Consider the following 45,742-nt stretch of genomic DNA (forward strand, 5'->3'; position numbering starts at 1 on the left):
GGGCCGCCGACGGGGCAATGGTCGAACATTCCAGCACCAGGCAGTCGGCGGGCAGCGCGGCCAGCAGGCCTTCTTCGCCCAGGTACAGCTCCTCCACCTGGCGCCCGGCTGGCAGCATGCTGATCACCGCATCCACACTGCTGGCGGCATCGCGGGCCGAGGTAGCTGCCCGCGCGCCTTCGCTGGCCAGTTGAGCCACCGTTGCCTGTACCAGGTCGAATCCGCTCAGGGTGTGACCGACCTTGAGCAGGTTGCGGGCCATGGGCAGGCCCATGTTGCCGAGTCCGATAAAGGCGATACGGGCCATGGCGGCTCCTCCGTACGGGGGCTGTTGAGGTTTCGGCACCTATAGATCGGCCAACGGATGCGCGCCCTCCCATGTCGGCTGGAAATGCGCCGCGACCACGCTGGCTGGCACCTGGTCCACCTCCGGCCAGTGCCACTGCGGATGGTTGTCGCGGTCGATCAGGCGGGCGCGCACCCCTTCGGCAAATTCGGGGTGGCGGCAGCAGTTCAGGCTCAGCGTGTATTCCAGGCGGAACACCTCGGCCAGCGACAGGTGGCGGGCACGGTGCAGCTGCTCCCAGATCAGGTGTGCGGTCAGCGGGCAGCCGCCGCTGAGGGTCTGGCCGGCGCGGCTGAGCAACGGATCGGCATCGTCGCGCAGGCTGCTCAGCGCCTGCCAGGCGGCGGGCAGGTCGGCGACGTCGAGCAGTGCATCGAGGCGCGCGCGCAACGGTAGCCATTGGGGTTCGGGCAGCCGGGGAATAGCCTCCAGCTCCAGTGCCTTGAGCAGGCTGAGTAACTGGCGCTCCGGCTGGCGTTGCCAGTTCAGCTGCATCAGGCCGGCCAGCAGGGCATCCTGCTGACTGTCCAGGAGCACACGGTCGGCCAGGCCCAGTTGCAGCGCGTCATGGGCGTTGAGCTGGGCGCCGCTGAGCGCCAGGAACAGTCCGAAGCGCCCCGGCAGCCGGGGCAGGAACCAGCCGGCGCCGACGTCCGGGTACAGGCCGATGGAAATTTCCGGCATCGACAGCCGCGAGCCGGGTGTGACGACGCGCACCGCCGCGCCTTGCAGCAGGCCCATGCCGCCACCCATCACGTAGCCGTGGCCCCAGCACAGCAACGGCTTGGGGTAGGTGTGCAGCCGATAGTCGAGGCGGTATTCGTCGGCGAAGAAGCGCGCCGCCAACGGCGGTACCTCTCCCGGATGCTGGCGACAGGCCTCCACCAGCTGGCGCACGTCGCCGCCAGCGCAGAAGGCCTTTTCGCCCGCGCCGCGCAGCACCACGCAGGCGATCTCCGGGTCGTCGGCCCAGGCGCCCAGGCGCGCGTGCAGGGCTTCGATCATCGGCAGGCTGAGCGCGTTGAGGCTCTGCTCCGCGGCGAGGGTCGCCACGCCGATACGCTGGCCGTGCAGGCCGGAGTGCTCGGCGAATTGCACGTTCATGTGTTGCGCCAGCGCGGGTCGCGCTTTTCCAGGAAGGCGTTGACGCCTTCGCGGGTGTCGTCGGCGTCGAACAGGTCGACGAAGCGTTCGCGTTCGGCACTCAGCCAGCTGTTCGGCGCTCGCTCGCGGGCGCCCTGGATCAGCGGCTTGATGGTGCGCACCGCCACCGGGCTCTGGCGCGCCACCCGTGCGGCCAGCATCAGCGCGGTGCCGCGTGCCTCGCCACTGTCCACCAGTTCCTCGATCAGGCCGATGCGCAGCGCGGTCTGCGCGTCGATGCGTTCGCCGCACAGGATCATGCGCTTGGCCCAGCCTTCGCCGACCAGCCAGGGCAGCGCCTGGGTGCCCCCGGCGCAGGGCAGCAGGCCCACCGTGGCTTCCGGCAGGGCCAGCTGCGCCTGGCGCTCGGCGATGCGGATGTCGCAGGCCAGCGCGCACTCCAGGCCGCCGCCCATGGCGTAGCCGTTGATGGCGGCGATGGACACGCCGCGGAAATCGCGCAGCGCCTCGAAGGCCTCGCCGAACAGCCGGGCCATGTCCCGCGCGCGGGCCTTGTCGCCGTCGGCGAACAGCTTGAGGTCGGCGCCGGCGCTGAAGAAGCGCTCGCCCTGGCCGGTGATCACCAGCGCATAGATGTCATCGTCGCGGTTCAGGTGCTCGATCAGCAGCTTGAGGCCGATCAGCGAGTCGCGGTCCCAAGTGTTGGCGGGCGGGTGGCTGATGGTGATCAGCGCGGTGTGGCCGATCTTTTCCACGGTGAGCTTGTGGGTCAGCTCCAGGGGGATGGACTGGTAGGGTTCGACGGCGTGGGTCATGCAGGTCCTCCGTTCGGGCCGGTCTACGGCGGGTTCGAATGGCCCCTCGCAGGGCCGCCTGTGCGCCCGGCGCCCGGGGGCGTAGTCGTTGAGATAACCATAGTCGCCGTGCGGCCCGGAGAGTCGATCGGCAGCAGTTGCCTGCCAGCCGGCGGGAGCATCCCGGCGAGCTACAGGAGCTTGTCCGGCTGGCCGGCCGCGCGGCGCTCGGCCTGCCACTCGCTCAGGCTGGGCGCGCCCTGTTCGCCGTCCAGGTGGTGGACGATCTCGAAGAAGTCCTGGTGCAGCGGATCCTTGAGCACCTCGGCGCGTGGTTTGACCTTGACCACATAGGTGCGTTGCACGTTCTGGTGGTCGAAGGCCCGCCATTCCTGCTCACCCTTGAGCAGCCGGTAGCGGTGCCCCTCCAGGGCCTTGATCACCGCCTCGCTCTTCAGGCTGCGGGCGCGCTCCACGGCGTCGCTCCACTGGTGGACGATGCCGTAGGCGTGGGCGGCGGAGCTGGTCGGGTAGACCTGGTAGCGCTCGACATAGGCCTTCACGAAGGCGCGGCCACGCTCGCTGTCCTCCATGTCCGGTACCCGCCAGGTCCAGGGGGTGGTGCCGAGCACGCCTTCCATGATGGAGGGGCCGGCCTGTTCGACCATATGCCCGGTGATGTTCGGCACCACCACCTGCATGCGCGAGGTCAGGCCTGTCTCGTGAGCGATGCGCATGGCGCGCACCAGGTCCTCGCCGAAAAGCACCAGGGCCAGTACCTGGGCATCGCTCTTGCCGGCCAGGGTCAGGGCATCGCGGTATTGGCTCAGGCGTGCGCCGGGAAAGGGTAGGCGCACGCTGGGATGGCGGGCCTGGTCTTCGCTGCCGGTCGCCGTGCGCAGCGACGCCTCGCTGGTCAGTCCCCAGGTGTAATCGGAAGTCACGTAGAAGTAGCGCTTGTTCGGCAGATGCTGGGCCAGGTACTGGCCCAGGGCACGGGCGCTCATGGTGGCGTTGTTGCTCTCCCGGAACAGGTAGCGATGGCCGTCCTTGCCGGTGGTGTCGTTGGAGTAGCCGAGGGTGCCGAAGTAGATCAGGCCGTGCTCGCGGGCGCGCTTGCCGGCGGCGATCGCCACGGCACTGGACGCCCCGCCGAACAGCATGGCGGCGCCTTCCGCGGCCAACTGGTCGACGTTACCCACGGCCTTGTCGACCTGCGAGGCGCTGTCCAGGGTGGACAGCCGCAACGGCCGGCCCAGCACGCCGCCGCGGGCATTGATCTCATCCAGGGCCAGCAGGGCGCCGCGCATCTGCGACAGGCCTTCTTCCTTGTAACTGCCGCTGCGCGGGTAGTTGAGGCCAAGGGTGATGGGATCGGCGGCCTGCACGCCGGTGGCGAGACCAACCCAGAGCGCCAGCGTGGCAGTCAGGCGTTTCATGCGTAACCTCTCGATCTGTATGGAAATTGGAACGTTTGTACGCAAACCTGCCGATGGACGGCATCGGCTTTTGGTCTATAAGGGTGCGCGTTTTGTGTGACAGCTCTCACGTGTCGCGAGCAAGGTCGCGGGCTGGCGTGGCCAGAGTGGGGCCGATTGCCGCGGGTGCGCCTTGACTTGCCGGGAGGGCTTCTCTAGCGTGCCGGCCGGACGAACGAGGGGGTATTCATGAGCGACAACCAGCGCATCAGGCTGGAGCCCGGCTGGAAGGCGGCGCTGAACGAGGAGTTCGCGCAGCCCTACATGCGCGAGCTGGGCGAGTTTCTGCGTAGCGAGAAGGCCAACGGCAAGGAGATCTACCCGCCCGGGCCGCTGATCTTCAATGCCCTGGATTCCACGCCGCTGGACCAGGTGAAGGTGGTGATCATTGGCCAGGACCCCTATCACGGCCCCGGACAGGCCCACGGGCTGTGCTTCTCGGTGCAGCCCGGGGTGCCGGCGCCGCCGTCGCTGCAGAACATCTTCAAGGAACTCAAGCGCGACCTGAACCTGCCGATTCCCGGCCACGGCTGCCTGCAGCACTGGGCCGAGCAGGGCGTGTTGCTGCTCAACACCTCGCTGACCGTCGAGCGCGGCCAGGCGGGTTCCCATGCCAACGCCGGCTGGCAGCGCTTCACCGATCGCATCATCCAGGTGGTCAGCGAGCGCCGCCCGCACCTGGTGTTCCTGCTCTGGGGCGCCCACGCGCAGAGCAAGGAACGGCTGATCGATCCGACCAAGCACCTGATCCTGCGCTCGCCGCACCCGTCGCCGCTGTCGGCCCATCGCGGCTTCATCGGCAACGGGCACTTCAGCCGCGCCAACCGCTACCTGGAACAGCATGGCATGGCGCCGATCGACTGGCGGCTGCCGGAATTGGCCGAGGGGTAGGGCAGCGGGAAGCGTAGGGTGGTCAATGCCTGGCATTGGCCACCGTCCCGCCGGCACGGCGGGCAGCGACGGTCGGATACTCACGCGAGCACCGAACGCATCGCCAGGCGCGCCGTACCGGCGCGCTGGTGGCCAAGAAAACACCTTGACCACCCCACGTCTACGTCGCGATTCGGCGGCGATCAGCCGCGCGCGGCGCGGATCAGCTGCTTCATCTCCTTCACCGCGTCCTTGAAGCCGACGAACAGCGCGTGGGCGACGATGGCGTGGCCGATGTTCAGTTCGTGGATGCCGTCGATGGCGGCCACCGCCTCGACGTTGTGGTAGTGCAGGCCGTGCCCGGCGTTGACGATCAGCCCCTCGGCGCGGCCCAGGCGCACGCCTTCCCGGATGCGTTCCAGCTCCCGGGCCTGAGTCGCGGCATCGGGGGCATCGGCGTAACGACCGGTGTGCAGTTCGACGGTCGGGGCACCGACGCGGCGTGCGGCGCGGATCTGACTTTCCTCGGCGTCGATGAACAGCGACACCTCGCAGCCCAGCGCGCTCAGGCGCTGTACGGCGGCGCGGATGCGTTCTTCCTGGCCGGCCACGTCCAGGCCGCCCTCGGTGGTCAGCTCCTGGCGGGTCTCCGGCACCAGGCAGACATGCTCCGGGCGCACCCGCTCGGCGAAGGCCAGCATCGCCTCGGTGACGCCCATCTCGAAGTTCATGCGCGTCTGCAGGCACTCCTTGAGCAGCAGCACGTCGCGCTCCTGGATATGCCGGCGGTCTTCGCGCAGGTGCACGGTGATGCCGTCGGCGCCTGCTTCCTCGGCATCCAGTGCGGCCTTCACCGGGTCGGGATAGCGGGTGCCGCGCGCCTGGCGCAGGGTGGCGACGTGGTCGATGTTGACGCCCAGCAGAATGGGATCAGGCACGGGGTGGCTCCTTGAGATTCATGAACAGCTCGCGGCTGACCAGGGGTCGGCCGCCCAGATGGGGGGCCAGCGCCTGACGCATCAGGCGCTTGGCGGTGGCAAGGGTAGTGGGCTGTTCCCAGTCGGCGTCGGCCAGGGCGCGCAGATCGCGGCCCAGGAACAGCCCGGGTTGCAGGTGATCGACGGCTTCCAGGCCGGACTCGGGCAACAGGCGGTACCAGACTTCCGCCACCAGCGGCTGGCCCTGGACATCATGGTCAAGGGCGAAGCCGTAGCCCAGCTCGTCGAGCAGTCGCCATTCAAAGGTGCGCAGCAAGGGCTGCAGCGGGCGCCCGGCGGCCAGCGCCTGCAGGGTCAGCGCGTAGTGCTCGAACAGCGCCGGATGCGGGTCGTGGGCCGGCAGCAGGCGGATCAGCAGTTCGTTGAGGTACAGGCCGCTGAACAGCACGTCGCCATGCAGCAGATTCGGGATGCCGTTGGGCTCCAGGCGGGCGACGGTCTTCAGCTCGCCCTTGCCGCGCAGCTCTATCTCCAGCGGCAGGAACGGCCGGGCCTGGCTGCCGGACTTGCCGCGCGCGCTGCGCAGCACCGCGCGCAGGCGCCCCTCGGGGGTGAACAGGTCCACCAGCGCGCTGGTTTCCTTGTAGGGGCGGCTGTGCAGCACGAACGCCGACTGCGGCGCGCCGGCCTGGCTCATGGGGATCTACAGGTCGAGGTAGCCGAGCGAGCGCAGGGCGCGTTCGTCGTCGGACCAGCCGCCCTTCACCTTGACCCACAGGTTGAGCATCACCTTGGAGTCGAACAGGGTTTCCATGTCGCGGCGGGCGTCCTGGCCGATGCGCTTGATGCGCTCGCCCTTGTCGCCGATGAGGATCTTCTTCTGGCCTTCGCGCTCCACCAGGATCAGTGTGTGGATATGCAGGATGCGACCCTCCTGCTTGAACTCCTCGACCTCCACGGTGATCTGGTAGGGCAGTTCGGCACCCAGCTGGCGCATGATCTTCTCGCGCACCAGTTCGGCGGCCAGGAAGCGACTGGAGCGGTCGGTGATCTGGTCTTCCGGGAAGAAGTGCTCGTTCTCCGGCAGGCGCTCGTTGACCAGGTTTTCCAGGGTGTCGAGGTTCTGGGCATGCAGCGCGGAGATCGGCACGATCTCGGCGTTGGGCAACTGCTCGGCCAGCCACTGCAGGTGCGGCAGCAGCTCGGCCTTGTCTTCCAGCTGGTCGGCCTTGTTGACCGCGACGATCAGCGGGCACTTCACGCCGCGGATCTTCTCCAGTACCAGCTCGTCCTCGTCGGTCCAGCGGGTCCGGTCGACCACGAACACCACCACATCGACATCGCGCAGGGCGCTGCTGGCGCTGCGGTTCATGTAGCGGTTGAGGGCCTTCTCGTTGTTCTTGTGCAGGCCGGGGGTGTCCACGTAGATGGCCTGCACCGCGCCTTCGGTCTTGATGCCCAGCATGTTGTGCCGGGTGGTCTGCGGCTTGCGCGAGGTGATGGCCAGCTTCTGGCCGAGGATATGGTTGAGCAGCGTGGACTTGCCCACGTTCGGGCGGCCGACGATGGCCACGTAGCCGCAGCGGCTGATGTCATTCATGTGTGTTCTCCACGCCCAGGGCCACCAGGGCGGCCGCGGCGGATACCTGTTCGGCGATGCGGCGGCTGGCGCCCTGGCCGCAGGTCTTTTCATTGAGCAGGCTGACCCGGCATTCCACGTAGAAGGTGCGGCAATGCGGATCGCCCTGGATGTCCACCACCTCGTACTGCGGCAGCTCGCAGCCACGCGATTGCAGGAATTCCTGCAGGCGGGTCTTGGGGTCCTTGTTGGTGTCCACCAGGGTCAGGCTTTCCAGTTCGTTGGCCAGCCACGCCAGCACACGCTCGCGGGCCTGCTCCATGCCGCTGTCCAGGTAGATGGCGCCGATCAGGGCTTCCAGCGCGTCGGCAAGGATCGACTCGCGGCGGTAGCCGCCGCTCTTCAGTTCCCCCGAACCCAGGCGCAGGTAATCGCCCAGGCTGAAGCCGCGGGCCAGCACGGCCAGCGTCTCGCCCTTGACCAGGCGGGCGCGCAAACGCGACAGCTGGCCTTCGCGGGCCTGCGGGAAGCGCTCGAACAGCGCTTCGCCGGCCACGAAGTTGAGGATGGCATCGCCGAGGAATTCCAGGCGTTCGTTGTTGCGCCCGGCAAAGCTGCGATGGGTGAGGGCCAGGAGCATCAGCTCCTGGTTCTGGAAGGTGTATCCGAGCTGGCGCTCAAGGCGGTTGAGTGGGGGGTTCACTGGACTCTTACGCGGAATTCTTTATCGAAACGAACCACCAGATCGAGATTCTTGATCAGGGGTTCACGCTTTTCGTACTGCAGTCGTGCGTGGAAATACTGGTTTTCCACTTTCACCGTCAAGGCCTTGCGCAGGTCCAGGTCACGAATGCTGTTGACCTGCATGCCCTTGCCGACATGGGTGTAGAAATCGCCAACGCTGCGGATATCGGCCGCCTTGTCGGTTTCGACCGAGGCGATGATCTTCTCCAGCGACAGGTAGTCGAGGTAGTGGGGGATGACCCTGAAGGCGGTGCTGGCGAAGAAGGCCACCACCGCCAATGCCATCAGCCAGCCCAGCAACGACAGGCCTTTCTGGGTGTGCGGGAACGTCATGATCAACCTCGGATGCGGATTCAGAGGCTGCCAAGCCTATAAAAGCCGCCGCCGGCATATTGCCTGACGCCGCACAAATCAGTGGATCAGACCTACCCGGGTAAAGTTCGGCAGGTTGCTGCCCTTGGGTTCCGGCCAGCTCATCCACACCGCGAACGCCTTGCCGACGATATTGCGGTCGGCCACCATGCCGCGCAGCTCGGGATCGATCGCCGGATCGTCCCAGTAACGGCTGTCGTTCGAGTTGTCGCGGTTGTCGCCAACCATGAAGTAGTAGCCTTCCGGTACCACCCACTCGCGGCTGGGCTCGATGCGGTAGCGGCGCATCTCCTTGCGGATCAGGTGTTCCACCGCGCCGAGCTTTTCCTCATACAGTGCAGCGCTGCCCAGCGAGCCGGGCTCCTGCTGCAGGAAGGATTCCGCCACAGGCTGACCATTGATCACCAGGCGCTTGTCGCTGGTGTAGCGCACAGTGTCGCCGGGCAGGCCGACCACGCGCTTGATGTAGTTGATGTTCGGATCGCTGGGGTAGCGGAACACCATGACATCGCCGCGCTGCGGATCACCCACCTCGACGATCTTGGTATCGAGTACCGGCAGGCGAATGCCGTAGGCGAACTTGTTGACCAGGATGAAATCGCCCACTTCCAGGGTCGGCTTCATCGACCCGGAGGGGATCTGGAAGGGTTCGACCAGGAAGGAGCGCAGCACCAGCACGATGGCCAACACCGGGAAGAAGGACTTGCCGTACTCGACGAGCAGGGGTTCCTTGTTCAGCTTCTCCAGCACCTTGTCATCGGCTGCGCCGTTAACCTGGCCCTGGTAGGCGGCAATCGCCGCCCGCCGCCGCGGGGCCAGGACCAGCAGGTCGAACAGGGCCAATGCGCCGCAGATCAGGACGGCGAGAACCAGCAACAGCGGGAAATTGATCGACATAGAACTCAGCTATCCACCTTGAGCACAGCAAGGAAGGCTTCCTGCGGGATTTCCACGCTGCCGACCTGCTTCATCCGTTTTTTACCGGCCTTCTGCTTCTCCAGCAGTTTGCGCTTGCGGCTCACGTCGCCGCCGTAGCACTTGGCAAGTACGTTCTTGCGCAGCGCCTTGACCGTGGTACGCGCCACGATCTGCCCGCCGATGGCTGCCTGAATCGCCACGTCGAACATCTGGCGCGGGATCAGTTCCTTCATCTTTTCGGTCAGCGAGCGGCCCTTCTGATGGGAGCGGTCGCGGTGAACGATCAGCGCCAGGGCATCGACCTTCTCGCCGTTGATCAGCACGTCGAGGCGCACCAGGTTGGCGGCCTGGAAGCGGTCGAAACTATAGTCCAGCGAGGCGTAGCCGCGGCTCACCGATTTCAGGCGGTCGAAGAAATCCAGCACCACTTCGTTCATCGGCAGGTCATAAACCACCTGCACCTGGCTGCTGAGGAACTGCATGTCGCGCTGCACGCCGCGCTTCTCGATGCACAGGGTGATGACGTTGCCCAGGTGCTCCTGTGGCACCAGGATGGTGGCGCGCACGATGGGCTCGCGCATTTCCTGGATGTTGGCCAGGTCCGGCAGCTTGGACGGGTTGTCCACGTAGACGGTGTCGCCGTTCTTGAGCACGACCTCATACACCACGGTCGGCGCGGTGGTGATCAGGTCCAGGTCGTATTCGCGCTCCAGGCGCTCCTGGATGATCTCCATGTGCAGCATGCCGAGGAAGCCGATACGGAAGCCGAAGCCCAGGGCGTCGGAGCTTTCCGGTTCGTACTGCAGCGCGGCGTCGTTCAGGGTCAGCTTCTCCAGCGCGTCGCGGAAATCCTCGAAGTCATCGGAGCTGACGGGGAACAGGCCGGCGTACACCTGCGGCTTGATGCGCTGGAAGCCCGGCAGCATCTCCACATCCGGCGTGGTGGAGAGGGTCAGGGTGTCGCCCACCGGCGCGCCCTGGATGTCCTTGATGCCGGCGATCACGAAGCCCACTTCGCCGGCCTTGAGGTCCGCGGTTTCGGTGTGCTTGGGGTTGAACACGCCGACGCTGTCCACCTGGTGCAGCTTGCCGGTGGACTTGACCAGGATCTTGTCGCCTTTCTTCACGCGGCCGTGCTTGACGCGCACCAGCGAGACCACGCCCAGGTAGTTGTCGAACCAGGAGTCGATGATCAGCGCCTGCAGCGGGGCTTCGATCTCGCCTACCGGCGGCGGCACCACGGTGATCAGGCGCTCCAGCACATCCTCCACGCCCATGCCGCTCTTGGCGCTGCAGGGCACGGCGTCGGTGGCATCGATGCCGATGATCTGCTCGATCTCTTCCTTCACCTTGTCCGGGTCGGCCTGGGGCAGGTCCATCTTGTTCAGCACCGGCATCACTTCCAGGCCCTGCTCGATGGCGGTGTAGCAGTTGGCCACGGATTGGGCTTCGACGCCCTGGCCGGCATCCACCACCAGGATGGCGCCTTCGCAGGCCGCCAGCGAGCGGCTGACTTCGTAGGTGAAGTCCACGTGGCCGGGGGTGTCGATGAAGTTCAGCTGGTAGGTTTGCCCGCTGCGTGCCTTGTAGTACAGGGTCACGCTGTGGGCCTTGATGGTGATGCCCCGCTCGCGCTCCAGGTCCATGGAGTCCAGTACCTGGGCTTCCATTTCCCGGTCGCTCAGGCCGCCACAGATCTGGATGAAGCGGTCAGCGAGGGTGGACTTGCCGTGGTCGATGTGGGCAATGATGGAGAAATTGCGGATATGGCTCAGGTCGCTCACGGGACGTTACTCGATGGGCCGCGGGAACCTCCCGCCGAAAAATAGTCGGAGATTCTACCTGAAGCCCGCAAAGGGCGTCACGTCCGCTGGGGGGAGAGGAAGGGCGCGGGCCCTTCCTCCCGAGGGTTCATTCGGCCAGCTTGAAGGTGATGAAGCTGGCGCGGCCCTGGCGTAGCACACGCATCGACACCGAGCGGTTCTTCGGCAGGTCCTTGGCGACCTGCGCGAAGTGCTGGGACGACTTGATGGCCTGGTTGTTCAGGTGGGTGATGACATCGCCGGGGCGCAGGCCGATGGCCACTGCCGGGCCACCCTGCACTTCCTTGATGACAACGCCGCCCTGCAGGTCGAGGCTCTTGCGTTGTTCCTCGGTGAGCTCGATGACCGTCACGCCCAGTCGGTTGCTGCTGCGTTCCGCACCGTTGTTGCCGCGCGGCATGGCCAGGGGCTCGCCCTCTTCGGGCAGGGCGCCGATGGTCACGTTCAGGGTGCGGCGCTGACCTTCACGCATCACCTCCAGGCGCGTCTTGCTGCCGGGCTTGAGAATGCCGACCCGGTGCGGGAGGTCGCTGGACATCACGATGGGATGGCCGTCGAGGCTGAGGATCACATCGCCGACGCGCAGGCCACCCTTGGCCGCTGGGCCATCTTCCAGCACCTGAGCTACCAGGGCACCGGCGGGACGGTCGAGTCCGAAGGACTCGGCCAGGTCCTTGTTCACTTCCTGGATCACCACGCCCAGCCAGCCGCGGCTGACCTTGCCGGTTTCCTTGAGCTGGTTGGCCACGTCGAGGGCCACGGTGATCGGGATCGCGAAGGACAGGCCCATGAAGCCGCCGGAGCGAGTGAAGATCTGCGAGTTGATGCCCACCACTTCGCCATCCAGGTTGAACAGCGGGCCGCCGGAGTTGCCGGGGTTGATGGCCACGTCAGTCTGGATGAACGGCACATAGCTTTCGTTGGGCAGGCTGCGGCCCTTGGCGCTGACGATGCCGGCGGTCACCGAGTAGTCGAAGCCGAACGGCGAGCCGATGGCCAGAACCCATTCACCCACCTTGAGGTTTTCGGACTTGCCGAGCTTCACGGTGGGCAGATTCTTGCCTTCGATCTTCAGCAGCGCCACGTCGCTGCGCGGATCGGCGCCCACCAGCTTGGCTTCCAGTTCGCTGCGGTCGGACATGCGCACGAGAATCTCGTCCGCGTCGGCGACCACATGGTTGTTGGTCAGCACGTAGCCGTCGTCGGAAATGATGAAGCCTGAGCCCAGCGACTGGGCCTCGGGCTGCCTGCCGTTGCGCGGCACCTGCGGCAGGTTGCGCTCGAAGAACTCGCGAAACAGCGGCGGCAGGCCTTCCAGGTCGGGAATCATCAGTTGCGACTGGCCGCGCGCCGGCATTTTCTGACGGGTGCTGATATTGACCACGGCCGGCGACGCTTCCTCCACCAGTTCGGTGAAGTCCGGCAGTTGGGCCTGGGCCGCCAGGGCGTGACTGCCCAGCAGCACGACCAGCAGGGTGCTCACATAAGTCCGTAGATGTGCTTTCAAGGTTTACTCCCCTTTGCCAAGAGCTACAAAGTCCGGCCGGTGAGTGGTCGGACAGGCGCGCAGCACGACCGGCTGCAGCGCCGGATCATCCGCCGTGCGCAGGCTGCGCCGGCGAATGTAGATCCAGGTGCCAAACAGGCCCGCCAGTCCGGAGAGGATCACCCAGGGCTCTGCAGCCCCCAGGCGATCGGCCAGCAGCGCCATGGCAAACAGCCCCAGCAGGGGCAGTAGATAAACCTGAATGGAGCCGCTGAGCAGCACTTCTTCCTGCACGCCAATGGCGACCGTGTCGCCGACGCGCAGATGAAGGTCGGTCAGTGCCCGAACATGGCCGCGCCGCTCGCCGACCCCAAGGCTGTTCATCAGGCCCTGGCCGCATCCGGCGCGCGCCGAACAGCTGGCACAGGTGCCTCGACGCAGGGTTTCCACCCAGACGGCGTCGGCTTCCACAGCGACGACGCGACCTTCCTGTTCGATCACTGCAACATGACTCCCGAGCCAGAACGAATCGACAGGGCGACCCGCTCGGCCGTGCCCAGCGGAATTTCGCCGATCACGGTGACCAGCAGATCGCCCTGGTCAGTGGCCAGGCGCCGCGATACGGCGGCGGTGGGCCCCAGCTGGCTGCGCTGGTCGATGCTCAGCCCTTCGCGCCAGGGCTCGAGGAATACGGAGAAGCGCGCCAGGCCGTCACCATACACCAGCCAGGCCACCGGAGCGTCTTCGCGCACGGTGCGTTGCTCGACGATGCGCGTGAGGGAAAAACCGGCCGGCAGCCATTCCGAGCGCCAGGCCTGCTCTTCCAGCGAGCGCACCTCGCGGTTCGTCACCGGCCGGCAGGCCTGTCCGGCCTGCAGCTTCGGCTGCTCGACAGGTTCGAAAACGACGTATTGGAAACGCTCCAGCGGCTGGCCATGCTCGTTGAGCAGCAGGGACTTCAGGGGTAGGGCGGTTTCCCGGTCCAGGTACAGCTCGAAGCCATAGCGGTGCTGGTCGCGCGGTCGCAGCGACAGCACCACGGTCTCGCGGCCGGCAACCCGCGACTGGCCGGCCGTGCGGATGTCGTACCACTGGGCCAAGGTGCGCGGTTGCACGCGGCGCAGCCCATCGGCCTGGTTTTCCATGATCTGCTCGTAGCGCGGGCCGGTCATGCATTCCAGCTGACCATTGGTACGCAGACTCTCATGGAACACGCCATCCAGCTGCTGGATGTGCTCGCGCACCTGGCCCTCACGCACCTGACGGTGGATTTCATGGCTGGAGAAGCTGCCATTGCGTTCGTAGACGAAGACGCCCTGGAACTCCTGGCGCTGTTCGGCCTCCTGCAGGCGCAGCAGCCAGTTCTGGCTCTCCGCACCCTGGGCCAGCGGGCTTAGCAGCGCACCGGCCAACAAGCATGGAATAAAGCGCATGCGACTCCCTGTCAGCGATTTTCCAGACTGGCGGCCCGTGCATGGGGCAGGGTGCTTTCAGCGCCACTGCCGGCCTGGCGGGCATGCTGGCGTACATAGTCCAGCAGGCGCTGGTCTTCGGCGGTCAGCTGGGCCTCATGGTCGACCGGCACGGCGAGGGTAGCCTCCCCGGAGGGGTTGTAGCTGGCGAGTACCGCAGGTCCCTGCGCCATGGGGGCTGCACTGCTGGCCGTCGCAGCGGGCTGGGCGCTTTGCTGGGCCATCTGAGCGCCATCCAGGGCGTCCTGGTTGTAGAAGCGCACCCCGGCGAGCACGGCCACGGTGACGGAGGCGGCGATTGCCACACGACCGATGCCGCGCCACAGCGGTGCGCCCACGCCGGAGCGGGACGGCGCCGGCTCCTCGGCCAGTGCGGCGCTAACGCCTGCGGCGATGTTCAGGCCGGGCGCGAAGTACTCGCCGTGCATGGCTGCCCGGGCGATCTGGTAGCGCGACCAGGTGGCCTGCAACTCCGGCTCGCCGCCTGCGGCGAGCACGCGGCGCAACTCCAGTTCGTCCGCCTCGTTATCCATCACCGCGGACAGCGTTTCCCGCAGGGATTCACGATTCATGTCTTTCCTCTCTTGGCTCATCGCCCACCGTCTCAGGTTTGCTCGTGCAACAGGGGTTGCAACGCCTTGTCTATGACCTCACGCGCCCGGAAGATGCGTGAGCGCACGGTTCCCACCGGACACTGCATGACGCTGGCAATGTCCTCATAACTCAGCCCGTCGAACTCGCGCAAGGTCAGGGCCGTGCGCAGATCCTCCGGCAACTGCTGGATGGTGCGATGCACCGTTGCCTCGATTTCGTCCCGCAACATCGCTCGTTCGGGTGACTCGATGTCCTTGAGGGCATGGTCGCCATCGTAGAACTCGGCATCCTCGGCGCTGACATCGTTGTCCGGCGGGCGCCGGCCTCTGGCGACCAGATGGTTCTTGGCCGTGTTGATGGCAATGCGGTACAGCCAGGTGTAGAAGGCGCTTTCACCCCGGAAGTTGCCCAAGGCGCGATAGGCCTTGATGAATGCTTCCTGGGCCACGTCCTGAGCTTCATGCGTGTCATGAACAAAGCGCACGATCAGCCCGAGGATCTTGTGCTGATACTTCATCACCAGAAGGTCGAAGGCCCGGCGATCTCCCCGCTGGACGCGCTCGACCAGCTGCTGGTCCTGTTCCTGGGTCAGCATGCGAATTCCTCTCCGCATCTTTCCCGCCGCACTGGCTGCCGGTCTGGCTTACCTCGATAGACCCAGGCGTTATGCAAAAAGTTCTCCCCCGTACAGGCAAGCAGAATGCCGAGGCGGTGCTTGCCATACATCAGGCGCACTGCCTGTCGTTGTTGATGTTCAGGCATCCGGTTGCAGGTGCCATGGCACGCCTTGCCTGAGCAGGGCATGCGAAGCAATCCTGCTATGGAAAACCGATCCTGAAAAAAGTTCCGCACGCTGTTCATCCTCCCCTCTCGCGGTCGCTATTGTGTCGACCGAGCCCCCGATATACTAGACGCGGTTATTTCGCGGGATTCACTTCATGAGCCAGCATTTCGGGCACGACGTACTGATCATCGGCAGCGGCGCCGCCGGCCTCACCCTGGCCCTTACCCTGCCGGGCAACCTGCGCATCGCGGTGCTCAGCAAGGGGCAGCTGGACAATGGCTCTACGCCCCATGCCCAGGGCGGCGTGGCTGCCGTGCTGGACGATACCGACACCGTGGAATCACATGTCGAGGACACCCTGATTGCCGGCGCCGGGCTGTGCCGCGCGGACGCGGTGCGCTTCACCGTCGAGCAAAGCCGGGCCGCCATCGAATGGCTGATCGCCCAGGGTGTGCCCTTCACGCGGGAAGACACCGGCGACGACGAAGGCGGCTTCGCCTACCACCTGACCCGCGAGGGTGGGCACAGCCACCGGCGTATCATCCATGCCGCCGATGCCACGGGCGCCGCCATCTTCAATACCCTGCTGGACAAGGCCCGCCAGCGGCCGAACATCGAGCTGCTGGACGAGCGTGTGGCGGTCGACCTGATCACCGAACACAAGCTGGGCCGTCCGGGCCGGCGTTGCCTGGGTGCCTACGTGCTGAACCGGGCGACCGGCGAGGTGGACACCTTCGCGGCGCGTTTCGTGGTGCTGGCCTGCGGCGGTGCCGCCAAGGTCTACCTGTACACCAGTAACCCGGACGGCAACACCGGCGATGGCATCGCCATGGCCTGGCGCGCCGGTTGCCGGGTGGGCAACCTGGAGTTCAATCAGTTCCATCCAACCTGCCTGTATCACCCGCAGGCCAAGAACTTCCTGATCACCGAGGCGCTGCGTGGCGAGGGCGCGCTGCTCAAGCTGCCCAGTGGCGAGCGCTTCATGCCGCGTTTCGATGCGCGTGCCGAGCTGGCGCCGCGCGATGTGGTTGCCCGGGCCATCGACCACGAGATGAAGCGCCTGGGCATCGATTGCGTGTACCTGGACATCAGCCATAAGCCGGCGGCGTTCATCAAGGAGCACTTCCCCACCGTCTACGAGCGCTGCCTGGACTTCGGCATCGACATTACCCGCCAGCCCATCCCGGTGGTGCCGGCGGCGCACTACACCTGCGGCGGCGTGCTGGTGGACCAGCATGGCCTGACCGACGTGCCGGACCTCTACGCCATCGGCGAGTCCAGCTTTACCGGCCTGCATGGCGCCAACCGCATGGCCAGCAACTCGCTGCTGGAGTGTTTCGTGTACGCCCGCTCGGCGGCGCAGGACATGCTTGCCAAGCTGGACGACACCGAGCTGCCGCAGGCGCTGCCCAGCTGGGACGCCAGCCAGGTCACCGACTCTGACGAGGATGTGATCATCGCCCACAACTGGGACGAGCTGCGGCGCTTCATGTGGGACTACGTGGGCATCGTGCGCACCACCAAGCGCCTGCTGCGTGCCCAGCACCGGGTCCGTCTGCTGCTCGCCGAGATCGACGAGTTCTACTCGAACTACAAGGTCACCCGCGACCTGATCGAGCTGCGCAACCTGGCGCTGGTGGCCGACCTGATGATCCGCTCGGCGCTGGAGCGCAAGGAGTCGCGCGGCCTGCACTACACGCTGGACTACCCGAACCTGCTGCCCGAGGCGGTCGATACCATCCTGACACCCTGATGCGATTGCGCCCGGCTGGGCCGGGTGCAATCCGCCGTTGCCGGCATCTAGGGCAGCAGGATCACCTTGCGGCATTCGTCCTGATGTTTGTCGAACAGCTCGTACCCCTTGGCGGCCTCTGCCAGGGGCAGGCGGTGGCTGATGATGATCTCGGGCGATAGTCGACCCTGTTCGATATGTTCCAGCAGCTGCGGCAGCAGCGCCTGGACGTGGGTCTGTCCCATCTTGAACGTCAGCCCCTTGTCGAAGGCATCGCCGAACAGGAAGCCGTGCAGGAAGCCGGCATAGACCCCCGGCACGCTGACCACGCCACCCCGGCGTACGGCGGCGATGCACTGGCGCAGCACCTTGCCGACGCTGGCTTCCAGCTTGAGGGTGGCCAGCACGGTTTCCGTGGTGCTGCCCTTGGCCTCGAAGCCGACGGCGTCGATGGCGGCATCCACGCCGCGATGTCCGGCAGTCTGCTCGATGATGGTTGCCGCGGGGTCGTCGTCCTGGGTGAAATCGATGGGAATGACGCCATAGGCCTCCTGGGCGAACTGCAGCCGGTGGGCGAATTGGTCGACCATGAAGATCTGCTCGGCGCCGAGCAGGCGCGCGCAGGCCGCAGTCATCAGCCCCACCGGCCCGGCCCCGTAGATAGCCACGCTGGAGCCGGCCTTCAGGCCGGCGTTCACCGCCGCCTGGTAGCCGGTGGGCAGGATATCGGTGAGAAAGAGTACGCGCTCGTCGGGTAGCGAGGTGGGTACCTTGAACGGCCCTGTGTTGGCCTGGGGCACCCGCACGAACTCTGCCTGGCCGCCGGGAATACCCCCATACAGATGGCTGTAGCCGAACAGCGCCGCGCCCGGGGGGATTTGCTTTTTGTTGAGAATCGCACCCCGCCCCGGGTTGGTGGTTTCGCAGGCGGCGAACAGGTCCTGGCGGCAGAAGAAGCAGTCGCCGCAGGCGATCACGAAGGGCACGATGACCCGGTCGCCGGGTTTGAGCGCCGTCACTCCGGTTCCGACTTCCTCGACGATGCCCATGAACTCGTGTCCAAAGATGTCGCCGTCGCGGGTCTCGGGAATCTTGCCGTGGTAGAGGTGCAGGTCGGAGCCGCAGATTGCCGTGGCCGTGACACGCAGCAGGATATCGTCGGGCTGCTGCAGCTTCGGGTCGGGAACAGTGTCGACTCTGACGTCGTGAGCGCCGTGGTAGGTCAGTGCACGCATGGGGTTCTCCGCTTCCGGGTGAAGGAAATCCCTGGTGAGAGCTTCCAGACCTTGGTGGGCAGCGGCAGGGGCTGCCGGTTCCTTCTTCGGGATCGGCGTGCCTGGGAGGTAGGGGGCGGCTAGCTCGGGTCGGCCCAGCGGTTGCGGCTGAATTTCAGCCGCACGCGCAGACGTCGGTGCTGGTCGGGCGGCAGGGCGTCACGGGGAATGCACAGGCCCTGGCTGAACCCGCGGCCGGGGCGGCGGTAGCGCAGCACGATCAGCCAGGGCAGTGCCAGGCTGTCGGGCAGCAGGCGCACCGCCTGCCAGCCGTGGGCGGTGCTGAACAGATGCCAGCCGCTGGCGTCGCGACGCAGGGCGGTAACCGCGGTCGGTGAGCGCAGCAGCAGATGGCGCGGCAGGGTCCACAGGGCGTGCAGGCCGCACAGGAACACGCCGGTGAGCTGCGCCCAGGCCGGCAGCGCGGCGAGCAGCAGGGCGGCCAGGGCCAGCGCCAGGCTCAGCAGGTAGGTCGCCAGCAGCAGTCGCGAGGGCCGCCAATGGCACTCGAAGGACTCACTTGGGCTGGACACGGTCCAGGATCATCTTGACGATGCGGCGCAGGTCAGCGTCCTCGGGCTCGCCGCGCTGCATGAACCAGCCGAACATGTCCTGGTCCTCGCATTCCAGCAGTTGGCGGTAGCGCGCCTGGTCTTCCGGGTCCAGGTTCGGGTAGACCTCCTGAACGAAGGGCACCAGCAGCACGTCCAGCTCGAGCATGCCGCGACGGCTGTGCCAGAAAAGACGCTTGAGTTCGATATCGTCGGCCATGCGAGGCTCCTTAGCAGAGAGGCCGGCATTATAGGGTCTGGCCGTGTCTCGTCGCGAGCCGGGTCGCCAGGTCCGCAGGTGGCCCATGCGGCGAGAAGATGGCAACCGCTGACAAGCACCACTCAGCCCCTCTATGATCTGCCTTTTCCACACCGAGCCCAGGCATCCTCATGGCCGAATCCGCATTCTTCAGCCCCTTGACCCACGAAGGGGTGTTCGCCGTGCGCGGAACGGACGCCGGCACGTTCCTGCAGGGCCAGCTGACCTGCAATATCAAGTACCTCACCGGGCGCGCCAGTCTGGGCGCGCGCTGCACCCCCAAGGGTCGCATGCAGTCGAGCTTTCGCATCGTGCCGCAGGGCGATGGCTTCCTGCTGGCCCTGGCCGGCGAGCTGCTCGAAGCGCAACTGGCCGATCTGAAAAAGTACGCCGTGTTCTCGCGGGGCACCCGTCTGGCGGACGAGAGCGCCCAGTGGGTGCGTTTCGGCCTCTACAACGGCGATGCCGCGTTGGGTTCGCTCGGTCTTGACGTGCCCGCCGAGGCCAACGCCCTGGTCGAGTCCGATGGACTGTTGGGTATTCGCCTGTCCGCTGGGCGCCTCGAGGTGTGGGCGCCGGCCGAACGTGCGGCCGCCGTGCGGGCCAGCCTGGCGCAGCAGATGCCGGAGGCGCCGCTCAACGACTGGCTGCTGACCCAGGTTCGGGCCGGCATTGGCCAGGTATTTGGTGCCACCCGCGAGCTGTTCATTCCGCAGATGATCAATCTGCAGGCGCTGGATGGCGTCAGTTTTCGCAAGGGCTGCTACACCGGCCAGGAAATCGTCGCCCGCATGCAGTACCTGGGGCGCCTGAAGCGACGCATGTACCGTCTGGCGGTGCAGGCAGAAGCCCCGCCGGTGCCTGGCGTCGAGTTGTTCTCGCCGGTGCATGGCAGCAGTGTCGGGGAAGTGGTGCTGGCTGCGCGGTCCGCCGAGGAGGTCGAGTTGCTGGCCGTTCTGCAGGAGGATGCCGTGCAGGATGGTCGCCTTCACCTGGGGAATCCGCAGGGACCGAGTCTGCGGGTGCTGGACTTGCCCTATGGCCTGGACAGCGAACGGGACATTCAACGCTGACATGGAGTAAGTAGTAGATGAGCCAGCTGGTCGATCGGATTCAGGAAGAACTTCTCCAGGCCATCGAAGATGATGCGCTGATTCTGCCCACCTTGCCGGAGGTGGCCATCCGCGTGCGCGAAGCCGCCGAGAATCCCAACATCGGCACCCATGCGTTGAGCCGGGTGATCAGCAACGATGCCGCACTGAGCGCGCGGCTGATCAAGGTGGTGAACAGCCCGCTGCTGCGCGGCAACCGGGAGATAAACGACCTGCAGTCGGCCGTTGACCGGCTGGGCATCAACTACACCTGCAGCCTGGCGATTGGTCTGGCAATGGAGCAGATGTTCCAGGCCACCCATGAGCTGGTGGATGCCAAGCTGCGGGAGGTATGGGTCAAGAGCACCGAAATCGCCGCGATCAGCCAGGTGCTGTGCCGCCACTTCACCCGCCTGCAACCGGACCAGGCCACGTTGGCCGGCCTCGTTCACCAGATCGGCGTCCTGCCGATCCTCACCTACGCCGAGGAGCATGAGCTGCTGCTGGCCGATACGGCCAGCCTCGATCATGTGATCGAGCGCATTCACCCGCAGCTGGGCGAGCGCATTCTGCGCGCCTGGGAGTTTCCCGAGGCTCTCGCCGTGGTGCCGGGACAGATGCAGGACTTCACCCGCAATTCCCCAGCGGTGGACTACGTGGACATCGTGCAGGTGGCCATCCTGCAAAGCCACCTGGGCACGCGCCATCCGCTCACCCAGCTGGACTGGGGCAGCATTCCCGCCTTCGCCAAACTGGGCCTCAACCCCAAGGCCGACATCCAGTCCGATCAGGACCTGCATGGCGCCTTGCGCTCGGCCATGAGCATGCTGCAGCAGTAATGGCCGTCAGGCGTGCGGCGCAGCGGCCACGCTGTCTGTGCCCGTCGGCTCGCAGTCGAGGATGATGCAGTCGCGGCCGCTGCCCTTGGCCTGGTAGAGGCACTTATCGGCCCGCTGCAGCCAGCTGTTCCAGTGTTCGTCGGTGCGCAGCAGCGCGCCGCCGATGGAGACCGTCACCGTGCCACCCGGGCCGACCAGTTGCTGGCGGACGCGGCGTTGCAGATTCTGGGCGGCCTGCTGCAATCCCTGCTGGTCGGTGTCGGGCAGCAGCAGCAGGAATTCCTCTCCGCCGAAGCGGTAAAGCATGTCGCTACTGCGCGTGCAGCGCTTGACCAGGCTCACGAAGTCCACCAGCACCTGATCACCGGCCGGGTGGCCGAAGCGGTCGTTGATCTGCTTGAAGTGATCCAGATCCATGACCATCAGTGCCTGCGGCTGCTTCTGGCGCTTCTGGCGGGCGCTGGCCAGCTGCAGGTCCTGGTTCATGGCCCGGCGATTACGCGCCCCGGTCAGCGGGTCCTGGATGGCCAGCGTCTCCAGCTGCTCGCGCTGCGTTCGGGAGCGCGACGCGAAGATGTACGTCAGGGCGCCGGCCATCAGGCTGGTCACCAGGAAGGACGCCAGCTGCCGCGGGTTCTCGAACAGCAGTCCCGGCTCCAGCAGGGAGTAGCCTGTCAGGGTCATCAGCAGGGCCAGCGTGGCGACCAGGGCGACGCGAGGTTCGGCGAGGAAGAAGTTGGCGAGGATCAGCGGGTAGATCCAGAACACCGCGTCGAGGCCGATGGTAATCGCCACCAGCAGCGCGACCAGGGTGAAGATGCACAGCAGGAAGATGCCGGCCTTGGCCGTGTCGTGGGTCACCCAGGCGTAGACAATGGCGCTGACGGTCGCCAGCACCATGAGGGTGTCGGCGATGGCGATCAGGTAATTGCCTTCCAGGGCGCGGTAGATGATGAAGGGCGAGACCCCCAGAATGCCGAACAACCCCATCAGGCTGAGGGTGGCGAACGGGAAGTCGGTGCGCAGGCGCCGCCAAAAACGCGAAAGAATCCTGTCCATGGCCGTCTTTTCTTGTCGTTGTTCTGCAGGGACATGCCGGGGCAGTATGTCCCAAATCCCGATATCAGTCTGCCATCGTTTCGGCCAAAAGGGCGACGAATCAGGTCATAAATTTCACTGCAGGGGCAGGCGGATCAGGGTTTGCGAGCCAGCAGCACGGCGCGCCGGGGCGCCGGCAGGCCTTCCACGGTGAGGGACGGGTCCTGCGGGTCGAGGAAGTCGGCCAGCGACTGGAAGCGCATCCAGTCGGTGCGGCGCTGTTCCTGGACCGAAGTCAGGCTGACATCCACGCAGCGCACGTCGCTGAAACCGGCGCGGCGCAGCCAGCGTGCCAGGGCCGGCACCGAAGGCAGGAACCAGACGTTGCGCATCTGCGCGTAGCGGTCTTCCGGGACCAGAACGGCGTTCTCATCCCCCTCGATCACCAGCGTTTCCAGCACCAGTTCCCCGCCAGGCGCCAGACAGTCCTTCAGGGCCAGCAGGTGGTCGATGGGCGAGCGGCGATGGTAGAGCACGCCCATGGAGAACACGCTGTCGAAGCCCTGCAGGCTGGGCGGCAGCTCTTCGAGGGCAAAGGGCAGATGCCAGGCGGGCCGCTCCGGCAGGTAGCGGACCATAGCCTGGAACTGGCAGAAGAACAGCCAGTTGGGGTCAATACCGATGACGGAATCGGCACCGGCGCCCAGCATGCGCCACATGTAGTAGCCGTTGCCGCAGCCGACATCCAGTACGCGTTTGCCGCGCAGGTCCAGGTGCGGGGCGACGCGCGCCCACTTCCAGTCCGAACGCCACTCGGTGTCCAGCTCGATGCCGAACAGCGAGAAGGGACCCTTGCGCCAGGGCGACAGGCCCATCAGCGCGCCGCGCAGGTGCTCGCGTTGCTCGTCCGAACAGGGGCCGTCCAGCCGGAACTGCTCCAGCAGCTCGATGGCTTCCGCGTGCAGCGACGGCAGGGCGTCCAGCGCCTGGCGCCAGCGCGCCAGGTCGCCGTGGCCGCACGCCAGCTTGTCGGCGAACTGTTGCGGCAGCGTGTCTGCCCAGGCTGCCAGCGGAGTGCCAGCCAGGCGGCGGATCAGCGGGTTGAAATCGATCATGGCAGGGCAATCAGCGAGGCGAAGTTGAGGCACTGGAACCAGGGCACCACCCGGGAAAAGCCGGCATCCAGCAAGCGTTCGCGATGCTGCTGCAAGCTGTCGGGCTTCATGACGTGTTCGATGGCGCTGCGTTTCTGGGCGATTTCCAGCTCGCTGTAGCCATTGGCGCGCTTGAAGTCCAGGTGCAGGTCGGTGAGCAGCGCCTGCTCGGCGGCATCCTCGAAGCGCAGCTTCTCGGAGAGGATCAGCGCGCCCCCCGGCAGCAGCGCGCGGCGAATGCGCGCCAGCAGTTCCGGGCGTTGTTCGGTGGCGACGAACTGCAGGGTGAAATTCATCGCCACCAGCGAGCAGGGCTGGTAGTCGAGCTGCAGGATGTCGGCTTCCACCACGTCAACCGGCAGCAGCTCCTGGAACATGGCGTCCTGGGCCTGCAGGTATTCGCGACAGCGCGCCACCATGGCCGCCGAATTGTCCACCGCGATCACCTGGCAGCGTTCGGCCTTCACATGGCGACGCAGGGCTTGCGTGACGGCACCCAGTGAGCAGCCCAGGTCGTACAGGACGCTGTCCGGCCGGGCGAAGTGGCCAGCCAGCACGCCGATGTTCTCGACAATGGTGGGGTAGCCCGGCACGGAACGCTTGATCATGTCCGGGAAGACCCGGGCCACGTCCTCGTTGAACACGAAATCGGGCACTTGGCCCAGCGGCTGGGCGAAGAGACGGTCGGCTTCCTGGGACATCGGCGCTAACGGTTTTGGCTGGAAAGGCGCGCATTTTAGGGCTTGTGCAGGCTGCTTTGCGAGACCGCCGAGCCGTCAGCCGCTGGCTTCGGAGGCGTTGCCGGCCTGTGCGGTGCCCGAGCGAGGCGCCAGCAGACGTTGGCCGAGGGCCATGCCGGGCCGTTCGATGTAGCGATGGAGCAGTGCCGACAGGGCGATCGCCACCAGTACCGCAGCGGTTGCCAGCAGCGGGTCGCGCCACGGCACGTCTGGCTGCGGCAGTAGCGGCAGGAGTTCGGCGAGCGCCATGAACAGCACCAGATGACTCAGGTAGAGGGCGAAGGCCCAGCGGCCGAGTGTGAGCGGCAGACGATGGCGCAGCAGGCGCGACAGCAGCCCGCCTTCGAAGGTGAAGATCAGCAGCAGGAGCGCAAATACCAGCGTGGCGTACAGCTCCCGATACAGGTAGCTGCTGTCCAGAATCAGCCCGAGCAGCGCGAGCACGGTGACTTCCAGAATGGTGAAGGCACGCTGGCTGAGTGGCAGCAGACGCAGGCTCTGCTGCAACGGATATAGCATGGCCCCCAGGAAGAACCCGACGGCGCCCAGGAGCAGGCTGGCATGCAGGTCGTCAAACCCGCTCAACAGGCCCCCCAGGGCGAGAGCCGCCAGCAGAAGGAACGCAGCGCTGCGGCCTCGTGGCAGGGCCAGCAATGCCAGGCCGAAGAACAGGCTGAAATAGAAGCCAAGGCTGAGGGTCCAGGCTGCGGGGTTGAGCGACAGGTCACCGGCCGTGGGCAGCCAGGCCTGCAACAGCAGGAGGTTGGCCAGCAGCGCCGATGCGCTTTCTGCGTCCGGTCGGGTGTCACCGAGCAGCAGGATCAGGCCCAGCAAGCACAGGTGCACTGGCAGGATGCGAAAGCCCCGCGCGGTCAGGAAGCGGCCGAAGGCGGCCGGTGTACCCAGGCGCGCTCCATTGGCATGGAAGAGCACGAAGCCGCTGAGAACGAAGAAGAACTGCACATACACGGCGCTATCAGCAAACTGCCCGGGTTCGCCGTCGGCCAGTAGCAGCGGCAGGTGGCAGACGACGATGGCCAGGGCCGCCAGGCCGCGAAAGCTGTCCAGGGCACTGAAACGTTGGGTGCTAGGCATCGGTAAGTCCTTTTACGTACGGGGCCCGTGATGCCTGACTGCGGAGCGGAACCGTTGGGGTTTCTGGCTCGCGCATCCAGGCGAGCCAGCACAGCCGGTAAACGGCTGAACACCTCAACAGTAGTTGCTGTGCACCAAAGTGCTAACCGTTCGACATGTGCTGTGCGTGCTGCTGCTCAGAACAGCACCCGGGCGACGTCCGCGTACTGACGGGCGAAGTGCACGGTCAGTCCCTCGCGCAGGTAATCCGGCAGTTCCTCGAATTCGCCGCGGTTGGCCTCCGGCAGGATGAGTTCGAAGATCTTCTGCCGGCGCGCGGCGATGACCTTCTCGCGCACGCCGCCGATGGCCAGCACCTGGCCGGTCAGGGTCAGTTCGCCGGTCATCGCCACGCCCTTCTTCGGCGCCTGATTGCGCGCCAGGGACAGCAGCGCGCTGGCCATGCTGATGCCGGCGCTGGGGCCGTCCTTGGGCGTCGCGCCCTCCGGTACGTGCAGGTGCACGAAGGCCTGGTCGAAGAAGGTCGGGTCGCCACCGTACTGCTTCAAATGCGAGCTGATGTAGCTGTAGGCGATTTCCGCCGACTCCTTCATCACCTCGCCCAGCTTGCCGGTGAGCTTGAAGCCGCGGTTGAGGGTATGGATGCGCGTGGCCTCGATGGGCAGCGTGGCGCCGCCCATGCTCGTCCAGGCCAGCCCGGTGATGATGCCGATGCCTTGCAGGCGCTGCTCGCGGCGGAACACCGGGGTGCCGAGCGAGTCCTCCAGATCCTTGGGGCTGATGCGGATGGTCAGCTCGGGATCCTCCAGCAGGCGCACCACCGCCTTGCGCACCAGCTTGCCCAGCTGTTTCTCCAGCTGGCGCACGCCGGCTTCGCGGGCATAACCCTCGATCACCGCGCGCAGCGCGGCATCGCTGATCGCCAGACGATGCTTGGGCACGCCGGTTTTTTCCAGCAGGCGCGGCCACAGGTGGCGCTTGGCGATGGCGAGCTTTTCCTCGGTGATGTAGCCGGACAGGCGGATGATCTCCATGCGGTCCAGCAGCGGCCCGGGGATCGAATCCAGGGTATTGGCCGTGCACACGAACAGCACCTTGGACAGGTCCAGGCGCAGGTCCAGGTAGTGATCGAGGAATTCGACGTTCTGCTCCGGATCGAGGGTTTCCAGCAGCGCCGAGGCCGGGTCGCCGTGATGGCTGGCGCCCAGCTTGTCGATCTCGTCGAGCATGATCACCGGGTTCATCACCTCGACCTCCTTGAGCGCCTGCACCAGCTTGCCGGGCAGGGCGCCGATGTAGGTGCGCCGATGGCCCTTGATCTCCGCCTCGTCGCGCATGCCGCCGACGCTGAAGCGGTAGAACGGCCGGCCGAGGGTTTCGGCGATGGACTTGCCGATGCTGGTCTTGCCCACCCCCGGCGGGCCGACCAGCAGCACGATGGAACCGGCGATCTGGCCCTTGAAGGCGCCGACGGCCAGGAATTCGATGATGCGCTGCTTGATGTCGTCCATGCCCGCATGGTGCTTGTCGAGCACCTTGCGGGCGCGCTTGAGGTCCAGCTTGTCGGTGCCGTAGACGCCCCATGGCATGCTGGTGGCCCAGTCCAGGTAGTTGCGGGTTACCGCATACTCCGGCGAGCCGGTTTCCAGGATCGACAGCTTGTTCAGTTCCTCGTCGATGCGCTTCTGTGCCGCCGGCGGCACCGTCTTGCCCTGCAGGCGCGCGCGGAAGTCGTCGGCGTCGGCGCTTTTGTCGTCCTTGGTCATGCCCAGCTCGCGCTGGATGATCTTCAGCTGTTCCTTGAGGAAGAATTCGCGCTGGCGCTCGCCGATCTGCCGGTTCACCTCGGCGGACAGCTCCTTCTGCAGACGCGCCACCTCGACCTCCTTGCGCAGCAGCGGCAGCACCTTCTCCATGCGCTTGAGCACCGGCACGCAGTCGAGCACCTCCTGCAGCTCCTTGCCGGGGGCGGTGGTCAGTGCGGCGGCGAAATCGGTGAGCGGCGAGGGATCGTTGGGACTGAAGCGGTTCAGGTAGTTCTTCAGCTCCTCGCTGTACAGCGGATTGAGCGGCAGCAGTTCCTTGATGGCGTTGATCAGCGCCATGCCGTAGGCCTTGACCTCGTCGCGCGGGTCGCTGGCGCTCTGCGGGTATTCCACCTCGACCAGATAGGGCGGCCGCCGGCGCAGCCAGCCGCGGATGCGCACGCGGGTCAGTCCCTGGGCGACGAACTGCAGCTTGCCGCCTTCCTGGCTGGCGTGGTGCACGCGCACCACGGTGCCGTGCTCGGGCAAGTCGTTCAGGTCGAACTCGCTGCCGTCGCCTTCCACGAAGAACAGCGCCAGACAGTGATGCTCGGTGTTGGCGACCCGTTGCAGCGTCTCGCTCCAGGGGTCTTCGTTGACGATCACCGGCAGCACCTGGGCCGGAAAGAATGGCCGTCCGTGGATGGGAATCACGTACAGCGTATCCGGCAGGTTCTGGCCGGGCAGCGCCAGCTGGCCGCTGACGGTTTCGACGTTTTCCGGGGCGTTGTCCTGATCGTTCATGGCACACCTGAGCAGCAATCTTTCACGTTAGATGGGCATCGGTGCACGCATTTCAAGCCGGCGGACGATTCGATGGGATTGCAAATGTTACGATATAACATGTTTAATTCCGCGCCTCTTCCTCGACCTGCGGGTCGAGCAATCGACGTACTGCGAGAGAAAACCAACATGCACAGCAGGCTTCATCCCTTGACCCTGGCTATCGGTCTGACCCTGGCGCCCGCCGCCTGGAGCGCGACGATCGAACTCGACAGCAGCCTGATCCGCGCCAGCGCGCTGGACACACCGGCACAGCAGATGACCACGCCGGCCGCCGTGCTCGACGGCGATGCCCTGGTGCTGCGCCGCGAGGCGACCCTGGGCGACACCCTGGACAGCCTGCCTGGCGTGCGCGCCAGCGGCTTCGGCGCCGGCGCCTCGCGGCCGCAGATTCGTGGCCTGGATGGTGCGCGGGTAAGGGTCATGAGCGATGGCGTGGATGTGCTGGATGCCTCGACCCTCAGCCAGGACCACGCCGTCAGTGTCGAACCGCTTCTCACCGAGCGCATCGAGGTGCTCAGGGGACCCGCAACGCTGCTCTACGGCGGCGGCGCGATTGGCGGGGTGGTCAACCTGATCGACAAGAAGGTCCCCACCTACGTGCCGGCCAACGGTTATGAAGGGGAGGTGGAGCTGCGCGCCAACAGCGTGGCCAACGAGGGCGCCGGCCTGCTCGGCCTGACGGTTGGCCAGGGCAACGTCGCCTTGCGCGTTGAGGGCGTCAAGCGCCAGGCGGATGATTACGAGCTGCCCGACTCCAGCGACAAGCAGCTGGGCGCCTACAACGACACCGAGAGCTACAGCCTGGGCGGCAGCTTCATTGGCGCACGTGGCTATCTGGGCCTGGCATACAGCCGTCAGGAAAACCGCTATGGCCTGCTGGCCCACGAGCATGTTGAGTGCGACCCGCATGGCGACCACTGGCACTGCGGCGACCACGGTCATGGCCATGACCATGACCATGACGATCATGAGCACGAAGACGAAGCGGTGCCCTATATCACCCTCCGCCAGAACCGCTGGGACCTGCGCGGCGAGCTGAACGATCCGCTGCCCGGCTTCGAGCTGGCGCGCCTGCGCGTCGGCCACAGCGACTACCGGCACGCGGAAATGGAAGCGGGCGAAGCCGCCGCGATCTTCGACAACCAGGCCAGCGAGGCACGCGTGGAGCTGACTCATCGTCCGCTGTTCGGCTGGCACGGCGTGCTCGGCGGGCAGACCACGCGCCGGGATTTCCAGCGCTGGACCGCGGAGAATCCGATGCCGCAGACCCTGACCCGCAACCACGCGCTGTTCCTCCTGGAGGAATACACCGCCGGTGCCTGGCGCTACGAACTGGGCAGCCGCTATGAATGGCAGGACATCGACGCCGACGCGGGCGCGCCGGACACCGAGCACAGCGGTGTGTCGCTGTCCGCCGGCGTGGTATGGACCTTCGCGCCCGAGTACTCGCTGGGTGTCTCGCTGTCGCGTTCGCAACGCCTGCCCAGTGCCGAGGAGTTGTACGCCTACGGCCCGCATGCCGCCAGCCGCACCATCGAGAAAGGCAACCCGCAGCTGGAAGAGGAAACCGCGCGCAACGCCGAAATCACCCTACGCAAGTTCGCCGGTGCCACCACCTTCAGCCTCGGCCTGTTCCACAACCAGGTGGCTGACTTCATCTATGCCGCCGACCTGGGACGCAATCCGGGTGGCGGCTACCGTGAGGTGGAATATCGCCAGGCGGATGCGCTGTTGACCGGCTTCGAAGGCGAGATTCGCCACCAGTTCACCGAGGCCACGGCCCTGACCCTGTTCGGCGATCGGGTGCGTGGCCGACTCAAGGACGGCGGTGATCTGCCGCGTATTCCGGCCGACCGGCTGGGGCTGCGCCTGGAGCAGGAACTGGGTAACGGTGTGAGCGGCGACCTGTCCTTCCAGCGCGTGCAGCGGCAGGATCGCCTGGCTGAATTCGAAACGGAAACTGCCGGCTACAACCTGCTGGCCGCCGGGCTGTCCTGGCAGGGCGCGCTCAGCGAGGGTGACTGGCTGGTCTACCTGAAGGCGGACAACCTGTTGGATGTGGAGGCGCGTCAGCACAGCTCGCTGATCAAGGACGAAGTGGTGCTGCCGGGACGCAACCTGACCCTGGGCACGCGTTTCACCTTCTGACCCGCACCTGGGGTGTAAAAGGGCGGTTGGCGGGCGGAAGTGCTTTACCGGGAGGTCTACTCTCTGTTTGGATGGCGGCTTTTTTCGGAAAGCCGACGAACGGATGCCCCTGGTTCGCAGCTTTTCGCCCGCACAACTAAAGGAACACGCCCATGTCCTGGAACAACCCCACCTGGATAACCTTCGTGCTGTACATCCTGGCGATGGTGCTGATCGGCTTCATCGCCTACCGCGCCACGAAGAACTTCAACGACTACATCCTCGGTGGTCGCAGCCTGGGCAGTTTCGTCACTGCCCTGTCCGCCGGGGCCTCGGACATGAGCGGCTGGCTGCTGATGGGCCTGCCGGGAGCCATCTTCGTCGCCGGCCTGTCGGAAAGCTGGATCGCCATCGGCCTAATCATCGGTGCCTGGCTCAACTGGCTGTTCGTTGCCGGGCGCCTGCGGGTGCACACCGAGCACAACCACAACGCCCTGACCCTGCCGGACTACTTCACCCACCGCTTCGAGGACACCAGCCGCCTGCTGCGCATCTTCTCGGCGCTGGTCATCCTGGTGTTCTTCACCATCTACTGCGCCTCCGGCGTGGTGGCCGGTGCGCGGCTGTTCGAAACCACCTTCGGCGTGCCTTACCACTACGCCATCTGGCTCGGCGCCGCGGCCACCATCCTCTATGTGTTCGTCGGCGGCTTCCTGGCGGTGAGCTGGACCGACACCGTGCAGGCGTCGCTGATGATCCTGGCGCTGCTGATCACGCCGCTGTTCGTCATTCTCGCCCTCGGTGATCTGGGCACGGCCATGGACACCATCGCCGCCCAGGACCCGTCCAACTTCGACATGTTCCGCGGCCTGTCCTTCATTGCCATCATTTCGCTGATGGGCTGGGGGCTCGGGTATTTCGGCCAGCCGCACATCCTGGTGCGCTTCATGGCCGCCAGCTCGGTGAAGGCCATTCCCCGCGCTCGGCGCATCGGCATGACCTGGATGATCCTCTGCCTGGCCGGCGCCGTGGCGGTCGGCTTCCTGGGCATCGCCTATTTCGCCGGTCATCCCGAACAGGCCGGTCCGGTAACCGAGAACGGCGAGCGGGTGTTCATGGAGCTGGTGAAGATCCTCTTCAACCCCTGGGTGGCCGGGGTGATCCTGTCCGGCGTGCTGGCGGCGGTGATGAGTACCCTCAGCGCCCAGTTGCTGGTGTCCTCCAGTGCGCTGACTCAGGACTTCTACAAGTCCTTCCTGCGCAAGCATGCCTCGGAACGCGAGCTGGTCTGGGTCGGCCGCGGCATGGTGCTGCTGATTGCGCTGATCGCCATCGGTATCGCTTCCAACCCGGACAGCAAGGTGCTCGGCCTGGTGGCCTACGCCTGGGCTGGCTTCGGCGCTGCTTTTGGTCCGGTGGTGCTGATCTCGGTGCTGTGGAAGCGCATGACCCGTAATGGTGCGCTGGCCGGCATGATCGTGGGTGCCGTCACCGTGGTGGTGTGGAAGAACTTCATCGGCCTGGGACTGTACGAAATCATTCCGGGCTTCATCCTCGCCAGCCTGACCATCTGGGTGGTCAGCTTGATGGGCAAGGAGCCGGCAGCGGACATCCAGCGGCGCTTCGAAGTCGCCGAGAAGGAATACCAGGACGCGCATATCTGAGCGGCGCTGGCGCGGCGTGACAGGGCTGGCTGGCGCCGGCCCTTGGCCGGGGTAAACCCGGCCGTCCCAAGCCAGGCAGCGCCAGCCGCGACCCTCGTCAGTTCAGCACGTAACCCTTCGGCTGCAGGGCCTCCGGCACGGGCTCGCCCAGCACGTCCAGCACGTCCCGCTCGATGACCCGCACCAGCGCATCGAGGGGCAAGTCGTTGTCGGCGAAGCCGAACGGGTCTTCCAGTTCGTCGCCCAGCGCGTCCAGGCCGAAGAAGGTGTAGGCAATGATCGCCACCACCAGCGGGGTCATCAGCTCCAGCGAGCTGACCAGGCCGAACGGCAGCAGCAGGCAGAACAACCAGGCCGTGCGGTGCAACAGCAGGGAATAGGCGAACGGGGTCGGCGTGCTCTTGATGCGTTCGCAGCTGGCCTGCGCCGAGCTCATGCCATCCAGTCGGCGTGCCAGTGTCTGGTACAGCACATCGCTCAGCACGCCGCGCCGCAGGCAGTCAGCCAGGTCATCGGCGATGCGGTTCAGCAGCGCATCCGGAATCTGGTGATGGGCCTTGAGCAGCTCTGCTTCCCGCGGGTCGATCCAGTGCCGTATCGGCGTGAGCGGGTCCTGCCCGCGCAGCGAGGCCGCCAAGGCGTGGGCAAAGGCAATGCAGCGGCGCAGGGTGCGCTCACGCAAGGCGGCGTGGGCCTCGTCGCCGAGCAGTGCCTGAGTATCGCGGGCCAGGCCGCGGCTCTGGATGACCAGCTCGCCCCAGAGCTTGCGGGCTTCCCACCAGCGGTCGTAGCAGGTGCTGTTGCGAAAGCCGAGGAACACCGAGAGGGCCACGCCCAGCAGCGAGAAGGCCGGGGCGCTCAGGGAGCGCAGGGATTCCAGGTCGCCATGTTCGTAGAACCAGACGGTGACGCAGGCCAGCAGGCTGATGAAGAGGATCTTGGCGGCAATCTTGGGCAGGATGGAACCGCGCAGGATGAAGAACAGCTGCAACGCACCGGGGCGCGGGCGAACGATCATTCAGGGGGGATATCCAGGGGGTAAAACGGAGGAGGGGCGGGGCGCGGCATTATGCGCCGCACCCCGTAGCCCAGCCAGCACCTGACCCCGTGCCCGGCCTGCGACATCTTGGCGCAGGGCTTAGGCGGTGAACTGCTCGGTCAGCTGCTGCTGTTGGTTGGCCAGCCGGTCCAGTGTCTGGCTGACCCGGGCGGACTCTGCGGCCTGCGCGGCGAGCGATTCGGTGACGCTGCGGATGCCGGTCACGTTGCGGTTGAGCTCCTCGGCCACCGAACTCTGCTGCCCGGAGGCACTGGCGATCTGCAGGTTCATGTCGTTAATCACCGCCACGGCATCGCGGATGTGTTGCAGCGCCTGCACGGCGTGCTGTACCTGATCGGCACCCGCGGCGGCCTGGCCATGGCCCTGGCGCATCGAGCCGACCACTTCCTGGGTGATGCCCTGAAGGCTGGCGATCACCTCGCTGATCTCTCCCACCGACTCCTGCGTTCGTTTGGCCAGCCCGCGTACCTCATCGGCCACCACGGCGAATCCGCGCCCGGCGTCGCCGGCACGCGCCGCCTCGATGGCCGCGTTCAGGGCCAGCAGATTGGTCTGTTCGGCGATGCTGCGAATCACTTCGAGCACCATACCGATGCGTCCGCTGCTGCTGGCTAGCCCTTCGATCTGATTCCTGGCGTCGTCCAGCTCGTGGGTCAGTTGGTCGATGGTTCGGGTGGTGTCGCGGATGACCAGCAGTCCCTGCTGGGTGGCCTGCTCAGCGCGCTGTGCGGCCTGCGCCGCCTGGACAGCGTTGTCCGCTACCGCATGGGACGTCGCGCTCATTTCCTGGGCAGCGGTAGCCACCTGGTCGATTTCGCGATACTGCTGCTGCATCCCGGCACTGGCCTGGCTGGCTATGCCTGCCGACTGCCGGGCCGTGTCGCGCGTTTCCTGCGCCGCGCGCTGGATCTCGGCGATGACCGGCTGCAGTTTGTCCAGGAAGCGGTCGAAGCCACTGGCCAGTTGCCCCAGCTCGTCGCGGCGCCGGTAGCTCAGGCGTTGGGTCAGGTCGCCGTTGCCGCTCGCAATGTTCTGCAGCGCGCCGGCCACGGTGAGAATCGGACGGGTCACGCTGCGGGCCGTCAGCCAGATCAGCAGGCTGCCCGCCAGCATCGCCAGTACACCCAGCAGCAGGGACACCAGGCTGGAGCGTGTGCCCTGTTCATCCAGTCGCGCCTTCAGCAGCAGGGCCGGGGCCAGCAGCGAGGCTTCTGGCAGTGCCTGGATCACCGACCAGGGCTGCGCGTCGGGAATGGGCTGGAACGGATGGACCCGTTGCAGGTGGTTGCCTTCGCTCCGGCTGACCAGGCGCAGGTGCGGCTTGGCGTCGCCGGCCACGCGCAGCAGCTCGGCGGCCTGCTCGGCGAACACACCGGCCATTGGCTGACCGATCGCGCCGGCATCGGCGCTATGGGCCGCCAGCAGCCCGCTGGGGCTGACGATGCTGACCTGCCCCTGGCCGCCAGGTAGTTGCTGGCTGGCGGCCAGGCTCAGGGCCTGCAGTTTCTCCAGGGTGATATCGAGGCCCATGACCGCCACGACCTTGCCGTCCCGCAAGAGCGGATAGGCGATGGAGGTCATCAGGGTCTCGACTCCATTCGCTTTGTCCAGGTAGGGGTTCAGCAGGCAAATGGCGGCGCGGTCCCGCGGGCAGGTGTACCAGCTGTTGTAGGGCTGGCCATCCTCGCCGGGGGTGGCGTCGCGCATCACCTTCTCGCCCATGACTTCCAGGACCGGCTTGCCGGGTTCGCCCTGGCTCCAGTAGAAGGCGATTCGGCCTGTTTCATTGCTGCCCAGATCGGGTCGGTCATGGAACGCACCGTCCCGGCCGTCCAGGGTGTCGGGTTCGAACACCACGTAAAGGCCCAGCAGGTCAGGGAAGGCGACCAGTGCATCGCGCGTTAGATCGAGCAGGGTCAGGCGCAGCTGTTCGGGCGGAAGGCCGGTTGCCTGCTCGCCCAATTCCTGCAGCAGGCTGAGCTCGCGAGCGATGCCCTGGCCGTGGCGGTAAGCATCGGCGAACAGGCGCTGGACGTTCAGCACCTGGGATTCCCCCAGGGCGGACAGGGCCTGGCGGGCCGACGCGTTGAGCATCTGATTGCTGCCAACCCAGACGCCTTCACTGCTGCGCTGCATCTGATAGAGCGAGGTGCCCATCAGCAAGGTGACCACGGCCAGCAGGCAGCAGCCGGCAAGCAGGGTGATTCTTCGGGTGATGGAAAGCGGAATGAACATGCGGGTTCCTTGGTCAGCAATGGTCCGCGGTGGTGCGGATGGCTCGCGGCTGGCACCGAAAGAGGGCGCTCTTCGGGGCCAGCAGGGCAGCGAGCGGTTGTGCTGCCAGGGAGGGGCAAAGTTTGTGCCGCTAAATTGACATCAATCGGTTGGCGGGGCGTCAGCGCACCCGCGTCGCCGCGCTGACGCCCTCCAGAGTGGCGAAGGAGGTGTCCTTGGCGGTGAGCAGGAAGTCGCGCATGAAGGGCGCATCCAGCATGTCGGCGCGGATCGCCGCGTACAGGGTGGCGAACAGGCCTTTTTCGCCGAGCCGCTTGGCGGTCACGTAGCCGCGCGAGCTGTATTCGTGCAGCGCCCAGTTGGGCAGGCAGCACACGCCGCGTCCGCTGGCCACCAGTTGCATCATCATCACCGTGAGTTCCGCGGTGCGCACCTGCGCAGGCTCGATGTCGGCCGGCTCCAGGAAGCGGGTGAAGATGTCCAGCCGGTCGCGCTCCACCGGGTAGGTGATCAGGGTTTCCCGCTGCAGGTCTTCCGGCACCACGTAGGGACGGCTGGCCAGCGGGTGCTGGTTGGCCACCGCCAACAGCGCCTCGTAGGTGAATAGCGGCACATAGGTGATGCCGGACAGCTCCAGCGGGTCGGAGGTCACCACCAGGTCCAGGTCGCCCCGGGCCAGCGCCGGCAGCGGTGCGAAAGAGAAGCCCGAGGCCAGGTCCAGCTCCACTTCCGGCCAGGCATCGCGGAACTGGTCGATGGTCGGCATCAGCCACTGGAAGCAGCTGTGGCATTCGATGGCCATGTGCAGGCGGCCGGCGGTGCCGCCGGCCAGGCGGGCCAGGTCGCGCTCTGTGCCGCGCAGCTGCGGGAGCACGGCGTCGGCCAGTTGCAGGATGCGCAGGCCGGCGCTGGTGAAGCGTACCGGCTTGGTCTTGCGCATGAACAGCGGCATGCCCAGGCGTTCCTCCAGCTCCTTGAACTGGTGGGACAGCGCCGACTGGGTCAGGTGCAGGCGCTCGGCCGCCTCCACCAGGCTGTCCGCCTCGCGCAGTGCATGAAGGGTTTTCAGGTGGCGTATTTCCAGCATTGCACAACTCTCCCGGAGCGACGGCACGCCCATGAGCCTTGTTCATGAATGGCGCAGAGTGTGGCGCAGAGCCTGCACCCAAGTCGAGCGCGGCCGCCGCAGACGGGTTGAACTATGCTGTTACGGCACATTCCACCGAGGGTCACCGTCATGAAAAGCCATGAAGCCCGTAAACAGGGGAAGAAAAAACCGCAGCGCACCCTGCAGGAGAAGCGCCAGGCCAAGCGGGCCAGAAAGTCCGGTGTCACGCTGCTGGGCAGTCATGCCCCAACCTGAGTTGCGTTCAGGCCCGCGCCGGCAGGCGGGCGCCGTACAGATTGACCAGCAGGCCGGCCAGCACCAACCCCACCCCGGCTCCCTGCTGGATGTCCAGGCGCTCGCCCAGCAGCAGGGCCGAGGCACTCAGCCCCACAACCGGTACCAGCAACGAGAAAGGCGCGACCTGGCTGGCCGGGTAGCGACTCAGCAACCGGCCCCATAGACCGTAACCGAGCATGGTGGCGGCAAAGGCCAGGTAGACGATGGCCAGCAGCGATTGCAGATCCAGGCCGAGCATCGCCCGTTCCAGGGTGGCCGGTCCTTCCAGCCACAGGGAGAGCGCCAGGAACGGCAGTGGAGGCACCAGCGCGCCCCAGACCACCAGTCCCAGGATGTCCACCTTGCCGATCCGGCGCGTGACGATGTTGCCCAGTGCCCACATGGACGCGGCGCACAGCGTCAGGGCGAAACCCGCCAGCGTCATGCCCGGGCCGCTGCGCAGGCCGATCAGCGTCAGCCCCGCCGCCGCGACCAGCAAGCCGAGCAACTGGCCGGCGCGCACCCGCTCGCCCAGCAGCGGCACGGCGAACAACAGGGTGAAGAAGGCCTGTGCCTGCAGCACCAGCGAGGCCAGCCCGGCCGGCATGCCGGCCGACATGGCGTAGAACAGGAAGGCGAACTGGCCGAGCGAGATCGTCATGCCGTAGGCGAGCAGCCAGCGCCACGGGAGCCTTGGGCGAGGAATGAAGAAGATTGCCGGGAATAACACCAGCAAAAAGCGCAGCGCGCCGAGCAGCAGCGGCGGCACGCCCTGCAGCCCGATCTTGATGACCACGAAGTTCAGCCCCCAGACGGCGATCACCACCAGGGCCAGCAGCACATCCTTGAGCGGCACGCGGCACCTCCGGCCGGCGAGTCAGGAGCAGGGTGGCCGCCGCAGGGCGGGGCGCGTCAGTGCTGCGGGTGCAGGCGCACGTTCAGTTCATCGACCACCACCGCCCAGTCGGCGTCCTCGAGGATTTCTTCCTTGAGCAAGGCGGCCTGGGCGGGTGTCCAGAAGGGGGCTTCGCTGATCTTCATGCCTTCCGGCAACGGCGAGTGCTGCGCGATGAACGCGTCGATGCTGGCATCGTCGGCATCAAGGCCCAACTGTTTGAACAGGCTGGCCAGGCTGTGGATCGGCTGTTCCATGGTCTTTCCCCGTACTGAACGTGCAGTAACCATAGTTCATGCGCAGCCAGCCACGGATCAGAAGCCGGCGAAGCGCAGGTAGCTGGCGGTGATCGCATCGCCCCAGAGCAGCGCGATCCAGCCGGCGATGGCCAGGTAAGGGCCGAACGGTATGGGCGAGCCTTGCGTCGCGCCGCGCGCCTTCAGAATGATCAGGCCGAGAATCGCCCCGACCAGCGAGGACAGCAGGATGGTCAGCGGCAGGATCTGCCAGCCGCCCCAAGCGCCAAGCATGGCCAGCAGCTTGAAATCGCCATAGCCCATGCCTTCCTTGCCGGTGAGCAGCTTGAACAGCCAGTACACCGACCACAGGCTCAAATAGCCGGCCACCGCGCCCCACAACGCATCTTCCAGCGAGGTGAACAGGCCGAAGGCGTTGACGATCAGCCCCAGCCATAGCAGCGGTAGCACCAGCGCATCGGGCAGCAACTGATGATCGGCATCGATCAGGCTCATGGCCAGCAGGCCCCAGGTCAGCAGCAGCATGGCGGCGCAGGCCCAGCCAAAACCGAAGTGCCAGGCCACGAATGCCGAGAGCAACCCGCAGGCCAGCTCCACCAGCGGATAGCGCGGGCTGATGGCCGCCTGGCAACTTGAGCACCGGCCGCGCAAGGCCAGCCAGCTCAGCAGTGGAATGTTCTCCCAGGGGCGAATGGCATGTCCGCAGTGAGGGCAGCGCGAGTTCGGCGTCAGCAGGTTGAAGGCCGGACCGACTGGCTCGGCGGGCAGCGCTAGGATGTCACGGGCCTGCTGCTGCCAGTCGCGCTGCAGCATTAGCGGCAGGCGATAGACCAGCACATTGAGGAAACTACCGACCAGCAGGCCCAGCAGCAGGGTGCACAAAACAAAGGCCAGCGGGTGGCTGGCCAGGTAATCGGCAAGGGACATCGTCAACCCTCTTAAAACGCCAGATGATGGCATTGCCTCCTCGAGGGAGCGAACGGGTTCGCGAGCTCTTGGGCAGAGTGCCTACAGTCGAAAAGCTAGCGGACAGGTCCGCTCCCACAGAGAAGCGCCAGCCCGCCTTACACCACCGCGCCCAGCTGGAAGATCGGCAGGTACATGGCAATGATCAGGCCGCCGACCAGCACGCCCAGCACCGCCATGATCAGCGGCTCCATCAGCGCGGTCAGGCCATCGACCATGTTATCGACTTCGCTCTCATAGAAGGTCGCCACCTTGTCGAGCATGCCATCCAGCGAACCGGATTCCTCGCCGATGGCGGTCATCTGCAGCGCCATGGCCGGGAACACCCCGGTGGTGCGCATGGAGAAGTTCAGTTGCATGCCGGTGGACACATCCTGCTTGACCTTCAGCACCGCGTTCTTGAACACGATGTTGCCGGTGGCGCCGGCCACCGAGTCCAGCGCATCGACCAGCGGCACACCGGCGGCGAAGGTGGTCGCCAGGGTGCGGGCGTAGCGGGCGATGGACGACTTGTAGAGGATGTCGCCGACAATCGGCAGCTTGAGCACCGAGCGGTCGACGAAGTCGCGGAATTTCTGCGAGCGCTTATGGGCCTCCTTGAACAGGAAGCCGGCGGCGAAGAAGCCGGCCAGCAGGATCAGCCAGTACTCCTGCAACGCCTCGGACAGGCCGATGACCATCAACGTGAAGGCCGGCAGCTCGGCGCCGAAGTTGGCGAACACCGACTGGAACTGCGGCACCACCTTGATCAGCAGGATGGCCGAGACAATGATCGCCACCAGCACTACCGCGATCGGGTAGTTCATCGCCTTCTTGATCTTGGCCTTGAGCGCCTCGGTCTTTTCCTTGTAGGTGGCCACCCGGTCGAGCAGGGTTTCCAGCGCGCCGGACTGCTCGCCGGCATCCACCAGGTTGCAGTACAGCTCGTCGAAGTACTGGGGACGCTTGCGCAGCGAACTGGCCAGGCTGTTGCCCGCCGCCACGTCCTGCTTCACGTCGTCCACCAGCTTGCGCATGTTGGCGTTCTCGAAGCCCTCGCCAATGATGTCGAAGGCCGACAGCAACGGTACGCCAGCCTTCATCATGGTGGCCATCTGGCGAGTGAACAGCGCGATGTCCAGCGGCTTGATCTTCTTGCCGGCGCCGAAGAGCGAAACCGCCTTCTTGCGCACCTTGGTCGGGTTGATGCCCTGCTTGCGCAACTGGGCCTTCACCAACGCCGGGTTGATGCCGCTCAGTTCGCCTTTCAGCCGGGCGCCGCGCCGGTCGATACCTTCCCATGTGAACAGGGTGGTCTTCACTGCTTTCTCGGCCATGGTTAGTCCTTGGTCACCCGGTTGACTTCTTCGAGGCTGGTCACGCCCTGCATCACCTTCAGCAGGCCGGAGGTGCGCAGATCGTTGAAGCCTTCTTCGCGCATCTGCGCCGCGATTTCGATGGAATTGCCGTCGGCCATGATAAGGCGCTGCAAGGCAGGGGTATTTTTAACCACTTCATAAATACCGACGCGGCCCTTGTAGCCATCCTTGCAGTGTTCACAGCCGACCGGGCCGTAGAGCTTGAACTTGCCGATGCGGTTTTCCGGAAACCCCTCCTTGAGCAGGGTTTCGCGCGGCACCTCCACCGGCTTCTTGCAGCTGGGGCACAGCTTGCGGGCCAGGCGCTGGGCGATGATCAGGTTCACCGAAGTGGCGATGTTGAACGCTGCCACGCCCATGTTGCGCAGGCGAGTCAGGGTTTCCGCAGCGCTGTTGGTGTGCAGGGTGGACATCACCATGTGACCGGTCTGCGCGGCCTTGATGGCGATTTCGGCGGTCTCCAGGTCGCGGATTTCGCCGACCATGATCACATCCGGGTCCTGACGGAGGAAGGCACGCAGCGCCTGGGCGAAGTCCATGCCCTGGCGCGGATTGACGTTCACCTGGTTGATGCCTTCCAGGTTGATTTCCACCGGGTCTTCCGCGGTGGAAATGTTGATATCCGCCGTGTTGAGAATGTTGATGCCGGTGTACAGCGACACGGTTTTACCCGAACCGGTCGGACCGGTGACCAGGATCATCCCCTGGGGCTGCTGCAGCGCCTGCAGATACAGCTCCTTCTGGCTTTCCTCGTATCCCAGGGCATCGATGCCCAGCTGTGCACTGGACGGGTCGAGGATACGCATCACGATCTTCTCGCCCCACAGCGTCGGCAGGGTGTTGACCCGGAAGTCGATGGCCTTGGTCTTGGAGATCTTCATCTTGATCCTGCCGTCCTGCGGCTTGCGCCGCTCGGAGATGTCCAGGCCGGCCATCACCTTGAGGCGCGCGGCAATGCGCGTGGCCAGCTGGATCGGCGGGCGCGCCGCCTCGTGCAGCACGCCATCGGTGCGGAAACGCACCCGGTAGGCTTTTTCGTAAGGCTCGAAGTGCAGGTCCGAGGAGCCGCCCTTGATGGCGTCTAGCAGCATCTTGTTGACGAAGCGCACCACCGGCGCGTCGTCGGCCGCTTCGCCTTCATCGCGGGCAGCCTTGTCGTCATTGCCGTTCTCGATGTCCAGGCCGTCCAGATCGACATCGTCCAGGTCGCTGAGCGACGAGGTGGCGCTCTCGTAGAACTTGTCGAGGGCCGCCCCCAGCTTGTCGTCCTCGACCAGGATGCCCTCGGTGGTCAGCCCGGTACTGAACTGCACATCGTTGATGGCCTGCTGGTTGGAAGGGTCGGAGACCGCCACGAACAGCTTGTTGCCGCGCTTCCACAGCGGTAGCAGGCGATGCTGGCGGGCCAGTTTCTCGCTGACCAGCTCCCGGGGTTGCTGCTCCTTGTCGATGGCGCCGAGGTCCAGCAGGGCCACGCCGAACTGCTCGGCGGCCAGCTCGGCCACCGCCCGGCCCTTGGCCAGCTTGTTCTGCACCACATAACTGATCAGCGACTGGCCGCCGCGCTGCGCCTGGATCTGCGCCTGCTGTGCGGTCTTTTCATCGAGCAGTCCGGCCAGCACCAATTGGCGGGCCAGACCGGAGAGGGAAATGGCGGTATTCATCGGCTCACTCCGTGGCAATGGCCGCCTTATAACGCAGCCGCACCGTGAGTTCTGAAACCTGGCGCACACAGTGACGCGGGGTGTCACTTTGTGGCTGAGCCGTGTTCGTGGTGGAGTGCTTTTTGTTTTTTTCGACGCGGATCGCTGCAAAGTGATGTCATATGGCCATTTTTTATGGTGATCTGCGTCTCTCGGAGTTTTTATCGTGCGTCACAAAACTGACAGATCGAGGGTGGTCGTATTTGTCCGTAAAAAGCCTTTAGAACAACGGCTTGGAACGTTTCTGTGCATATTTTGAACGATGGATGAGTCAGGGATTGCCGGCTTTCTGGCACGCCGGCTGCTGCCTCCTGGGTAGGTCATAGGACCTTGAACAATCCCAAGGGAGATACAGCATGAAAGCTCAAATGCAGAAAGGTTTTACCCTGATTGAATTGATGATCGTTGTGGCGATCATTGGCATTCTGGCCGCGGTGGCGCTGCCGGCGTATCAGGATTATACGGTGCGCGCTAAAGTCTCTGAGGGCATGATCGCAGCAAGTGCGCTTAAGGTAGGTGTAACGGATGTGTTTGCTGATAATGGTATTGCCGGCGTTGCTGCATACTCAGCTGTGATTGCAACTCCGGCCGAGCAGGCTAATCTCACTACCAACATTATTAGCGCCGTTGCGGTAGATGATACTGATGGCACCATTTCCCTGACTCTCGGCGGAATCCCGCAGCTGGGTGCCGGTGCCAACGTGATCGCATATGTTCCGCAAATCAACGGCGCTGCTATTTCGGACGCCAACTCCACAGGCTCCATTACTTGGGCATGCGACACGGCAGCCACCACAATCATCGATAAGTTTCTGCCTGCAAACTGCCGTTAAGTTAAGGGAAAGGGGCAAATATTATTTTCCCCTGTTCTTTCCAAAGCCCCGCCTTTTGGCGGGGCTTTGTCGTTTAAGCTTTACATTTTCACGGGGTACCGCTGCTGTGGATGTCAGCCAGCCAGGAGCAGTAGGGTGGATAACTCGCGTAGTGATTATCCACCACAGCAGTCGGGCAAGCGGGGCGGCGAAAAGGGCGAGGCGGAAGTCACCCAACTGTGAGAGCGAATTCATTCGCGAGCTGTTCGGAGCATTAAAAGCTCGCGGACAAGTCCGCTCCTACAGGGGGTGTACGAACACTTGCTGCTCGGCCTTCTCCAGGCGCTTCTGCCGCGCCGATCCTGCAATCCTCAGCAGTCCGCTGTCGCGCCGCCAGAGCAAGGCCCATTCACCGGCACTTTCCAGCGCAACGTTCAGTTCAGCCTGCAGGGATTCGAACTGCGCAAACACCCCGCCCAGCAGCAGGTGCGTCGCGGCTTCACGCGGATCGAGGCGAGCGACTTCGCTGCCTGCCACCAACACGCCGGCCAGTTTCAGGCGCAACGCCTGCGGCCACTGGCATTCCAGACCGACGCCGTACAGCCAGGCGCTCAGCGCTAGCAGCACGTGCACATCCTCAAGGGTGCGAAACGGCTTGGCGTAGTCGTCCCAGCCGTCACCCGGCAATGGCTGAGCCACGGCGCCGTCGAGCAATAGGCGGGCGTGGGGGATATCCGTGGCGATGGGCAGCGGCGGCAGGCTTTCCAGCGCGATCCCGGAAGTATCGCGCGCAACGCTGCACAGGCTGATGCGTACAGCCTCGCCCTCCGGCTCGCTGCGCGCGGCGACCAGAAACCAGTCGGCCTCGCTGCCGCCGGTAACAAAATCCTTGCAGCCGCTGAGTCGTCCTTCGTGAAAGCGGGTGCTCATGTCCGCCGGGCGCACGCTGCGTCGCTCCGTCACGCAGAAGGCGCCTAGGCTGGCGGGTGCTTCTGGCCAGAGCGCGCGCAGCGCCGCCTGGTAGCCGGCCAGGAAGGCCAGACCCGGGGTGGCGGCCAGACGGCCGCCGAGGATGGCCAGCTGCGCGGTCGATAGCCCGTTTGCCTGTTCCTGCAGTTGGGCATACCACGCAGGCAGGGCGCCGGTCGGCAGGCGGACGAGGGGGCCGAGCAGGCGGTTCCAGGGCATGGTTCTTCCTTGAAAAAAGGCGTCAGGTCAGTTCGATCTGCTCATCGTGAATGTGGATCAGCCCCTGCTTGTACAGCCCGCCGATGGCCTTCTTGAAGTTGCCCTTGCTGACGCCGAAGCGCTGGGCAATCAGCTGCGGATCGCTCTTGTCGCCCAGCGGCAGGCTGCCGCCGTTGGCGCGCAGCTGGTCGAGGATCTGATCGCCGAGGCTGTCACGCACCTGTTCCGGCGGCGGCTGCAGGCTCAGGCTGATCTTGCCGTCGTCGCGCACCTCGCGGATGTAGCCGGTCTCCCGCGAGCCGGGGCGCAGGAACTTGAACACCTCGTTCTTGTGGATCAGCCCCCAGTGGCTGTTGTCGATGATGGCCTTGAAGCCCAGGTCGGTCTTCTCCGCCACCAGCAGGTCGACCGCCTGACCGCGGGTGTAACGCGGCGGGGTCTGGTCCAGGTAGCGATCCAGACGGGCGGTGGCGGTGATGCGGCGGGTGCGCGGGTCGAGGTAGACATACACCACGCAGTAATCGCCGACCTGCAGCGGGCGCTTCTCCTCCGAGTGCGGCAGCAGCAGGTCCTTGGGCAGTCCCCAGTCGAGGAACAGGCCGATGCGGTTGATCTCCACCACCTTGAGGCTGGCGAAACCGCCGACTTCCACCTTGGGTTTGAGGGTGGTGGCGATGGGGCGGTCCTCGCTGTCGAGATACACGAAGACGTTCAGCCAGTCCCCTTCCTCGCTGGGCTCGTCCTTGGGGATGTAACGCTTGGGCAGCAGGATTTCGTCGCCGGCACCGTCGTCCAGGTACAGGCCGAAGTCGGTGTGCTTGGTGACCTGCAGTGAATTGAATCGACCGATCAGTGCCATGTTGGGGTGTGCCTCGTTACGTCAGGGCGCGCATTCTACCGTTGTTCCCGGGGCTTCAGGCCGACACGCAACAGTTTGCCGTTCGGTTCGTCGGACAGCAGGTAGAGGTAGCCATCCGGCCCCTGGCGCACGTCGCGGATGCGTTTGCCCAGTTGGCCGAGCAGGCGTTCCTCGTGGACGACGCGCTCGCCGTCCAGTTGCAGCCTGATCAGCTCGCCCTTGAGCGCGCCGATGAACAGGTTGTCGCGCCAGGCGGGGAAACGCGTGTGACTGTAGAAGGCCATGCCGCTGATCGCCGGTGATTTTTCCCAGACGTAATGCGGCGGCTCGGTGCCCTCGACTTGCTTGCCCTTGGCCTCCGGGATCGCTGTGAAGCTGTAGTTGATGCCGTGGGTGGCCAGCGGCCAGCCGTAATTGCGGCCGGGGCGCGGGATGTTGATCTCGTCACCGCCGCGCGGGCCGTGCTCGTGCAGCCACAGCGTGCCGCTGCGCGGATCGAGGGCCATGCCCTGCGGGTTGCGATGGCCATAGGACCAGATTTCCGGGCGCGCGCCCGGGCGGTTCACGAAGGGGTTGTCGGCCGGCACGCGGCCATCGGCGTGCAGCCGGACCAGCTTGCCCTGCAGCTTGTTCAGGTCCTGGGCGGTGGGGCGCTGGTTGTTTTCGCCCAGGGCGATGAACAGATAGCCGTCGCGATCGAACACCAGGCGCGCGCCGAAATGGATGCCGGTGGAGAGCTTGGGCTGCTGCTGGAAGAAACGCTGGAAATTTTCCAGGCGGCGCCCGTCGTCGCTCAGTCGCCCACGCCCCACGGCGGTGCCGGCCTTGCCGTCGCCGGCCTCGGCGTAGGCGAGGTAGACCAGCCGGTCCTCTTTGAAATCCGGCGACAGCGCCACATCCAGCAGGCCGCCCTGGCCGCGCGCATACACGGCCGGCACGCCGTCGATGGGTGGCGAAAGCCTGCCGCTGGCGTCCAGCTGGCGCAGGCGGCCGGGACGCTCGGTGATCAGCAGGCCCTGGTCATCAGGTAGGAAGGTCAGCGACCAGGGATGCTCCAGGCCGCCGATCATTTCATCGACCTGCAGAATGCCTTGCTCACTGGGATAGTCGGCGGCCTGCACGACCGTGCCCAGCGTGGCCAGCAGAAGGATGCCGATCCATTTGCCCATGGCGATGCTCCGTGGAATGAATGGTCGACACACTATAGGTGCTGAGCATCCTGGGCTATACCGGTGGAGAACCTGTCGGAGGATGGAACCATGCCGAGTCGCCTGAGCAGCGAAGATCAGCAGCGCGTCAACGAGTACCTCAACGCCCCGCAGCACCGGGTCGAGCGCAAGCCGTTCCGGCCCTTGTTCCTGCTGTTGATGACGGTGGGAGTAGTGGTGTTGCTGGGTGGGTTGAGCCGCTGGTTGGCGGCGCTGGTGGTGTAGCAGGCGGGCCTTTGGCGCGGAGGCTTTGGTGGACAAGGAATACGTTGTCCACCCTGCGGTGGCGCCCGCCTTGGTAGGCGGGTAGATACCGTCTTGCTCCCTACCGCGCAAGCGCCAGTTTGGGTTCGAAGGGCT

44 protein-coding genes are annotated in these 45,742 nt (G+C 65.6%); 9 read left to right on the forward strand and 35 right to left on the reverse strand.

Features of this window, described 5'->3' with window-relative positions:
• The 4 genes from AS93_RS0104310 to AS93_RS0104325 form a co-directional block, all read right to left on the reverse strand.
• A partial coding sequence (locus AS93_RS0104310) for an NAD(P)-binding domain-containing protein (protein ID WP_027589458.1) occupies positions 1-307 on the reverse strand: 307 nt, incomplete at its 3' end.
• A 39-nt stretch (positions 308-346) separates the two neighbouring features.
• Complete coding sequence (locus tag AS93_RS0104315; protein ID WP_027589459.1) at positions 347-1,450, reverse strand: enoyl-CoA hydratase/isomerase family protein; 1,104 nt, start codon at positions 1,448-1,450, stop codon at positions 347-349.
• Complete coding sequence (locus AS93_RS0104320) at positions 1,447-2,265, reverse strand: enoyl-CoA hydratase (RefSeq protein ID WP_027589460.1); 819 nt, start codon at positions 2,263-2,265, stop codon at positions 1,447-1,449. Before AS93_RS0104320 ends, AS93_RS0104315 begins: the two co-directional genes overlap by 4 nt.
• A 170-nt stretch (positions 2,266-2,435) precedes the next feature.
• Entirely contained in the window at positions 2,436-3,683 is a 1,248-nt protein-coding gene (locus tag AS93_RS0104325; protein ID WP_027589461.1) for an ABC transporter substrate-binding protein, read from the reverse strand.
• A gap of 228 nt (positions 3,684-3,911) precedes the next feature.
• Between AS93_RS0104325 and ung the strand changes: the two genes are divergently transcribed.
• Positions 3,912-4,613: a uracil-DNA glycosylase gene (gene ung, locus AS93_RS0104330; protein WP_027589462.1), complete on the forward strand. Its 702-nt coding sequence runs from the start codon at positions 3,912-3,914 to the stop codon at positions 4,611-4,613.
• Between the two features lie 182 nt (positions 4,614-4,795).
• Here the strand turns inward: ung and pdxJ are convergent, their stop codons facing one another.
• From pdxJ to rpoE, 12 genes are all read right to left on the reverse strand, one after another.
• Positions 4,796-5,530: a pyridoxine 5'-phosphate synthase gene (gene pdxJ / locus AS93_RS0104335; protein WP_037008499.1), complete on the reverse strand. Its 735-nt coding sequence runs from the start codon at positions 5,528-5,530 to the stop codon at positions 4,796-4,798.
• Positions 5,523-6,227: a DNA repair protein RecO gene (gene recO / locus AS93_RS0104340; protein WP_027589464.1), complete on the reverse strand. Its 705-nt coding sequence runs from the start codon at positions 6,225-6,227 to the stop codon at positions 5,523-5,525. Before recO ends, pdxJ begins: the two co-directional genes overlap by 8 nt.
• Before the next feature lie 6 nt (positions 6,228-6,233).
• Positions 6,234-7,130 (reverse strand): GTPase Era, encoded by an 897-nt coding sequence (era, locus tag AS93_RS0104345; RefSeq protein ID WP_027589465.1) that lies wholly within the window; start codon positions 7,128-7,130, stop codon positions 6,234-6,236.
• Complete coding sequence (rnc, locus tag AS93_RS0104350) at positions 7,123-7,812, reverse strand: ribonuclease III (RefSeq protein WP_027589466.1); 690 nt, start codon at positions 7,810-7,812, stop codon at positions 7,123-7,125. The genes era and rnc overlap by 8 nt, the downstream gene beginning before the upstream one ends.
• Positions 7,809-8,186 (reverse strand): DUF4845 domain-containing protein, encoded by a 378-nt coding sequence (locus AS93_RS0104355; RefSeq protein WP_027589467.1) that lies wholly within the window; start codon positions 8,184-8,186, stop codon positions 7,809-7,811. Before AS93_RS0104355 ends, rnc begins: the two co-directional genes overlap by 4 nt.
• A 78-nt stretch (positions 8,187-8,264) precedes the next feature.
• Positions 8,265-9,122 (reverse strand): signal peptidase I, encoded by an 858-nt coding sequence (gene lepB, locus AS93_RS0104360; protein ID WP_027589468.1) that lies wholly within the window; start codon positions 9,120-9,122, stop codon positions 8,265-8,267.
• A 5-nt stretch (positions 9,123-9,127) separates the two neighbouring features.
• On the reverse strand, positions 9,128-10,927 hold the full coding sequence (gene lepA, locus AS93_RS0104365; RefSeq protein WP_027589469.1) for a translation elongation factor 4: 1,800 nt from the start codon (positions 10,925-10,927) through the stop codon (positions 9,128-9,130).
• Between the two features lie 127 nt (positions 10,928-11,054).
• Complete coding sequence (locus AS93_RS0104370) at positions 11,055-12,473, reverse strand: DegQ family serine endoprotease (RefSeq protein ID WP_037008501.1); 1,419 nt, start codon at positions 12,471-12,473, stop codon at positions 11,055-11,057.
• A 3-nt stretch (positions 12,474-12,476) separates the two neighbouring features.
• A complete protein-coding gene (locus AS93_RS18675) occupies positions 12,477-12,953 on the reverse strand; it encodes a SoxR reducing system RseC family protein (protein WP_051587332.1) in 477 nt (158 codons plus the stop codon).
• On the reverse strand, positions 12,950-13,885 hold the full coding sequence (locus tag AS93_RS0104380; protein WP_037008502.1) for a MucB/RseB C-terminal domain-containing protein: 936 nt from the start codon (positions 13,883-13,885) through the stop codon (positions 12,950-12,952). The genes AS93_RS18675 and AS93_RS0104380 overlap by 4 nt, the downstream gene beginning before the upstream one ends.
• Before the next feature lie 11 nt (positions 13,886-13,896).
• Positions 13,897-14,496, reverse strand: coding sequence for an RseA family anti-sigma factor (locus AS93_RS0104385; RefSeq protein WP_027589472.1), 600 nt, complete (start codon positions 14,494-14,496; stop codon positions 13,897-13,899).
• A gap of 32 nt (positions 14,497-14,528) precedes the next feature.
• Positions 14,529-15,113: an RNA polymerase sigma factor RpoE gene (gene rpoE / locus AS93_RS0104390; protein WP_027589473.1), complete on the reverse strand. Its 585-nt coding sequence runs from the start codon at positions 15,111-15,113 to the stop codon at positions 14,529-14,531.
• A gap of 343 nt (positions 15,114-15,456) precedes the next feature.
• On the opposite strand from rpoE, the gene nadB reads away from it, so the two are divergent.
• Positions 15,457-17,055 carry an L-aspartate oxidase gene (gene nadB, locus AS93_RS0104395; protein ID WP_027589474.1) on the forward strand — a complete coding sequence of 533 codons (1,599 nt, stop codon included), beginning with the start codon at positions 15,457-15,459 and terminating at the stop codon, positions 17,053-17,055.
• Between the two features lie 47 nt (positions 17,056-17,102).
• Here the strand turns inward: nadB and AS93_RS0104400 are convergent, their stop codons facing one another.
• The 3 genes from AS93_RS0104400 to AS93_RS0104410 form a co-directional block, all read right to left on the reverse strand.
• Complete coding sequence (locus AS93_RS0104400) at positions 17,103-18,269, reverse strand: zinc-dependent alcohol dehydrogenase (protein ID WP_027589475.1); 1,167 nt, start codon at positions 18,267-18,269, stop codon at positions 17,103-17,105.
• 119 nt (positions 18,270-18,388) lie between these two features.
• Positions 18,389-18,841, reverse strand: a complete 453-nt coding sequence (locus AS93_RS0104405) for a protein YgfX (RefSeq protein ID WP_027589476.1) — start codon at positions 18,839-18,841, stop codon at positions 18,389-18,391.
• Entirely contained in the window at positions 18,825-19,079 is a 255-nt protein-coding gene (locus AS93_RS0104410) for a succinate dehydrogenase assembly factor 2 (RefSeq protein WP_027589477.1), read from the reverse strand. Before AS93_RS0104410 ends, AS93_RS0104405 begins: the two co-directional genes overlap by 17 nt.
• A gap of 170 nt (positions 19,080-19,249) precedes the next feature.
• Between AS93_RS0104410 and AS93_RS0104415 the strand changes: the two genes are divergently transcribed.
• The gene (locus AS93_RS0104415) at positions 19,250-20,191 is read left to right on the forward strand and encodes a folate-binding protein YgfZ (protein WP_027589478.1); all 942 of its coding nucleotides are present in this window, start codon (positions 19,250-19,252) and stop codon (positions 20,189-20,191) included.
• A gap of 17 nt (positions 20,192-20,208) precedes the next feature.
• A complete protein-coding gene (locus AS93_RS0104420; protein WP_027589479.1) occupies positions 20,209-21,048 on the forward strand; it encodes an HDOD domain-containing protein in 840 nt (279 codons plus the stop codon).
• Between the two features lie 6 nt (positions 21,049-21,054).
• Here the strand turns inward: AS93_RS0104420 and AS93_RS0104425 are convergent, their stop codons facing one another.
• The 5 genes from AS93_RS0104425 to lon form a co-directional block, all read right to left on the reverse strand.
• Positions 21,055-22,107: a GGDEF domain-containing protein gene (locus tag AS93_RS0104425; protein ID WP_027589480.1), complete on the reverse strand. Its 1,053-nt coding sequence runs from the start codon at positions 22,105-22,107 to the stop codon at positions 21,055-21,057.
• A gap of 134 nt (positions 22,108-22,241) precedes the next feature.
• The gene (cmoB, locus tag AS93_RS0104430; protein ID WP_027589481.1) at positions 22,242-23,201 is read right to left on the reverse strand and encodes a tRNA 5-methoxyuridine(34)/uridine 5-oxyacetic acid(34) synthase CmoB; all 960 of its coding nucleotides are present in this window, start codon (positions 23,199-23,201) and stop codon (positions 22,242-22,244) included.
• On the reverse strand, positions 23,198-23,941 hold the full coding sequence (gene cmoA / locus AS93_RS0104435) for a carboxy-S-adenosyl-L-methionine synthase CmoA (protein ID WP_027589482.1): 744 nt from the start codon (positions 23,939-23,941) through the stop codon (positions 23,198-23,200). Before cmoA ends, cmoB begins: the two co-directional genes overlap by 4 nt.
• Positions 23,942-24,016: 75 nt before the next feature.
• Positions 24,017-25,075, reverse strand: a complete 1,059-nt coding sequence (locus AS93_RS0104440) for an acyltransferase (protein ID WP_027589483.1) — start codon at positions 25,073-25,075, stop codon at positions 24,017-24,019.
• Positions 25,076-25,251: 176 nt separating this feature from the next.
• Positions 25,252-27,624 (reverse strand): endopeptidase La, encoded by a 2,373-nt coding sequence (lon, locus tag AS93_RS0104445; RefSeq protein ID WP_027589484.1) that lies wholly within the window; start codon positions 27,622-27,624, stop codon positions 25,252-25,254.
• A 168-nt stretch (positions 27,625-27,792) separates the two neighbouring features.
• Between lon and AS93_RS0104450 the strand changes: the two genes are divergently transcribed.
• Positions 27,793-29,814, forward strand: coding sequence for a TonB-dependent receptor (locus AS93_RS0104450; protein ID WP_027589485.1), 2,022 nt, complete (start codon positions 27,793-27,795; stop codon positions 29,812-29,814).
• Between the two features lie 152 nt (positions 29,815-29,966).
• The gene (putP, locus tag AS93_RS0104455; protein WP_027589486.1) at positions 29,967-31,457 is read left to right on the forward strand and encodes a sodium/proline symporter PutP; all 1,491 of its coding nucleotides are present in this window, start codon (positions 29,967-29,969) and stop codon (positions 31,455-31,457) included.
• Between the two features lie 97 nt (positions 31,458-31,554).
• Here the strand turns inward: putP and AS93_RS0104460 are convergent, their stop codons facing one another.
• The 3 genes from AS93_RS0104460 to metR form a co-directional block, all read right to left on the reverse strand.
• Entirely contained in the window at positions 31,555-32,475 is a 921-nt protein-coding gene (locus AS93_RS0104460) for a bestrophin family ion channel (RefSeq protein WP_027589487.1), read from the reverse strand.
• Between the two features lie 120 nt (positions 32,476-32,595).
• A complete protein-coding gene (locus tag AS93_RS0104465; RefSeq protein ID WP_027589488.1) occupies positions 32,596-34,752 on the reverse strand; it encodes a methyl-accepting chemotaxis protein in 2,157 nt (718 codons plus the stop codon).
• Positions 34,753-34,912: 160 nt separating this feature from the next.
• Positions 34,913-35,839, reverse strand: coding sequence for a transcriptional regulator MetR (gene metR / locus AS93_RS0104470; protein ID WP_027589489.1), 927 nt, complete (start codon positions 35,837-35,839; stop codon positions 34,913-34,915).
• 150 nt (positions 35,840-35,989) lie between these two features.
• On the opposite strand from metR, the gene AS93_RS21045 reads away from it, so the two are divergent.
• A complete protein-coding gene (locus AS93_RS21045) occupies positions 35,990-36,115 on the forward strand; it encodes a hypothetical protein (protein WP_256214691.1) in 126 nt (41 codons plus the stop codon).
• Between the two features lie 7 nt (positions 36,116-36,122).
• Here the strand turns inward: AS93_RS21045 and AS93_RS0104475 are convergent, their stop codons facing one another.
• From AS93_RS0104475 to pilB, 5 genes are all read right to left on the reverse strand, one after another.
• On the reverse strand, positions 36,123-36,992 hold the full coding sequence (locus tag AS93_RS0104475; protein WP_037008504.1) for an EamA family transporter: 870 nt from the start codon (positions 36,990-36,992) through the stop codon (positions 36,123-36,125).
• 56 nt (positions 36,993-37,048) lie between these two features.
• Complete coding sequence (locus AS93_RS0104480; RefSeq protein ID WP_027589491.1) at positions 37,049-37,288, reverse strand: DUF2789 domain-containing protein; 240 nt, start codon at positions 37,286-37,288, stop codon at positions 37,049-37,051.
• Between the two features lie 57 nt (positions 37,289-37,345).
• Positions 37,346-38,215, reverse strand: a complete 870-nt coding sequence (locus AS93_RS0104485) for an A24 family peptidase (RefSeq protein ID WP_027589492.1) — start codon at positions 38,213-38,215, stop codon at positions 37,346-37,348.
• A 137-nt stretch (positions 38,216-38,352) separates the two neighbouring features.
• Positions 38,353-39,570, reverse strand: a complete 1,218-nt coding sequence (locus AS93_RS0104490) for a type II secretion system F family protein (protein WP_027589493.1) — start codon at positions 39,568-39,570, stop codon at positions 38,353-38,355.
• 2 nt (positions 39,571-39,572) lie between these two features.
• Positions 39,573-41,276, reverse strand: coding sequence for a type IV-A pilus assembly ATPase PilB (gene pilB, locus AS93_RS0104495; RefSeq protein WP_027589494.1), 1,704 nt, complete (start codon positions 41,274-41,276; stop codon positions 39,573-39,575).
• Between the two features lie 395 nt (positions 41,277-41,671).
• Here pilB and AS93_RS0104500 point away from each other — a divergent pair, with 395 nt between their 5' ends.
• A complete protein-coding gene (locus tag AS93_RS0104500; protein WP_027589495.1) occupies positions 41,672-42,148 on the forward strand; it encodes a pilin in 477 nt (158 codons plus the stop codon).
• A 279-nt stretch (positions 42,149-42,427) separates the two neighbouring features.
• Here AS93_RS0104500 and AS93_RS0104505 read toward each other — a convergent pair whose 3' ends face one another.
• From AS93_RS0104505 to AS93_RS0104515, 3 genes are read right to left on the reverse strand one after another with little or no spacing between them, the layout of a single operon-like run.
• Positions 42,428-43,315, reverse strand: a complete 888-nt coding sequence (locus tag AS93_RS0104505) for an acyl-CoA dehydrogenase (protein ID WP_027589496.1) — start codon at positions 43,313-43,315, stop codon at positions 42,428-42,430.
• A 22-nt stretch (positions 43,316-43,337) separates the two neighbouring features.
• On the reverse strand, positions 43,338-44,174 hold the full coding sequence (locus AS93_RS0104510) for a S1-like domain-containing RNA-binding protein (RefSeq protein WP_027589497.1): 837 nt from the start codon (positions 44,172-44,174) through the stop codon (positions 43,338-43,340).
• Between the two features lie 35 nt (positions 44,175-44,209).
• The gene (locus tag AS93_RS0104515; protein WP_027589498.1) at positions 44,210-45,343 is read right to left on the reverse strand and encodes a PQQ-dependent sugar dehydrogenase; all 1,134 of its coding nucleotides are present in this window, start codon (positions 45,341-45,343) and stop codon (positions 44,210-44,212) included.
• A 90-nt stretch (positions 45,344-45,433) separates the two neighbouring features.
• On the opposite strand from AS93_RS0104515, the gene AS93_RS18680 reads away from it, so the two are divergent.
• The gene (locus tag AS93_RS18680) at positions 45,434-45,607 is read left to right on the forward strand and encodes a DUF3094 family protein (protein ID WP_037008507.1); all 174 of its coding nucleotides are present in this window, start codon (positions 45,434-45,436) and stop codon (positions 45,605-45,607) included.
• Positions 45,608-45,742 lie beyond the last annotated feature (135 nt).

Origin of the sequence: Pseudomonas sp. RL (assembly GCF_000647775.1) — a bacterium.
GTDB classification, from domain to species: domain Bacteria; phylum Pseudomonadota; class Gammaproteobacteria; order Pseudomonadales; family Pseudomonadaceae; genus Serpens; species Serpens flexibilis.

Excerpts from the sequence above, each read along its gene's own strand:
- AS93_RS0104315 (WP_027589459.1), bottom strand. The coding sequence starts at position 1,450 with ATGAACGTGCAATTCGCCGAGCACTCCGGCCTGCACGGCCAGCGTATC.
- AS93_RS0104320 (WP_027589460.1), bottom strand. The coding sequence starts at position 2,265 with ATGACCCACGCCGTCGAACCCTACCAGTCCATCCCCCTGGAGCTGACC.
- AS93_RS0104325 (WP_027589461.1), bottom strand. The coding sequence starts at position 3,683 with ATGAAACGCCTGACTGCCACGCTGGCGCTCTGGGTTGGTCTCGCCACC.
- ung (WP_027589462.1), top strand. The coding sequence starts at position 3,912 with ATGAGCGACAACCAGCGCATCAGGCTGGAGCCCGGCTGGAAGGCGGCG.
- recO (WP_027589464.1), bottom strand. The coding sequence starts at position 6,227 with ATGAGCCAGGCCGGCGCGCCGCAGTCGGCGTTCGTGCTGCACAGCCGC.
- era (WP_027589465.1), bottom strand. The coding sequence starts at position 7,130 with ATGAATGACATCAGCCGCTGCGGCTACGTGGCCATCGTCGGCCGCCCG.
- AS93_RS0104355 (WP_027589467.1), bottom strand. The coding sequence starts at position 8,186 with ATGACGTTCCCGCACACCCAGAAAGGCCTGTCGTTGCTGGGCTGGCTG.
- lepB (WP_027589468.1), bottom strand. The coding sequence starts at position 9,122 with ATGTCGATCAATTTCCCGCTGTTGCTGGTTCTCGCCGTCCTGATCTGC.
- AS93_RS0104380 (WP_037008502.1), bottom strand. The coding sequence starts at position 13,885 with ATGCGCTTTATTCCATGCTTGTTGGCCGGTGCGCTGCTAAGCCCGCTG.
- AS93_RS0104385 (WP_027589472.1), bottom strand. The coding sequence starts at position 14,496 with ATGAATCGTGAATCCCTGCGGGAAACGCTGTCCGCGGTGATGGATAAC.
- rpoE (WP_027589473.1), bottom strand. The coding sequence starts at position 15,113 with ATGCTGACCCAGGAACAGGACCAGCAGCTGGTCGAGCGCGTCCAGCGG.
- nadB (WP_027589474.1), top strand. The coding sequence starts at position 15,457 with ATGAGCCAGCATTTCGGGCACGACGTACTGATCATCGGCAGCGGCGCC.
- AS93_RS0104400 (WP_027589475.1), bottom strand. The coding sequence starts at position 18,269 with ATGCGTGCACTGACCTACCACGGCGCTCACGACGTCAGAGTCGACACT.
- AS93_RS0104410 (WP_027589477.1), bottom strand. The coding sequence starts at position 19,079 with ATGGCCGACGATATCGAACTCAAGCGTCTTTTCTGGCACAGCCGTCGC.
- AS93_RS0104415 (WP_027589478.1), top strand. The coding sequence starts at position 19,250 with ATGGCCGAATCCGCATTCTTCAGCCCCTTGACCCACGAAGGGGTGTTC.
- AS93_RS0104420 (WP_027589479.1), top strand. The coding sequence starts at position 20,209 with ATGAGCCAGCTGGTCGATCGGATTCAGGAAGAACTTCTCCAGGCCATC.
- AS93_RS0104425 (WP_027589480.1), bottom strand. The coding sequence starts at position 22,107 with ATGGACAGGATTCTTTCGCGTTTTTGGCGGCGCCTGCGCACCGACTTC.
- cmoB (WP_027589481.1), bottom strand. The coding sequence starts at position 23,201 with ATGATCGATTTCAACCCGCTGATCCGCCGCCTGGCTGGCACTCCGCTG.
- cmoA (WP_027589482.1), bottom strand. The coding sequence starts at position 23,941 with ATGTCCCAGGAAGCCGACCGTCTCTTCGCCCAGCCGCTGGGCCAAGTG.
- AS93_RS0104440 (WP_027589483.1), bottom strand. The coding sequence starts at position 25,075 with ATGCCTAGCACCCAACGTTTCAGTGCCCTGGACAGCTTTCGCGGCCTG.
- lon (WP_027589484.1), bottom strand. The coding sequence starts at position 27,624 with ATGAACGATCAGGACAACGCCCCGGAAAACGTCGAAACCGTCAGCGGC.
- AS93_RS0104450 (WP_027589485.1), top strand. The coding sequence starts at position 27,793 with ATGCACAGCAGGCTTCATCCCTTGACCCTGGCTATCGGTCTGACCCTG.
- putP (WP_027589486.1), top strand. The coding sequence starts at position 29,967 with ATGTCCTGGAACAACCCCACCTGGATAACCTTCGTGCTGTACATCCTG.
- AS93_RS0104460 (WP_027589487.1), bottom strand. The coding sequence starts at position 32,475 with ATGATCGTTCGCCCGCGCCCCGGTGCGTTGCAGCTGTTCTTCATCCTG.
- AS93_RS0104465 (WP_027589488.1), bottom strand. The coding sequence starts at position 34,752 with ATGTTCATTCCGCTTTCCATCACCCGAAGAATCACCCTGCTTGCCGGC.
- metR (WP_027589489.1), bottom strand. The coding sequence starts at position 35,839 with ATGCTGGAAATACGCCACCTGAAAACCCTTCATGCACTGCGCGAGGCG.
- AS93_RS21045 (WP_256214691.1), top strand. The coding sequence starts at position 35,990 with ATGAAAAGCCATGAAGCCCGTAAACAGGGGAAGAAAAAACCGCAGCGC.
- AS93_RS0104480 (WP_027589491.1), bottom strand. The coding sequence starts at position 37,288 with ATGGAACAGCCGATCCACAGCCTGGCCAGCCTGTTCAAACAGTTGGGC.
- AS93_RS0104485 (WP_027589492.1), bottom strand. The coding sequence starts at position 38,215 with ATGTCCCTTGCCGATTACCTGGCCAGCCACCCGCTGGCCTTTGTTTTG.
- AS93_RS0104490 (WP_027589493.1), bottom strand. The coding sequence starts at position 39,570 with ATGGCCGAGAAAGCAGTGAAGACCACCCTGTTCACATGGGAAGGTATC.
- pilB (WP_027589494.1), bottom strand. The coding sequence starts at position 41,276 with ATGAATACCGCCATTTCCCTCTCCGGTCTGGCCCGCCAATTGGTGCTG.
- AS93_RS0104500 (WP_027589495.1), top strand. The coding sequence starts at position 41,672 with ATGAAAGCTCAAATGCAGAAAGGTTTTACCCTGATTGAATTGATGATC.
- AS93_RS0104505 (WP_027589496.1), bottom strand. The coding sequence starts at position 43,315 with ATGCCCTGGAACCGCCTGCTCGGCCCCCTCGTCCGCCTGCCGACCGGC.
- AS93_RS0104510 (WP_027589497.1), bottom strand. The coding sequence starts at position 44,174 with ATGGCACTGATCGGTCGATTCAATTCACTGCAGGTCACCAAGCACACC.
- AS93_RS0104515 (WP_027589498.1), bottom strand. The coding sequence starts at position 45,343 with ATGGGCAAATGGATCGGCATCCTTCTGCTGGCCACGCTGGGCACGGTC.
- AS93_RS18680 (WP_037008507.1), top strand. The coding sequence starts at position 45,434 with ATGCCGAGTCGCCTGAGCAGCGAAGATCAGCAGCGCGTCAACGAGTAC.